46 protein-coding genes and 1 other RNA gene (2 of these 47 running past the window's edge) are annotated in these 57,671 nt (G+C 60.4%); 20 read left to right on the plus strand and 27 right to left on the minus strand.

All coding sequences use genetic code 11. The annotated features are described in order from the left end of the window. From smc to ffs, 5 genes are all read left to right on the plus strand, one after another. On the plus strand, positions 1-194 hold the 3' portion of the coding sequence (smc, locus tag AB4N44_RS26650) for a chromosome segregation protein SMC (protein ID WP_460111394.1). Its footprint begins 3,295 nt before the window's first position; 194 of the gene's 3,489 nt are visible here — the last part of the coding sequence; the start codon falls outside the window, past its left edge; it ends in the stop codon at positions 192-194. Positions 195-453: 259 nt separating this feature from the next. Then, positions 454-1,317, plus strand: coding sequence for a cell division protein ZipA (gene zipA / locus AB4N44_RS26655; RefSeq protein ID WP_150751623.1), 864 nt, complete (start codon positions 454-456; stop codon positions 1,315-1,317). A gap of 160 nt (positions 1,318-1,477) precedes the next feature. Further along, entirely contained in the window at positions 1,478-3,835 is a 2,358-nt protein-coding gene (gene ligA, locus AB4N44_RS26660) for an NAD-dependent DNA ligase LigA (RefSeq protein WP_460111392.1), read from the plus strand. 151 nt (positions 3,836-3,986) lie between these two features. After that, entirely contained in the window at positions 3,987-5,150 is a 1,164-nt protein-coding gene (locus tag AB4N44_RS26665; protein WP_127926507.1) for a zinc-binding metallopeptidase family protein, read from the plus strand. 134 nt (positions 5,151-5,284) lie between these two features. Continuing rightward, positions 5,285-5,381: signal recognition particle sRNA small type (gene ffs, locus AB4N44_RS26670), an RNA gene on the plus strand. A 196-nt stretch (positions 5,382-5,577) separates the two neighbouring features. Here the strand turns inward: ffs and AB4N44_RS26675 are convergent. Further along, positions 5,578-6,327 carry a substrate-binding periplasmic protein gene (locus AB4N44_RS26675; protein ID WP_460111390.1) on the minus strand — a complete coding sequence of 250 codons (750 nt, stop codon included), beginning with the start codon at positions 6,325-6,327 and terminating at the stop codon, positions 5,578-5,580. Between the two features lie 145 nt (positions 6,328-6,472). On the opposite strand from AB4N44_RS26675, the gene dnaX reads away from it, so the two are divergent. The 5 genes from dnaX to AB4N44_RS26700 all read left to right on the plus strand — a co-directional run bounded on the left by dnaX (position 6,473) and on the right by AB4N44_RS26700 (position 12,295). After that, positions 6,473-8,569 carry a DNA polymerase III subunit gamma/tau gene (gene dnaX / locus AB4N44_RS26680; RefSeq protein WP_460111388.1) on the plus strand — a complete coding sequence of 699 codons (2,097 nt, stop codon included), beginning with the start codon at positions 6,473-6,475 and terminating at the stop codon, positions 8,567-8,569. Positions 8,570-8,635: 66 nt separating this feature from the next. Continuing rightward, the gene (locus tag AB4N44_RS26685) at positions 8,636-8,974 is read left to right on the plus strand and encodes a YbaB/EbfC family nucleoid-associated protein (protein WP_016984747.1); all 339 of its coding nucleotides are present in this window, start codon (positions 8,636-8,638) and stop codon (positions 8,972-8,974) included. Between the two features lie 275 nt (positions 8,975-9,249). Beyond that, positions 9,250-10,284, plus strand: a complete 1,035-nt coding sequence (locus tag AB4N44_RS26690) for an NADP-dependent oxidoreductase (RefSeq protein ID WP_127926510.1) — start codon at positions 9,250-9,252, stop codon at positions 10,282-10,284. A 66-nt stretch (positions 10,285-10,350) separates the two neighbouring features. Further along, positions 10,351-10,953 (plus strand): recombination mediator RecR, encoded by a 603-nt coding sequence (recR, locus tag AB4N44_RS26695; protein WP_460158140.1) that lies wholly within the window; start codon positions 10,351-10,353, stop codon positions 10,951-10,953. A gap of 193 nt (positions 10,954-11,146) precedes the next feature. Continuing rightward, positions 11,147-12,295: an acyl-CoA dehydrogenase family protein gene (locus tag AB4N44_RS26700; protein ID WP_016984744.1), complete on the plus strand. Its 1,149-nt coding sequence runs from the start codon at positions 11,147-11,149 to the stop codon at positions 12,293-12,295. A gap of 110 nt (positions 12,296-12,405) precedes the next feature. Here the strand turns inward: AB4N44_RS26700 and AB4N44_RS26705 are convergent, their stop codons facing one another. Together AB4N44_RS26705 and fnr are read right to left on the minus strand one after the other, a co-directional pair. Further along, positions 12,406-12,954 (minus strand): adenine phosphoribosyltransferase, encoded by a 549-nt coding sequence (locus AB4N44_RS26705; RefSeq protein WP_064116891.1) that lies wholly within the window; start codon positions 12,952-12,954, stop codon positions 12,406-12,408. Between the two features lie 78 nt (positions 12,955-13,032). Then, entirely contained in the window at positions 13,033-13,767 is a 735-nt protein-coding gene (gene fnr, locus AB4N44_RS26710) for a fumarate/nitrate reduction transcriptional regulator Fnr (protein WP_003223347.1), read from the minus strand. Positions 13,768-13,921: 154 nt separating this feature from the next. On the opposite strand from fnr, the gene AB4N44_RS26715 reads away from it, so the two are divergent. Next, entirely contained in the window at positions 13,922-14,404 is a 483-nt protein-coding gene (locus AB4N44_RS26715) for a hypothetical protein (RefSeq protein ID WP_460111385.1), read from the plus strand. Here AB4N44_RS26715 and hemN read toward each other — a convergent pair. The 6 genes from hemN to ccoG all read right to left on the minus strand — a co-directional run bounded on the left by hemN (position 14,401) and on the right by ccoG (position 21,561). After that, positions 14,401-15,783 (minus strand): oxygen-independent coproporphyrinogen III oxidase, encoded by a 1,383-nt coding sequence (gene hemN, locus AB4N44_RS26720; RefSeq protein ID WP_150774918.1) that lies wholly within the window; start codon positions 15,781-15,783, stop codon positions 14,401-14,403. The genes AB4N44_RS26715 and hemN overlap by 4 nt on opposite strands. Before the next feature lie 171 nt (positions 15,784-15,954). Then, on the minus strand, positions 15,955-16,638 hold the full coding sequence (locus AB4N44_RS26725) for a sulfite exporter TauE/SafE family protein (RefSeq protein ID WP_039770036.1): 684 nt from the start codon (positions 16,636-16,638) through the stop codon (positions 15,955-15,957). Beyond that, positions 16,631-16,843, minus strand: coding sequence for a cbb3-type cytochrome oxidase assembly protein CcoS (gene ccoS, locus AB4N44_RS26730; protein ID WP_102900752.1), 213 nt, complete (start codon positions 16,841-16,843; stop codon positions 16,631-16,633). Before ccoS ends, AB4N44_RS26725 begins: the two co-directional genes overlap by 8 nt. 22 nt (positions 16,844-16,865) lie before the next feature. Then, on the minus strand, positions 16,866-19,316 hold the full coding sequence (locus tag AB4N44_RS26735) for a heavy metal translocating P-type ATPase (protein ID WP_460111383.1): 2,451 nt from the start codon (positions 19,314-19,316) through the stop codon (positions 16,866-16,868). A 278-nt stretch (positions 19,317-19,594) separates the two neighbouring features. Beyond that, positions 19,595-20,134 (minus strand): FixH family protein, encoded by a 540-nt coding sequence (locus AB4N44_RS26740; protein WP_077571860.1) that lies wholly within the window; start codon positions 20,132-20,134, stop codon positions 19,595-19,597. Between the two features lie 11 nt (positions 20,135-20,145). Then, a complete protein-coding gene (gene ccoG / locus AB4N44_RS26745) occupies positions 20,146-21,561 on the minus strand; it encodes a cytochrome c oxidase accessory protein CcoG (RefSeq protein WP_160038965.1) in 1,416 nt (471 codons plus the stop codon). A gap of 524 nt (positions 21,562-22,085) precedes the next feature. Between ccoG and AB4N44_RS26750 the strand changes: the two genes are divergently transcribed. Beyond that, positions 22,086-23,090, plus strand: a complete 1,005-nt coding sequence (locus AB4N44_RS26750) for a metallophosphoesterase family protein (protein ID WP_127926518.1) — start codon at positions 22,086-22,088, stop codon at positions 23,088-23,090. 53 nt (positions 23,091-23,143) lie between these two features. On the opposite strand, the gene ccoP (AB4N44_RS26755) is transcribed toward AB4N44_RS26750, so the two are convergent. From ccoP (AB4N44_RS26755) to ccoN (AB4N44_RS26790), 8 genes are all read right to left on the minus strand, one after another. After that, on the minus strand, positions 23,144-24,127 hold the full coding sequence (ccoP, locus tag AB4N44_RS26755) for a cytochrome-c oxidase, cbb3-type subunit III (protein WP_127926519.1): 984 nt from the start codon (positions 24,125-24,127) through the stop codon (positions 23,144-23,146). Then, entirely contained in the window at positions 24,124-24,309 is a 186-nt protein-coding gene (locus AB4N44_RS26760) for a CcoQ/FixQ family Cbb3-type cytochrome c oxidase assembly chaperone (protein WP_003175465.1), read from the minus strand. The genes ccoP (AB4N44_RS26755) and AB4N44_RS26760 overlap by 4 nt, the downstream gene beginning before the upstream one ends. A gap of 5 nt (positions 24,310-24,314) precedes the next feature. Further along, positions 24,315-24,923, minus strand: a complete 609-nt coding sequence (ccoO, locus tag AB4N44_RS26765; protein ID WP_064391307.1) for a cytochrome-c oxidase, cbb3-type subunit II — start codon at positions 24,921-24,923, stop codon at positions 24,315-24,317. After that, positions 24,923-26,365: a cytochrome-c oxidase, cbb3-type subunit I gene (ccoN, locus tag AB4N44_RS26770; protein ID WP_064391308.1), complete on the minus strand. Its 1,443-nt coding sequence runs from the start codon at positions 26,363-26,365 to the stop codon at positions 24,923-24,925. Before ccoN (AB4N44_RS26770) ends, ccoO (AB4N44_RS26765) begins: the two co-directional genes overlap by 1 nt. Positions 26,366-26,847: 482 nt before the next feature. Beyond that, positions 26,848-27,801, minus strand: coding sequence for a cytochrome-c oxidase, cbb3-type subunit III (gene ccoP, locus AB4N44_RS26775; RefSeq protein WP_150774914.1), 954 nt, complete (start codon positions 27,799-27,801; stop codon positions 26,848-26,850). After that, positions 27,798-28,013 (minus strand): cbb3-type cytochrome oxidase subunit 3, encoded by a 216-nt coding sequence (locus tag AB4N44_RS26780; protein ID WP_053118838.1) that lies wholly within the window; start codon positions 28,011-28,013, stop codon positions 27,798-27,800. Before AB4N44_RS26780 ends, ccoP (AB4N44_RS26775) begins: the two co-directional genes overlap by 4 nt. Before the next feature lie 5 nt (positions 28,014-28,018). Continuing rightward, positions 28,019-28,627 carry a cytochrome-c oxidase, cbb3-type subunit II gene (gene ccoO / locus AB4N44_RS26785; protein WP_003223389.1) on the minus strand — a complete coding sequence of 203 codons (609 nt, stop codon included), beginning with the start codon at positions 28,625-28,627 and terminating at the stop codon, positions 28,019-28,021. Positions 28,628-28,637: 10 nt separating this feature from the next. After that, positions 28,638-30,062, minus strand: coding sequence for a cytochrome-c oxidase, cbb3-type subunit I (ccoN, locus tag AB4N44_RS26790; protein ID WP_034152830.1), 1,425 nt, complete (start codon positions 30,060-30,062; stop codon positions 28,638-28,640). Positions 30,063-30,157: 95 nt separating this feature from the next. Here ccoN (AB4N44_RS26790) and AB4N44_RS26795 point away from each other — a divergent pair, with 95 nt between their 5' ends. Together AB4N44_RS26795 and AB4N44_RS26800 are read left to right on the plus strand one after the other, a co-directional pair. Next, entirely contained in the window at positions 30,158-30,847 is a 690-nt protein-coding gene (locus tag AB4N44_RS26795; RefSeq protein ID WP_460111379.1) for an alpha/beta family hydrolase, read from the plus strand. 947 nt (positions 30,848-31,794) lie between these two features. Next, entirely contained in the window at positions 31,795-32,160 is a 366-nt protein-coding gene (locus tag AB4N44_RS26800) for a DUF6124 family protein (RefSeq protein WP_460111377.1), read from the plus strand. A 243-nt stretch (positions 32,161-32,403) separates the two neighbouring features. Here AB4N44_RS26800 and AB4N44_RS26805 read toward each other — a convergent pair whose 3' ends face one another. Continuing rightward, positions 32,404-33,795, minus strand: a complete 1,392-nt coding sequence (locus AB4N44_RS26805; protein WP_460111376.1) for a surface-adhesin E family protein — start codon at positions 33,793-33,795, stop codon at positions 32,404-32,406. Positions 33,796-33,874: 79 nt separating this feature from the next. Beyond that, entirely contained in the window at positions 33,875-34,573 is a 699-nt protein-coding gene (locus AB4N44_RS26810) for a hypothetical protein (RefSeq protein ID WP_460111374.1), read from the minus strand. A 218-nt stretch (positions 34,574-34,791) separates the two neighbouring features. On the opposite strand from AB4N44_RS26810, the gene AB4N44_RS26815 reads away from it, so the two are divergent. Then, positions 34,792-34,926: a hypothetical protein gene (locus AB4N44_RS26815; RefSeq protein ID WP_283242354.1), complete on the plus strand. Its 135-nt coding sequence runs from the start codon at positions 34,792-34,794 to the stop codon at positions 34,924-34,926. 150 nt (positions 34,927-35,076) lie between these two features. On the opposite strand, the gene AB4N44_RS26820 is transcribed toward AB4N44_RS26815, so the two are convergent. The 3 genes from AB4N44_RS26820 to inhA all read right to left on the minus strand — a co-directional run bounded on the left by AB4N44_RS26820 (position 35,077) and on the right by inhA (position 38,453). Continuing rightward, positions 35,077-36,642, minus strand: a complete 1,566-nt coding sequence (locus AB4N44_RS26820; RefSeq protein ID WP_064389791.1) for a methyl-accepting chemotaxis protein — start codon at positions 36,640-36,642, stop codon at positions 35,077-35,079. Positions 36,643-36,743: 101 nt separating this feature from the next. Next, a complete protein-coding gene (locus tag AB4N44_RS26825; protein WP_460111371.1) occupies positions 36,744-37,535 on the minus strand; it encodes a CPBP family intramembrane glutamic endopeptidase in 792 nt (263 codons plus the stop codon). Between the two features lie 231 nt (positions 37,536-37,766). Next, a complete protein-coding gene (gene inhA / locus AB4N44_RS26830) occupies positions 37,767-38,453 on the minus strand; it encodes an isonitrile hydratase (protein WP_460111370.1) in 687 nt (228 codons plus the stop codon). A gap of 89 nt (positions 38,454-38,542) precedes the next feature. Between inhA and AB4N44_RS26835 the strand changes: the two genes are divergently transcribed. Both AB4N44_RS26835 and AB4N44_RS26840 read left to right on the plus strand, forming a co-directional pair. Next, complete coding sequence (locus tag AB4N44_RS26835) at positions 38,543-39,526, plus strand: GlxA family transcriptional regulator (protein ID WP_095120091.1); 984 nt, start codon at positions 38,543-38,545, stop codon at positions 39,524-39,526. A 75-nt stretch (positions 39,527-39,601) separates the two neighbouring features. Continuing rightward, on the plus strand, positions 39,602-40,234 hold the full coding sequence (locus tag AB4N44_RS26840) for a hypothetical protein (protein WP_460111368.1): 633 nt from the start codon (positions 39,602-39,604) through the stop codon (positions 40,232-40,234). Here AB4N44_RS26840 and AB4N44_RS26845 read toward each other — a convergent pair. The 4 genes from AB4N44_RS26845 to AB4N44_RS26860 all read right to left on the minus strand — a co-directional run bounded on the left by AB4N44_RS26845 (position 40,206) and on the right by AB4N44_RS26860 (position 44,709). Continuing rightward, a complete protein-coding gene (locus tag AB4N44_RS26845; protein WP_223027931.1) occupies positions 40,206-40,595 on the minus strand; it encodes a hypothetical protein in 390 nt (129 codons plus the stop codon). The two genes, AB4N44_RS26840 and AB4N44_RS26845, sit on opposite strands and share 29 nt — an antisense overlap. Before the next feature lie 360 nt (positions 40,596-40,955). Then, on the minus strand, positions 40,956-42,782 hold the full coding sequence (locus AB4N44_RS26850) for a glycoside hydrolase family 15 protein (protein WP_460111366.1): 1,827 nt from the start codon (positions 42,780-42,782) through the stop codon (positions 40,956-40,958). Beyond that, entirely contained in the window at positions 42,775-43,575 is an 801-nt protein-coding gene (gene fabG, locus AB4N44_RS26855) for a 3-oxoacyl-ACP reductase FabG (protein WP_095120095.1), read from the minus strand. The genes AB4N44_RS26850 and fabG overlap by 8 nt, the downstream gene beginning before the upstream one ends. 129 nt (positions 43,576-43,704) lie before the next feature. Then, on the minus strand, positions 43,705-44,709 hold the full coding sequence (locus tag AB4N44_RS26860) for a terpene synthase family protein (protein WP_223027933.1): 1,005 nt from the start codon (positions 44,707-44,709) through the stop codon (positions 43,705-43,707). Positions 44,710-45,036: 327 nt separating this feature from the next. Between AB4N44_RS26860 and AB4N44_RS26865 the strand changes: the two genes are divergently transcribed. Then, positions 45,037-46,209: an MFS transporter gene (locus AB4N44_RS26865; RefSeq protein WP_460111364.1), complete on the plus strand. Its 1,173-nt coding sequence runs from the start codon at positions 45,037-45,039 to the stop codon at positions 46,207-46,209. A 16-nt stretch (positions 46,210-46,225) separates the two neighbouring features. On the opposite strand, the gene AB4N44_RS26870 is transcribed toward AB4N44_RS26865, so the two are convergent. Further along, on the minus strand, positions 46,226-47,359 hold the full coding sequence (locus tag AB4N44_RS26870; protein WP_460111362.1) for a cupin-like domain-containing protein: 1,134 nt from the start codon (positions 47,357-47,359) through the stop codon (positions 46,226-46,228). 129 nt (positions 47,360-47,488) lie between these two features. Between AB4N44_RS26870 and AB4N44_RS26875 the strand changes: the two genes are divergently transcribed. Both AB4N44_RS26875 and AB4N44_RS26880 read left to right on the plus strand, forming a co-directional pair. Continuing rightward, complete coding sequence (locus tag AB4N44_RS26875) at positions 47,489-48,226, plus strand: thioesterase II family protein (RefSeq protein WP_460111360.1); 738 nt, start codon at positions 47,489-47,491, stop codon at positions 48,224-48,226. 244 nt (positions 48,227-48,470) lie between these two features. Then, on the plus strand, positions 48,471-57,671 hold the 5' portion of the coding sequence (locus tag AB4N44_RS26880; RefSeq protein WP_460111359.1) for a non-ribosomal peptide synthetase. Its footprint extends 3,120 nt past the window's final position; the window shows 9,201 of its 12,321 coding nt (coding positions 1-9,201); its start codon is at positions 48,471-48,473; its stop codon lies beyond the right edge, outside the window.

Consider the following 57,671-nt stretch of genomic DNA (forward strand, 5'->3'; position numbering starts at 1 on the left):
ATGACGCTAACGTTGGACGCTACGCACGATTGGTCAAAGAGATGTCGCAGACCGTGCAGTTCATCTATATCACCCACAACAAGATCGCCATGGAAATGGCCGAGCAGTTGATGGGCGTGACGATGCATGAGCCGGGTTGTTCGCGACTGGTAGCCGTGGATGTCGAGGAGGCGATGGCGATGGTGGACGCCTGAGCCAGCGTGGTGTCGGAAAGGTAATTGAGGGTTGTAGGACTTTTTTACCGGGTTCGACTTGCTGGCCAATCGACATATTCGCGCAAGCCAATGAGACAGACGGTGTAAAGTTGTCTTTGGTCGTGCTAGTTTAATGTCAATTTTTCGTATGCGTGGGCAAAACGCCTGTCAGAACATAGAGTTGGCGCCACGTTTTAAAGCGGTTTGCACAATGTAAACCCCTTATTTTTCAGCATTTTTTATAGAGGCACGGGATTACATGGAAATCGGTCTGCGCGAGTGGCTGATCGTCATCGGCATCATTGTGATAGCCGGTATTCTTTTCGATGGCTGGCGCCGTATGCGCGGCGGCAAGGGAAAACTGAAATTCCGTCTTGACCGAAGTCTGTCCAACCTGCCGGACGAGGACACCAGCGCTGAGTTGTTGGGCCCGGCCCGTGTATTGGATACGCATCAAGAACCGCAACTGGATGAACACGATCTGCCGTCGGTGAGCATGCCGGCCCGCGAAGCACGCGAGCCTCGCGAGTCCGGCTCGAAACGTGGCAAGCGCGGCAGCAATGGCCCGGCTCAGGGCGACCTGAACCTCGACCTGGATCTGGACGGCGGCCCGAGCTTCAGCAGCCGTGACGACGACTTCGTTGAAGGCACCAAGCCTGCGCCGGCGGCGGTCGACAAGGATCAGCCACAAGCCGAAGAAGTATTGGTCATCAGTGTGATCTGCCGTGACGCTGCCGGCTTCAAAGGCCCGGCACTGTTGCAGAACATCCTGGAAAGCGGCCTGCGTTTTGGCGAGATGGATATTTTCCACCGTCACGAAAGCATGGCTGGCAACGGTGAAGTACTGTTCTCCATGGCCAACGCGGTCAAGCCGGGCATCTTTGATCTGGACGACATCGACCATTTCAGCACCCCGGCGGTGAGCTTCTTCCTCGGCTTGCCAGGTCCGCGTCATCCGAAGCAGGCCTTCGACGTGATGGTGGCAGCAGCACGCAAGTTGTCCCAGGAACTGAACGGCGAACTGAAAGATGACCAGCGCAGTGTTCTGACCGCGCAGACCATCGAGCACTACCGTCAGCGCATCGTCGAATTCGAACGTCGCGCCCTGACCCAGAAGCGCTAAGGCCAAGATCAAAAGATCGCAGCCTCGTTTCACTCGACAGCTCCTACAGGATTGCGATGTCTGTAGGAGCTGCCGAAGGCTGCGATCTTTTGCTTCTGCTGCCAGAGATAGATGAATTAGAGCAGCCTCGGCTGCTCTTTTGCTTTATGAGAGAACACCCATGACCGCCGCCAAAAACCGCATTCTCGAGCTGCGCGCTGAACTCGATCAGCACAACTACCGTTATCACGTCCTCGATGAACCAAGCATTCCGGACGCCGAGTACGACCGGTTGTTCCACGAACTCAAGGCGCTGGAAGCGGCCAATCCGGAATTGATCACCAGCGACTCGCCGACCCAGCGCGTCGGCAGCGTGGCGCTGACCGCGTTCACCCAGGTGCGTCACGAAGTGCCGATGCTCAGCCTCGGTAACGCCTTCGAAGAAACCGACATGCGCGAGTTCGATCGCCGCGTCACTGAAGGCCTGGATCTACCGGTCGGCGATCTGTTCGGCGGCAGTGCGGCGGTGGAATACAGCTGCGAGCCGAAACTCGATGGCCTGGCGGTCAGCCTGCTCTATCAGGACGGCGTGCTGGTACGCGGCGCCACGCGTGGCGACGGCACCACTGGCGAAGACATCAGCGTCAACGTGCGCACCGTGCGCAACATTCCGCTGAAGCTGCACGGCGAAGGCTGGCCGGCGACCCTGGAAGTGCGCGGTGAAGTGTTCATGTCCAAGGCCGGTTTCGAGCGCCTCAACGCCTCGCAACTGGAAATCGGCGGCAAGACCTTCGCCAACCCACGTAACGCTGCGGCTGGTAGCCTGCGCCAGCTCGACTCGAAGATCACCGCCAACCGTCCGCTGGAGTTCTGCTGCTACGGCATCGGTCAGGTTTCCCACGATATTTCCGACACCCACATCGGCAACCTCAAGCAGTTGCAGAAGTGGGGCATGCCGATCAGTCACGAATTGAAATTGGCCAAAGGCATCGATGAATGCCTGGATTACTACCGCGACATCGGCGCGCGCCGTAACTCGCTGACGTATGAAATCGACGGCGTGGTGTTCAAGGTCAACAGCATTGCCGATCAGCGTGAACTGGGCTTCCGGGCTCGTGAGCCGCGTTGGGCGATCGCGCACAAATTCCCGGCGATGGAAGAACTCACCGAGCTGCTCGACGTGGAATTCCAGGTTGGCCGCACCGGCGCCGTGACGCCAGTGGCGCGTCTGAAGCCGGTCAAGGTCGCCGGCGTCACCGTGGCCAACGCCACGCTGCACAACATGGATGAAGTCGCACGTCTGGGCTTGATGATCGGCGACACCGTGATCATCCGCCGTGCCGGTGATGTGATCCCGCAGGTGGTGCAAGTGGTCACCGAGCGTCGTCCGGAACACGCGCGCGCGGTGCAGATTCCTGAAAGTTGCCCGGTCTGCGGTTCGCACGTTGAGCGCACGCAACTGATCAAGCGCAGCAAAGGCAAGGAAACCGTCAGCGAAGGCGCGGTGTATCGCTGCGTCGGCCGTCTGGCCTGTGGCGCGCAACTGAAGCAGGCGATCATTCACTTCGTCTCGCGCCGGGCGATGGATATCGAAGGCCTCGGCGACAAAAGCGTCGAGCAACTGGTCGATGAAGGCCTGGTCAGTTCGCCAGCCGATCTGTATGCGCTGAAGTTTGACGATATCGTCGATCTGGAAGGCTTTGCCGAAGTCTCCAGCAACAAGTTGTTGGCGGCGATCGAAGACAGCAAGAAGCCGGGGCTCGCACGTTTCATCTATGCCTTGGGCATTCCCGATGTCGGCGAAGAGACCGCCAAGGTGCTGGCGCGCTCGCTGGGTTCGCTGGAGCGCGTGCAGCAGGCGTTGCCACAAGTGCTGACCTACCTGCCGGATGTAGGTCTGGAAGTGGCGCACGAGATTCACAGCTTCTTTGAAGATGCGCATAACCAGCAGGTGATCACCGAGTTGCTCGGCCATGGTTTGCAGATTCAGGATCAGGGCGAGTTGGGCGCCGAGTTTGCTGCCAGCACGACGCTGGGTGGCTTCCTCGACAAGCTGCACATTCCTTCGGTCGGCCCCGGTGGCGCGCAGAAACTGGCGGACAAGTTTGGCTCGCTGGAAGCGGTGATGGATGCGGACTGGCTGGACATGCGTCAGGCTTTGCCGGAGAAACAGGCGAATTCGGTGCGCGAGTTTTTTGCACTGCCTGAGAACCGGCAACTGGCTGAGGCCTCCGAGAAGCAACTGCGTGATTTCGGCATGCACTGGCAGAGCGAGAAGAAAGTCGTCGAAGGTTTGCCGTTGTCTGGCGAGACCTGGGTGCTGACCGGCAAAGTTGAGTTGATGAGCCGTGATGTCGCCAAGGAACATCTGGAAAGGCTTGGCGCCAAGGTTGCCGGTTCGGTGTCGGCGAAGACTCATTGCGTTGTGGCAGGCCCCGGTGCCGGTTCCAAATTGACCAAGGCCAATGAGCTGGGTGTGAAGGTGATGGACGAAGAAACTTTCATCGCGTTCCTAAAAAAACACGGCCTGAACGTCTGATCGTTCCCACGCTCCCGCGTGGGAATGCCGCTCCGGACGCTCCGCGTCCGCTGTGACGCAGAGCGTCACTGGATGCATTCCCACGCAGAGCGTTGGAACGATCAACCCGCAAGAATGATCTAGTCTTGGCAAGCCCCAGGGAGAGATCGCCATGCACCGCTTTTTCGAGCAGCTCAGTTCCCGCATCATCGCGCCGTTCATGGGCGAATCTTCACGCAACAGCAAAGTCTGGCCGTGCCGCTGCGGCCAGTCGCTGTTCTTTCGTAACAGCCAGTGCCTGGCTTGCAATGCCTTGCTCGGTTATCAACCCGAAGAAAGCCGTCTGACTTCGCTGCAACCGGGCCCGTACGAGGGCACCTGGACGCTCGACGCCGATCCCGACGCCGGACTGTTCCGCCGCTGCGCCAACCTCGACACAGCCGCCGCGTGCAACTGGCTGCTGCCGGCCAACGATCACGACAGCCTGTGCATCGCTTGCAGCCTCAACCGCACAATCCCCGACCTTTCTGACCCGGACAATCCCGAACGCTGGCGCAAAGTCGAAATCGCCAAGCGTCGGCTCGTCGCGCAACTGATCACCCTCGGCCTGCAAGTCATCCCGAAAACCGTCGATGAAGACACCGGGCTGGCCTTCGATTTCATCGGTGTCGACCTCGAAGGCAACGCGCCGATGACCGGCCACGCCAACGGCCTGATCACTCTCGACATCAAGGAAGCCGACGATGCTCACCGTGAGCAGGTGAGGGCGGCGATGCACGAACCCTATCGCACGCTTCTCGGGCATTTCCGTCATGAGGTCGGCCATTATTACTGGGATCGCCTGATCGCCAACGGTCCATGGCTCGGCTCATTCCGCAACCTGTTCGGCGACGAGCGCGCCAGTTACGCCGAGGCGCTTGATCGCCACTATCAGCAAGGCGCACCGCTCGATTGGCCGCAGCACTACGTCAGCGCCTACGCAACCATGCATCCGTGGGAAGACTGGGCGGAAACCTGGGCGCATTACCTGCACATGATGGATGCGGTGGACACGGCGCTGGGTTTTGGCATGAGCGCACGGGAAATGGATTTCGACTACCAGCCGTTTCCGACCAGCACGCTCTACGACCCGGAGCATCCCGGTGGCGAGGCGTTCCTGTCATTCGTCAATGCGTGGATCGAATTGGCGGGGATGCTCAACGAATTGTCGCGCAGCATGGGTCAGCCGGATTTCTACCCGTTCGTGCTCCCGGCGCCGGCGATTGCCAAGCTGCACTTCATTCATCTGGTGATCCAGCAGGCGGGCGGCAGGGCGGATGAGGTTCTGGCCCTCTAGAAGCTGCCGCAGGCTGCGATCTTTATGTCCTTGAACCCGTTCATATTTTTAATCTGCAACCAACGGTTGTAACTTCGTCTCAGATAGGTACAATGGCGCGGCTCGCCGATAGGCAAGCGTCGTTATGGTGACCCCATCGGTCCCCCCGCAACGATTACCCGTGAACCTGGTCAGAGCCGGAAGGCAGCAGCCACAGCGGGAACATTGTGTGCCGGGGTGTGGCTGGTGGGGTTACCACCTTAACGAACAATCGAACGCTTCAATCAGAACTGCATGGGTTTCGCCCACTGCGGTTTTTTTGTGTCTGCGATTTGTCAGGTCGGCACAAATCCCTTGTAGGAGTGAGCCTGCTCGCGATGGCGGTGTGTCAGTCAGTTCATGTTTGGGAGACAGGACGCCATCGCGAGCAGGCTCACTCCTACAGGGGTTATGGGGTGTTTTCAGAGCTGCCGGTATAGAGCCGGATAATCTGATCAATCTCCCCCGACATTTTCATCCGCAACAACGTGCGCAAAATCCGCTGCACCGGCACCTTTGGGTCATTCCGCACATAACAGCCGACCTTTTGCTCCTGCAACACCGCTACCCCTTGCAGTTGCTGCGCGGGCATCAAGCGCTGATTGAACCAGTCCAGCGTCCACTGATTACTCACCGCATAGCGATAACGCCCGGCCAGCAGCTTCTCCAGCACCTGCTCCTGATTGCGCGCATCTTCGCGTTGCAGTCGGTCAGCGTCGAACAGCGGTTGCAGAGTGGGGTAGGTGTAGCCGAGGACGGTGCCGATGGATTGGCGGGGCAAATGCGCGGGGACGGCACTGGCAGGTTGATCCTTGCGGCTGATCAACAGATCGCGCTGGAAGAACAACGGCAGACTCCAGATGTAATCCCCCGACTGATTCGGCAGCCACGACTGCGCGGCATAGCAGCGCACGTCGATCTCGCCGTGTTCCATGGCGCTCTGCACGCGTGCGCGGGGCAGGACGTGAAACTCGGCCGGTACGCCGACCTGCGTGGCCAGGCTGAGCATCAGATCGTAGAGAATGCCTTGCGTCGGTCGGCCGCGTTCGTATTGCACCATCGGCATCGCCCAGCTGTCGGGCATGGCGAAGCGCAACGGGGCTTGCGCTGCCGTCACATTCAGGCTGATTCCCAGCAACGCCCCCACGGCCCACCGCATAAACGCTCCGGTAATTCCCGATCCCGAGCCGATAAAAGCCTCTGCTGATGCAGCTTAGCCATATTAGACGAGGACACCGGATGCAATTTTGCCCTTGCTCCGCTAGCATTAGCCGCTTCTGCTTCCTTCGCTGCGACGGTTTTCGATGAGTTATCAGGTTCTTGCACGTAAATGGCGTCCGCGCTCGTTCCGCGAAATGGTCGGCCAGACCCATGTGCTCAAGGCTCTGATCAATGCCTTGGACAGCCAGCGGCTGCACCACGCGTACCTGTTCACCGGTACGCGCGGGGTGGGTAAAACCACAATTGCGCGGATCATTGCCAAATGCCTGAACTGTGAGACAGGTATCACTTCCAGCCCGTGCGGCGAATGCTCGGTGTGCCGCGAAATCGACGAGGGTCGCTTCGTCGACCTGATCGAGATCGACGCCGCGAGCCGCACCAAGGTCGAAGACACCCGCGAACTGCTAGACAACGTGCAGTACGCGCCGAGCCGTGGGCGCTTCAAGGTCTACCTGATCGACGAAGTGCACATGCTTTCCAGCCATTCCTTCAATGCGCTGCTGAAAACCCTCGAAGAGCCGCCGCCGTACGTCAAGTTCATCCTCGCGACCACTGATCCGCAGAAACTTCCGGCAACGATTTTGTCGCGCTGCCTGCAGTTCTCGCTGAAGAACATGACGCCGGAACGTGTGGTCGAGCATTTGACCCACGTCCTGACCGCCGAAAACGTGCCGTTCGAAGACGATGCGCTGTGGTTGCTCGGTCGCGCCGCTGACGGTTCGATGCGTGACGCCATGAGCCTGACCGATCAGGCGATTGCCTTCGGTGAAGGCAAGGTGCTCGCCACCGACGTGCGGGCAATGCTCGGTACGCTGGATCACGGTCAGGTCTATGACGTCCTGCATTCGTTGATCGAAGGCGATGCCAAGGCGTTGCTCGAGGGCGTGCGTCATCTGGCCGAGCAAGGCCCGGACTGGAACGGCGTGCTCTCGGAAATTCTTAACGTATTGCACCGGGTGGCCATCGCTCAGGCGTTGCCGGAAGGTGTCGACAACGGGCATGGCGACCGCGATCGCGTGCTGGCTCTGGCCCAGGCGTTGCCGGCCGAAGATGTGCAGTTCTATTACCAGATGGGCCTGATCGGTCGCCGCGATTTGCCGCTGGCGCCGGATCCGCGCGGTGGTTTCGAGATGGTCTTGCTGCGGATGCTCGCCTTCCGGCCGGCAGATACGGCGGACGCCCCGAGGCAACCGCTAAAGCCAGTGGGGATCAGCCAGGCCACAGTTGATTCCGCAAACTCCGTGGCTGCCGCGCCTAAGCCTGCGCCGGTAGTCGCTGCGGCGGTTGCGCCCGCTCCAGCTCCGGCACCCGTGGTAGCACCAGCACCGGCTCCCCAGCCCGCGCCGGTTGCTCCAGTTGCCGAGCCAGAACCTGCGCCTGTCGTTGCCGAAGCCGTCGTCGACCTGCCGTGGAATGACCCGGTAGCGCCCGAGGCTGAGCCCGATCCCGAGCCCGAACCCGCGCAGCAACCCGCCGTCGAACCCGTGCTGGAAACCACCGCCGAGCAACCCGAGTTGCCGCCAATGCCGTTGCCGACCCCGGACAGCGTCGTTCCGGAAGCTCCAGAATGGGCTGCCGCACCGATTCCCGAGCCGTCGGTCGCCGACGTCGATGCCGCCACACCGGGCATGGACATGGACGACGAGCCGCCGCTGGACGAGGACTACATCGAGCCGGACATGGATTCGGCCTACAGCTACCTCGACGAACTGGCCAGCGAACACGCCGCCGAGCCTGCCCCGGAACCTGAGCCAGAACCGGCTGCGGCGCCGGCCACAGGTCTGGCGTTGCAATGGCTGGAGCTGTTCCCGAAACTGCCGATTTCCGGCATGACCGGCAGCATTGCCGCCAACTGCACATTGATCGCCGTCGATGGCGATCATTGGCTGATGCACCTCGATCCGGCGCACAGCGCACTGTTCAACGCCACGCAGCAGCGGCGTCTGAACGATGCGTTGAACCAGTTCCACGGTCGCACGCTGAGCCTGACCATCGAGCTGATCAAGCCCGAGCAGGAAACCCCGGCCCAGGCCGCGTCCCGTCGCCGTGCCAACCGTCAGCGCGAGGCGGAGGAATCGATCCACGGTGATCCGTTCATCCAGCAGATGGTTCAGCAGTTCGGCGCGGTGGTGCGACACGATACTATTGAACCTGTCGACGCCTTGGTCGCCCAAGGCTAATAACTGAAGGTGCCCGGCCTTGCTGGCCGGGCGCTGTTTTGATCCAAGTACTTTGAGGTGATTCCCATGATGAAAGGTGGCATGGCCGGCCTGATGAAGCAGGCGCAGCAGATGCAGGAAAAGATGGCCAAGATGCAGGAAGAACTGGCCAACGCCGAAGTCACCGGTAAGGCCGGCGGCGATATGGTCACCGTGGTGATGACCGGTCGTCACGACGTCAAAAGCGTGAGCATCGACCCAAGCCTGGTCGAAGGCATGAGCGAAGACGACAAAGAGATGCTGGAAGCGGTCATTGCCTCCGCCGTCAACGACGCTGTGCGCAAGATCGAAAAAAACAGCCAGGACAAAATGGGCAACATGACCGCCGGCATGAACCTGCCAGCCGGTATGAAACTGCCATTCTGATTCGCCAATCGGCGGCAGATGAGCTACACAAAATGCCAGGCCTTGCGCCTGGCATTTTTGTTTCTGACTGATCGTTCCCACGCTCTGCGTGGGAATGCAGCCCGGGACGCTCCGCGTCCCAAGTACAGAGCCGAACGCGGAGCGTCCGATGAGGCATTCCCACGCGGAGCATGGGAACGATCAGCCCCGACACCTGAATAAACATCGAACGCCCCATCGCCTCAACGGTCTGCTCCCTATACCCGCTGAATTCACCATTCACAGGAGACGCTGACATGTCCGACCCGCTTACGCTCAACCAACGTTTCGTCCTCGCCTCGCGCCCGGTCGGCGCGCCGACCCCGGAAAACTTCCGCCTCGAACGCGAAGCGCTGCCGGATCTGGCGGACGGCGAGGTACTGCTGAAAACCCTGTACCTGTCCCTCGATCCCTACATGCGCGGACGCATGAGCGACGCACCGTCCTACGCTGCCCCGGTACAAATCGGCGAAGTGATGACCGGCGGTGCTGTCAGCCGTGTCGAGGATTCGCGTCATCCGAAATTCCATAAGGGCGATCTGGTCGTTGGCGCCACCGGTTGGCAGAGCCACAGCATCAGCGACGGCCGCAACATCATCCCGATCCCGGCCGGGCTGCCGAGCCCGTCGATGGCCCTGGGTGTGCTGGGCATGCCGGGCATGACCGCATACATGGGCTTGATGGACATCGGCCAGCCGCAAGAAGGCGAAACCCTCGTTGTCGCAGCGGCTTCCGGTGCGGTCGGCTCGGTGGTCGGGCAAGTGGCGAAGATCAAAGGCCTGCGCGCGGTTGGTGTGGCCGGCGGTGCCGAGAAGTGCAAATACGTGGTCGAGGAACTGGGCTTTGACGCCTGCATCGATCACAAGGCGGCGGATTTTGCTGAACAGCTGGCCAAAGCCTGTCCCGATGGCATCGACATCTATTACGAGAACGTCGGTGGCCATGTGTTTGATGCCGTGGTGCCGCTGCTCAATCCCAAAGCACGCATTCCGCTGTGCGGACTGATCGCCGGTTATAACGCCTCCGAAGCGCCGCAAGGCCCGGATCGCCTTCCAATGCTGCAACGCACACTGCTGACCAAGCGCGTGCGGATTCAGGGCTTCATCGTGTTCGACGACTACGGTGATCGTCAGCCGGAATTCATCAGCCACATGGTGCCGTGGGTGCGCGACGGCAAGGTGAAATTCCGCGAGGACGTGGTGGAAGGCCTGGAGCAGGCGCCCGAGGCGTTTATCGGCCTGCTGGAGGGGCGCAACTTCGGCAAACTGGTGGTGAAGGTCGCGCAGGACTGAGTATTTGACGCTGGCCAGAGGCGCGGGTATAAACCGCGTCTCGTTGTTTTGTCGGACTTTTTACCCATGAGCTTCAGCCCTTTGATTCGCCAACTGATCGACGCGCTGCGCACCTTGCCGGGCGTGGGTCAGAAAACCGCCCAGCGCATGGCGTTGCAGTTGCTCGAGCGTGACCGCAGCGGCGGCTTGCGTCTGGCCCAGGCCCTGAGCCAGGCCATGGAAGGGGTCGGCCACTGCCGCCAGTGCCGCACGCTGACCGAAGACGATCTGTGCCCGCAGTGCGCCGATACCCGCCGTGACGACACGCTGCTGTGCGTGGTGGAAGGGCCGATGGATGTGTATGCCGTCGAGCAGACCGGCTTCCGTGGGCGCTACTTTGTGCTCAAGGGGCATTTGTCGCCGCTTGATGGTCTGGGCCCGGAAGCGATCGGCATTCCGCAGTTGATGACGCGGATCGAAGAGGCGGGGACATTTACCGAAGTCATCCTCGCAACTAACCCGACGGTGGAAGGTGAGGCGACGGCGCATTACATCGCGCAGCTGCTGAACAACAAAGGCCTGATCGCTTCGCGGATTGCTCACGGCGTGCCGCTGGGTGGTGAACTGGAGCTGGTCGATGGCGGCACGCTGGCGCATTCGTTTGCCGGGCGTAAACCGATTTCCCTCTAAGTTATGCGGCGTCTGATTTGACGCCTTCGCGAGCAGGCTCGCTCCCACATTGGTTTTGTGTCATTCACAAATCCCCTGTGGGAGCGAGCCTGCTCGCGAATGGCGCACCTCGGTCAATCTGATTCACACAATTGAGTTGAAAACCAAGCAAGCGCTCGGTTAAGTTCGGCGAACCCTTCCGTGGAGCTCGCCCATGCCTGCCTTTCAGGAATACTTCGATCCCAGCCATCAATTGGTCCGCGACAGCGTCAGGCGTTTTGTCGAACGCGAGATCCTGCCGGACATCGATCAGTGGGAAGAAGCCGAAAGCTTCCCCCGCGAGCTGTACCTGAAGGCTGGGGCGGCGGGCATCCTCGGTATTGGCTACCCCGAAGCACTGGGAGGCAGCCATGCAGGCGATCTGTTCGCCAAGGTCGCCGCCAGTGAGGAGTTGATGCGCTGTGGCTCTGGCGGCCTGGTAGCGGGGCTGGGATCGCTGGATATCGGCCTGCCACCGATCGTCAAATGGGCCCGCCCCGACGTGCGCGACCGCGTCGTGCCACAAGTGCTCAGCGGCGAAAAGATCAGTGCCTTGGCAGTCACCGAGCCCGGCGGTGGCTCCGACGTTGCCAACCTGCAAACCCGCGCGGTACGTGACGGCGAGTTCTACCGGGTAAGCGGCAGCAAAACCTTTATCACCAGTGGCGTACGCGCCGATTTCTACACCGTCGCGGTGCGTACCGGTGCGCCGGGTTTCGGCGGCATCAGCCTGTTGTTGATCGAGAAGGGCACGCCGGGCTTCACCATTGGCCGTCAGCTTAAGAAAATGGGCTGGTGGGCGTCGGACACGGCTGAATTGTTCTTCGACGATTGTCGTGTACCTGTAGGCAACCTGATCGGAGCCGAGAATATGGGCTTCGCCTGCATCATGGGCAACTTTCAGAGCGAACGGCTGGCGTTGGCATTGATGGCCAACATGACCTCACAGCTTGCACTGGAAGAGAGCCTGAAATGGGCGCGCGAGCGTGAGGCGTTCGGCAAGCCGATCGGCAAATTTCAGGTGATCAAGCATCGCCTCGCCGAAATGGCGACTGCGCTGGAAGTGTCGCGGGAGTTCACTTACCGGCAAGCGGCGAAAATGGCGGCGGGGCAGAGCGTGATCAAAGAGATTTCGATGGCGAAGAATTTTGCCACGGATACCTCGGACCGAATCACCACCGAGGCGGTGCAGATTCTCGGTGGGCTGGGCTATATGCGCGAGAGTCTGGTGGAGCGGCTGTATCGGGATAACCGCATCTTGTCGATTGGCGGCGGGACGCGGGAGGTGATGAACGAGATCATCAGCAAGCAGATGGGGCTATAGGTTTTGCAGTGAGGCTGCCGGCCCCTTCGCGAGCAAGCTCGCTCCCACAGTTGGAATGCGTTCCAATGTGGGAGCGAGCCTGCTCGCGAAAGCGGTCTGACAGACGCCTCTTACTTATCGGTCAACGCAAACTGCGTCAGGCAGAAGGTAGGAATGCCCATGTCTTCCAGGCGCTGCGACCCGTTCAGCTCCGGCAAATCAATAATCGCCGCCGCCTCATGCACCCGCGCGCCCATGCGGCGAATCAGGTTGGCTGCCGCAATCAGCGTGCCGCCCGTGGCGATCAAATCATCGAACATCACCACCGAATCGCCTTCACACAGGCTGTCGGCGTGCACTTCCAGAAACGCTTCGCCGTACTCGGTTGCGTAACCCTCGGCCAGCACGTCCGCCGGCAGTTTGCCTTGCTTGCGGAACAGCACCAGCGGCTTGTTCAACTGATAGGCCAGCACCGAGCCGATCAGAAAACCGCGCGCATCCATCGCACCGATGTGGGTGAAATCGGCTTCCACATAGCGGTGGGCGAAGCTGTCCATCACCAGACGCAGGGCCTTGGGCGATTGAAACAGCGGGGTGATGTCGCGAAAGATCACGCCCGGTTTCGGGAAGTCGATCACTGGGCGGATAAGCGATTTGATGTCGAAGGAGTCGAAGACCATCGTCGAGGTGTCCTGGCAGGGCTGCAAACGGCGCAGTATACCCGCGGCTGAAACGCTTCGCTCAACCGCGGATCGACATTAACCTTCGAGTGAGCCACCGGCCAGCGCGCAGAGCTGGATCGGGTCGAGGATGTGAATCTCCTTGCCCTCGGCGGCGATCAGCTCATTTTGCTGGAAGCGCGTGAACACGCGGGACACGGTTTCCACCGCCAGACCGAGGTAGTTGCCGATTTCATTGCGCGACATGCTCAGGCGGAACTGATTGGCCGAGAAGCCGCGAGCGCGGAAGCGTGCGGACAGGTTGACCAGGAAGGTGGCGATGCGCTCGTCGGCGGTTTTCTTCGACAGCAACAACATCATCTGTTGGTCATCGCGGATTTCACGGCTCATCACGCGCATCAACTGGCGGCGCAGCTGCGGCAGTTGCAGGGCCAGTTCGTCGAGGCGTTCAAACGGGATTTCGCAGACCGAGGTGGTTTCCAGCGCCTGCGCCGACACCGGGTGTTTCTCGGTGTCCATGCCGGACAGACCGACCAGTTCGCTCGGCAGGTGGAAACCGGTGAGCTGTTCTTCGCCGCTGTCGCTCAGGCTGAAGGTCTTCAGGGCGCCGGAGCGTACTGCATAAACGGAATCGAACGTGTCGCCCTGGCGGAACAGGAACTCACCCTTTTTCAACGGGCGGCCGCGTTTAACGATTTCGTCCAGCGCATCCATGTCTTCCAGATTCAGAGAAAGTGGCAGGCAGAGAGGGGCCAGGCTGCAATCCTTGCAATGGGCCTGGTTATGAGCGCGCAGTTTAACTGGCTCGGACATTTCTTTAATCCTTGTGGGAAAACACACATAAGCCGTAAGGGTAACCCACGGGAGGACATTCAGGCCAGTCTGGGGCGACTTTGTCCCACAGGCATAAAGCTGCAGCGCCAGCAGCCGATAAACAGGTATCAGAACGCATACAAGGAACGCTTCGATGACCGCCATTGGCACGCTCGGCCCCGGTAGCAGCGATGTTGCGGCCATGCCGGAAACGTTTAAAACGTCGTCGGCCAATGCACGCGAACCAGGCTCGACCGAAGAGGCAACCCCGACCTTGGTCGAGGGCGTCAAAGTGTCGCTGTCCGGTGCATCGATTGAAAAATCCGCCGGCGCTGGTGGCGATAATCGCGATATCGAAGAAAGCGGTTTGCCGGAGAACATCCAGCAATTGCTGAAGATGATCCGCAAGTTGCAGAAACAGATTGCCGAGAAAAAGGCGCTCATCGAAGCGGTCATGGCCGACAAGCGCCTTTCCAACGAAGAAAAGATCAACAAGGTCGCGGCTCTGCGTGGCGCCATTGCCGCGTTGAATACCGGTCTGATCACGGCCAATCTTGCCTTGTCCAAAGTGGTGGGGCAGTCGGGTCTGACCGCGGATCAGAATATGAAAGTCGGTTCGCTGCTGATGAAAAACTAGATCACCCGCGAAAAACGCTGGCGGTTCTGCTGTTCCAGGTACGCATCGAACACCATGCACACCGAGCGCACCAACAGACGTCCCGCCGGCAATACTTCAATCCGTTCGCGATCCAGCTCAATCAGGCCATCGCTGGCCATGCCTTGCAGCTGCGGCCACAGCGCGCCGAAGTAACCCTGAAAATCGATGTTGAACTGTTGCTCGATCTCGGCGAATTCCAGGCTGAAATTGCAGATCAGTTGCTGGATCACCGCGCGGCGCAAGCGATCATCGGCGTTGCACACCAGGCCTCGGCTGGTCGCCAGTTGCGCGGCGGCAAGGGTGTTCTGGTATTCGTTGAGGTCGCTGCTGTTCTGACAGTACAGGTCGCCGATCTGGCTGATGGCCGAGACCCCAAGACCAATCAGATCGCAGTGACCGTGCGTCGTGTAACCCTGGAAATTGCGTTGCAGGGTTTGCTCTTCCTGAGCAATCGCCAACTCATCGTCGGGCAGGGCGAAGTGATCCATGCCGATGTAGCGATAGCCAGCGGCGGTGAGCTGTTCGATGGTGCGTTCGAGCATTTCCAGTTTCTGCGCGGGCGCCGGCAACTCATTGCCATTGATCCGCCGCTGCGGCATGAAACGTTCCGGCAGGTGCGCATAGTTGAACACCGAGAGTCGGTCCGGTTGCAGGCTGATCACTTCCTCGACGGTGCGGGCGAAGTTTTCCGGGGTCTGCTTGGGCAAGCCGTAGATCAGATCAATGTTGATCGAGCGAAACTGCAGGGTGCGCGCCGCGTCGATGACCGCGCGGGTTTCTTCCAGACTCTGCAGGCGATTGACCGCGCGCTGCACCGCCGGATCGAGGTCTTGCAGGCCGATGCTGACCCGGTTGAAACCGAGTTCGCGCAGCAGGCCCATGGTCGACCAGTCGGCTTCGCGCGGGTCGATCTCGATGCCGTAATCGCCGGAGTCGTCCTCCAGCAGATTGAAATGCTTGCGCAGGTGCGCCATCAGCTGCCGTAGTTCGTCATGACTGAGAAAAGTCGGCGTGCCACCGCCAAAGTGCAGTTGCTCGACTTTTTGTGCCGGGTCGAGATGGCAGGCGATCAACTGGATTTCCTGCTCCAGCCGTTGTAGATATGGCGCCGCGCGACCTCGGTCCTTGGTGATGACCTTGTTGCACGCGCAGTAGTAGCAAATGTTCGCGCAGAACGGCACATGCACGTACAGCGACAACGGGCGCAGGGCCTTGCGGCTGTCGCGCAGGGCATGGAACAGGTCGAAGGTGCCGACCTGACCGTGAAATTGCACGGCCGTCGGATAGGAGGTGTAGCGCGGCCCCGCCAGGTCGTAGCGGCGGATCAGATCAGAGTCCCAACGAATGGCGTCGAGCATGCGGGCATTCCCCCGGATAGGCTGGCAGTGTGAGCGAGTCTATCGGGGTGCGGCGATGGGGCTCTTGATTTGCATCAACAGCATAAGATCAAAAGATCGCAGCCTTCGGCAGCTCCTACAGGGAAACGCATTCCAAAGGTAGGAGCTGCCGAAGGCTGCGATCTTCTGATCTTAATGGCCCATGAGCCAATGCTGATGCGGGCCGGGAAGGGTCCAGATGCCGAACAGAATCACCAGCAATCCACCGGCCATGCGCACGCTGCGTTTGCGCAACAGCGCCGTAACCCGCTCAGCCGCAAGCCCCGTGGCGAGCAACACCGGCCAGGTGCCGAGGCCAAACGCAAGCATCAACAACGCACTGTCCAGCGCATTGCCCTGACTCGCCGACCACAGCAACGTGCTGTAAACCAGTCCGCACGGCAGCCAGCCCCACAGTGCGCCAAGTAGTAGTGCGCGGGGCAAACTCGACACCGGCAACAAGCGATTGGCGACCGGCTGAATGTAGCGCCACAAACCGCGTCCAAGACTTTCAATGCGCGTCAGCCCGCTCCACCAGCCGGCCAGATACAAACCCATGGCGATCAGCAGCAGCCCGGCCAGCACACGCATGAACAGTGCCGCTGGACTGTTGGCCACCGCCCAGCCCGCCAGGCCGATCAGCAATCCTGCGGTGGCATAACTGAGAATTCGCCCAAGGTTGTACGCCAGCAGCAAACGAAAGCGCCGACTGCGCTGTTCCTTGGGAATCGCCAGGGTCAGCGCCCCCATCAATCCGCCGCACATGCCCAGGCAATGACCGCCGCCGAGCAGGCCGAGGATCAATGCCGAGACCAGCAAGGGCGCCAGTTCAAGCATGGGGTGGGGCCTTGTCGTCCGGTTTGCTGGCGTTGGCTTCGTCCACGGCAGCGGTGTGTTTCGGATCCTGATCGTCGAAAAGGATGCTGTGCGCCGGGCCGTCGAGGTCGTCGTACTGACCGCTGTCCACCGCCCAGAAGAAGATGTACACGGCGATGGCCACGATCAGCAGGGCGGCCGGGATCATCACGTAGAGAGCTGGCATCTGTACTCCAGGCCCGCGCGGCTCAGGCCGGCAGCGGGCGGGTTTGCGAGCGGGTGCTGGCGGGCGGCGGACTCGGCAGGCGAGTCAGGCGCAGCGCGTTGAGCACCACGGTCAACGAACTGATCGACATGCCGACGGCGGCCCACACCGGGGTTATCCAGCCGAGGGCGGCGAACGGCAACATGAGGCCATTGTACAGCGCCGCCCACAGCAGGTTCTCGATGATTACCCGGCGGGTGCGCCGTGCGAGTGTGAAGGCTTGGACCAAGGTGTCGAGGCGATTGGACAGCAGCACGGCATCGGCGCTGGTTTTCGCCAGATCGGTGGCTGAACCCATGGCCACGCTGATATCAGCGGCAGCCAGCACCGGCACGTCGTTGACGCCGTCACCGAGCATCAGCACTTTGCGACCTTCCTTGTGCAGTTGCTGCAACACTTGCAGTTTGTCGTCCGGGCGCAAGCCGCCACGGGCCTCGTCGATGCCCAGCTCCGTCGCCACACTAGCGACCATCGGCGAGCTATCGCCGGACAGCAACAGCGTACGCCAGCCACGTGCCTTGCACGCAGCGAGCAAGGCTGGTGCGTCATCCCGCAAGCGGTCGTCGAGGACGAACCATGCCAGCGGACCCTGAGTGTCGGCGAGCAGCAGCCATTGGCCGGCCTCGTCCGGCATTGTCGGCACGGGCGCACCGCTGAGGGCGCAGACAAACTCGGTCTGGCCGATGCGCAAACGCTGTCCGCCCACCAAGCCTTCGAGGCCAAGCCCCGGCGTGCTGTGGACGTCTTCAGCGGCCAGCGGTGCACGGCCGAAAGCGCGGGCAATCGGGTGTTCCGAACGGTTCTCCAGCGCGGCCGCAAGGCTCAGACATTGATCACTGTCGAGCGCCGCGAGTGGACGAATCGAGCGCAGCACCAGTCGGCCTTCGGTGAGGGTGCCGGTTTTGTCGAAGATCACCGTGTCGATCTGATTCAAGCCTTCCAGCACATGGCCGCGCGTCAGCAGCAAACCCAGTTTGTGCAAGGTGCCGGTGGCGGCCGTGAGCGCGGTCGGCGTCGCCAGCGACAGGGCGCACGGGCAGGTGGCGACGAGCATGGCGAGGACAATCCAGAACGCGCGCGACGAATCCAGTTCCCACCACAACAGGCCGATGGCCGCAGCTGCGATCAGCGACAGCAGCAGGAACCATTGCGCGGCGCGGTCGGCGATTTCTGCCAGTCGCGGTTTTTCCGCCTGGGCGCGATCGAGCAGGCGGACGATGGCCGACAGGCGCGTATCTTGACCCAGTGCCTGCACTTCCACGGTCAACGCGCCTTCGACATTGAGCGTGCCAGCGGTGACCGCATCGCCCGGCATGCGCGGTTGCGGCAGGTACTCGCCGGTGAGCAGCGATTCGTCGATGCTCGACTGGCCGTCGATGATTTTGCCGTCCGCCGGCAGGATCGAACCGGCTTGCACCAGAATCCGCTCGCCGAGACGCAGTTCGCTGAGCAGGATGCGTTCGCTCTGGCCGGTGCTGTCCAGCCGCAGACACGAGGCCGGCAATAGATTCACAAGTTGTGCCGTGGCGGCAGCGGTGCGCTCGCGGGCACGGCGTTCGAGATAGCGCCCGGCGAGCAGGAACAGCGCAAACATGCCGACCGCATCGAAATACAACTCACCGACGCCGGTGATCGAGGTCCAGATCCCGGCGATGTAAGCGCTGCCGATCGCCAGCGACACCGAGACGTCCATGGTCAGGTGGCGCGTGCGCAGATCGCGCATCGCGCCTTTGAAGAACGGCGCGCAGCTGTAGAACACGATCGGTGTGGTCAGAAACAGCGCGACCCAGCGCAGGATCGTGTGCAGCTCGGGGCTGAGGTCGATGTTGAATTCCGGCCAGGTGGCCATGGTCGCCATCATCGCCTGAAACCACAGCAGGCCGGCGACGCCGAGCTGGCGCAGGGCCAGACGATTTTCGCTGGCCAGTTGTTCGCTGGCGCGATCAGCCTGATACGGGTGGGCGGCGTAACCGATGTGGCGCAGTTCGGCGAGGATCTGGCTCAGTGGCAGTTGCGCGTCGGCCCAGCTCACGTGCAAGCGATGGTTGGAAAGGTTCAGCCGCGCCTCGGCCACCGCCGGCAACGTGCGCAGGTGTTTCTCGATCAGCCAGCCGCAGGCGGCGCAACTGATGCCTTCCATCAACAGGGTGGTTTCAGCCAGATCGCCTTCGTGGCGCACGAAAGGTTGCTGCACATCGGCGCGGTCGTACAGCGCCAGTTCGTCGGTCAGTTGCACCGGCAGCGCTTCGGGGTTGGCTGAGGCTTCACTGCGATGCTGGTAATAGCTTTCCAGGCCGCCGGTGACGATGGCTTCGGCCACAGCCTGACAGCCCGGGCAGCAGAATTCGCGGGATTGCCCGAGCACGACGGCGGTGAAGCGGCTGCCGGACGGGACGGGCAGGGCGCAGTGGTAGCAGGGGAGTGGGCTGGTCATGGCATTGTTGAGGGGGTAAGCCCTTGCATTGGAGTTGTCCGCTTGCCCTCACCCCAGCCCTCTCCCAGAGGGAGAGGGAGCCGATCGGTGTGAGCCTGGATTTTCACTGTCATACACAAAACGTGCAAACGCTCGAGATCAGTCCCTTCTCCCGGAGGGAGAAGGAGCCGATCGGTATGAGCCTGGATTTTCACTGTCATACACAAAACGTGCAAACACTCGAGATCAGTTCCCTCTCCTGGGGGAGAGGGCTAGGGTGAGGGGGCTTTCGAAGTTGCTTATTTCTTCAGGTCTTCGGCGCCTTGCAGCGGCTCGTCACCCAACAACAGATCCTTGTCATGGCTGACCAGCTCTTCTTCGAACATGCGCCACACATGATCATCCTGACTACCGAGCAATTCGACAAAACGACGACCTTCGACCTTGTCACCCAATTGACCGATGTAGCGCCCCGTTTCAGTCTCGCTGCGAGTCAGAACAATCTTGCGATCCTTCTCCGGCTGCGTCGGCGAGATCAGATTCAATTCCAGCGTCTTTGGCTGACTGTCACCGCTCAAACGCAAATCAACTTCACCGGTCATGCCATCCAGATGCACAGCCGCACGCATCTTCAAATTCTGCGCCAACAATTCACGGTCCAGCGAACGGTTGATGCCTTTGCCCGCCTCGTAGTAGTTGTCGTTGACCAGGTTGTCCGGGTTGTTCACCGCGATGGTCACCATCGACAGGGTCAGGGTCACCGAACAGGCCAGAATCCCGATGATGATCCATGGCCAAAGGTGCTTGTACCAGGGGCTTGCGGCGTTTGCTGCGGGCATGTTCAGTTCTCTCAACGGATTTGTGGGCCGATGAATCGGCTCTTGGCTTCAACGTGGACGCTGTCATCATCGGCATCCTTGAGGATGAATTTCACCTCGTTGGTGCTCGATGGCAGTTGTTCCGGTGCGCTCGACAACTCGACCGGCATGCTGACGATGTCGCCGGCCGCGACCTTGATCTCGCGTTTGCCTTGCAAGCGCAGATCCGGCAAGCCGGCGGCTTCGAGCACGTAGGTGTGGTCGCGCTGATCCTTGTTCATGATCTTCAGGCTGTAGACGTTTTCGATTCGGCCTTCAGCGTTTTCGCGGTACAGCACGCGGTCCTTGCTGACGTCGAAACCGACCAGCGAGCGCATGAAGAACGCGGTGACCAACAGGCTGATCATCGCCAGTAACACCACGGCGTAACCGATCAAGCGTGGCCGCAGTTTATGGGTTTTCTGCCCGGACAGGTTGTGCTCGGTGGTGTAACTGATGAGCCCGCGCGGGTAATCCATCTTGTCCATGATGCTGTCGCAGGCATCAATGCACGCGGCGCAACCGATGCACTCGATCTGCAGGCCGTCGCGGATATCGATGCCGGTCGGGCAGACCTGCACGCACATCGTGCAATCGATGCAGTCACCGAGTCCCTGAGCCTTGTAGTCGACGCCTTTCTTGCGCGGGCCACGGCTTTCACCGCGACGCGGATCGTAGGAAACGATCAGCGTGTCCTTGTCGAACATCACGCTCTGAAAGCGCGCATACGGGCACATGTAGATGCACACTTGTTCGCGCAACCAACCGGCGTTGCCGTAGGTGGCGAGGGTGAAGAAACCCACCCAGAAGTACGACCAGCCATCGGCCTGGCCAGTGAAGAACTCGAAGACCAGTTCACGGATTGGCGAGAAATAACCGACAAAGGTCATGCCGGTGACAAAACCGATCAGCAGCCACAGCGAATGTTTGGCGGCTTTGCGCAGGAATTTGTTGGCGCTCATCGGCGCCTTGTCGAGCTTGATACGCTGGTTGCGGTCGCCTTCGGTGACCTTCTCGCACCACATGAAAATCCACGTCCAGACACTTTGCGGGCAGGTGTAACCGCACCAGACCCGGCCGGCATACACGGTGATGAAGAACAGGCCGAACGCGGCAATGATCAACAAACCCGAGAGCAGAATGAAATCCTGTGGCCAGAAGGTCGCGCCGAAGATGAAGAACTTGCGCTCAGGCAGGTTCCACCACACGGCCTGATGGCCGCCCCAGTTCAGCCACACCGTGCCGAAATACAACAGGAACAGGGCCGCACCGCCCATCATCCGCAGATTGCGGAACAGGCCGGTGAAAGCACGGGTGTAGATTTTTTCTCGAGAGGCGTAAAGATCAACGCTGTTGTTCGCGTTTTTGCTCGGTGGTGTGACGTCGTGTACCGGAATCTGGTTGCTCATCATTGCATCCCACGGCAGTGGAAAAATGCCTTGGTCGATACGTGCCAACCAAGGTCAAAAAGGGGCGTTGCAGTGGCGCAATGATACGCCGGTCGCTCTGGCTCAAGGGTGCGACCTTTGGTCGCGTTGGGGAAAAAACCTGAATGGTGTAGCGAACGTAGCAAAGCCTGACGCAGGTCAATTGACTTGTTGAGTATGGACGGTTTTGGCGTGGCAGCTAATCCATTGTTGTCCCTGGGGGGATCAGCTCGACGCCGTTGCCACCACACGCCTCACTGAGAGTGCGCGCACGGACGCGGTCATCTTCAGGTTTTCAATGGCAGCAGTCGATACATGAGTCTTTTAAGTCGCAACTTCAAACATTGTCTTTTGCATTGGATGTTGCTGTAAGTTTTCTGTGGCTGAAATATATCTAATTAATTGCTCTCGGTCGTGGCTTTGAAGTTTTCTGGTTTTTCGAATAAGTTGCGCTTTCGCGAAATATTATTTGCGTGCAATTAATTAATTTAAATGGAATTTAAGGTATGGCTTTCAATAAGTTTGCAAGCGTTGTGCTGAGTATTTGTTTATTGGCTTCGGTCACTTCCGTTCAGGCTATAACAGGAACACCGAAACACATGGTCTTTGCCTCGGATACTCAATATCCATGGACAGACAAGACGGATAGCGGGGACTTTGAATCCGGCTCCGAATTCGAAACCCGCTCCAAGTGGCTGGTTGAAACACAGTTGGCGAGCATTGCCGATTTCAGAAATCAGCAGGGCTCGCAAGCCCAGGTGCCCCTGATGATCAATGGCGATATAACTGCTTTTGGTCATGGCTGGCAGCGCTCGTTCATGAAGGGCATGTTGGACAAATACTTCAAGGGTGAGTACTTGTACGGCTTGGGTAATCATGATTATGAAAACAATGTCGATGATTGTTTTAGCAATAGCTGTGCGGCGGGAAGCATCGTCGAGTTTAAGGAGCATCACGAGGGCAAGGTAGATAACTTTGATCTGAAAGTTACCGGTGGATTTCTGAGCAGGACCTATTCTGGCAGCCTCGCTTATTCAAAAACCATCGGTGAAGTTCATATGGTGCAGCTCAATAATGAGCCAACCTATACCACCCGGATCTCTCATCCACTGAACCCGACAACGTTTGAAATCAACGACGCACTGGACTGGTTGGAGACCGATCTCAGGCTGGCCCGTGTCGGGGGTTACGCCATTATCATCAATATGCATAAACCGTTCGGCGACAAAGTTTCCCCGGCGCAGAATAAGCGTTTCCTCGACATGATCAGCAAATATCAAGTGACCGCCATTTTTGCCGGCCATTTGCATAGGGACGGAGGTGATGCCTACTGGAAGGGAAACGTGCCGATGTATCTGAGTGGCAGTACTTCTCAGCAAACCTATCTGATCACCAGTTTTACCGAAGACCGTAAGCAGCTGCAGATCTATCTGGTGAAAAACAACCAGTGGCGCGATCGAACACTGATCGATACCGTCGAGGTGCATTCAATCTTTGCCAGGCGTCCATAAGAAAGGCCCCGCCAATGCTCATTGGTGGGGCCTTTTTGTTTCAAGCGATGGCCTTATTCGGCGTTCGCTTCCGGTGCTTTTTCACCGTGGGACAGGCTGTAAACATACGCCGCCAGCAGGTGCACCTTGTCGTTGCCTTGCAGTTGTTCCTGCGCCGGCATCTGGCCCTGGCGGCCGTAACGGATGGTTTGCTGCAGTTGCGCGAAGCTCGAGCCGTAGATGAAAGCACCCGGGTGGGTCAGGTCAGGCGCGCCCATGGCGGGTGTGCCTTTGCCGGCCGGACCGTGGCAGGCCACGCAGTTGGCGGCGAACAGTTTGCCGCCGTTGGCCGGATCAGCCTTGATGCCTTCCGGCAGTTTGCGGCCATCCAGGTTGGTCACGACAAACGCTGCCACGTCGGCAACGCCTTGCTCCCCAATCACTTCAGCCCAGGCCGGCATCACCGCGTGACGACCGCCCATGATGGTGGTCTTGATGGTTTCCGGCTCGCCGCCCCAGCGCCAGTCGGCGTCGGTCAGGTTAGGGAAACCGTAAGCGCCCTTGGCGTCGGAACCGTGGCACACCGAGCAGTTGGAGGCGAACAGACGACCACCCATTTTCAGTGCTTGCGGATCCTTGGCGACTTCTTCGATTGGCATCGCGGCGAATTTGGCGAAGATCGGACCGAACTTGGCGTCCGAGCGAGCCATTTCCTTTTCCCACTCGTGCACGCCGGTCCAGCCGGTCTGGCCGTTGGCGAACGCGGTCTGCTTGTCGTTATCGAGGTAGTTGTAACCCGGCAGCAGGCCTTTCCAGTTGCCCAGGCCCGGGTACAGCACCAGGTAACCCAAGGCAAAAATGATCGTGCCGACAAACAGCATGAACCACCATTTCGGCAGTGGGTTGTCGTACTCCTCGATCCCGTCGAAGGAGTGCCCGACCGTCTCGTCCGTCTGTTCGCTGCGCTGGCCCTTGCGGGTCGACAGCAGCAGCCAGGTCAGGGCGAAGATCGTACCGAGACTGAGGACTGTGACGTACAGACTCCAGAATGTAGTCATTCTTTGTTACTCCTAGAAGCTTGCTCGACGTGCTTGATGGCTTCGGGATCATCCGCAAAAGGCAACAAGGTCGCGTCTTCAAACTCCGACTTGCGCTTGGGGCTGAACACCCACAGCGCCAGACCGATGAAGGCCACCATCACAACAACGGTGCCCAGGCCACGAATCATCCCGATATCCATCTAATTCACCGTTTGCTTTTGATGATGGTGCCCAGGCCTTGCAGATAGGCCACCAGCGCGTCCATTTCGGTTTTGCCCTTCACGGCATCCTGGGCACCGGCGATGTCTTCGTCGGTGTAAGGGACGCCGAGGGTGCGCAAAACCTCCATTTTCTTGGCGGTTTCCTTGCCGTCGAGCTTGTTTTCCACGAGGAACGGGTAAGCCGGCATTTTCGACTCAGGCACCACGTTGCGCGGGTTGTACAAGTGCGCACGTTGCCAGTCATCGGAGTAACGACCACCGACACGGGCCAGATCCGGACCGGTACGCTTGGAACCCCACAGGAACGGGTGATCCCAGACGCTTTCACCGGCAACCGAGTAGTGGCCATAGCGTTCGGTTTCAGCGCGGAACGGACGGATCATCTGCGAGTGGCAGCCGACACAACCGTTGGCGATGTAGACGTCGCGGCCTTCCAGTTCCAGTGCCGAACGCGGCTTCATGCCTTCGACCGGTTTGTTGGTGACGTCCTGGAAAAACAGCGGAACGATTTGGGTCAGGCCGCCAATGCTGACGGCGATGACCATGAAGAAGGCCAGCAGGCCAATATTCTTCTCGACAGCTTCATGCTTCATCAGTGAGCTCCAACGACAGCGATCTGGGCAGCGGCTTCGGCTTCCGCCGGGTTCGAGGCGCGCACGGTGCGCCAGACGTTGTAAGCCATCAGGAACATGCCGCTGGCGAAGAATGCACCGCCCAGGGCACGGACGATGTAGCCCGGGTGGCTGGCTTGCAGCGCTTCAACGAACGAGTAGGTGAGGGTGCCGTCGTCGTTGATGGCTCGCCACATCAGGCCCTGAGTGATGCCGTTGACCCACATCGACGCGATGTACAGCACGGTGCCGATGGTCGCGAGCCAGAAGTGCGCGTTGATCAGGCCGACACTGTGCATCTGCGCACGGCCGAACAGACGCGGGATCATGTGGTAGATCGCGCCGATCGAGATCATCGCTACCCAGCCGAGAGCGCCGGCGTGTACGTGGCCGATGGTCCAGTCGGTGTAGTGCGAGAGCGAGTTGACGGTCTTGATCGCCATCATCGGACCTTCAAAGGTCGACATGCCGTAGAACGCCAGCGAGACCACGAGGAAGCGCAGGATCGGGTCGGTGCGCAGCTTATGCCAGGCGCCCGAGAGGGTCATCATGCCGTTGATCATGCCGCCCCAGCTTGGCGCCAGCAGGATGATCGACATCGCCATGCCCAGCGATTGTGCCCAATCCGGCAGGGCGGTGTAGTGCAGGTGGTGCGGGCCGGCCCAGATGTACAGGGTGATCAGTGCCCAGAAGTGCACGATCGACAAGCGATAGGAGTAGATCGGACGCTCGGCCTGTTTCGGCACGAAGTAATACATCATCCCGAGGAAACCGGTGGTGAGGAAGAAGCCCACCGCGTTGTGGCCGTACCACCACTGGATCATCGCGTCGGTCGCGCCCGAGTAGGCAGAGTAGGACTTGAACAGGTTCACCGGCAGGGAAGCGTGGTTGACGATGTGCAGCATCGCCGTGACCACGATGAACGCACCGTAGAACCAGTTACCCACGTAGATATGCTTGGTTTTGCGCTTGGTGATGGTGCCGAAGAACACCAGACCGTAGGTGACCCAGACAATGGCCAGCAAAATGGCGATCGGCCATTCCAGTTCCGCGTATTCCTTGGTGGTGGTGTAACCCAGCGGCAAGGTGATGATCGCGCCGACGATCACCGCTTGCCAGCCCCAGAAGGTGAAGGCCGCGAGGCTGTCGGAAATCAGTCGCGTCTGGCAGGTTCGCTGCACGACATAGTAGGAAGTGGCAAATAGTGCACAACCACCGAAGGCGAAAATCACCAGGTTTGTGTGCAACGGGCGCAGGCGTCCAAAGCTCGTCCACGGCAGACCGAAGTTCAACTCCGGCCAGACCAGTTGCGAGGCGATGAAGACACCGAGCCCCATGCCAAGGATCCCCCAGACCACCGTCATGATGGCGAACTGGCGGACTACCTTATAGTTATAAGCAGTCGGACTGATTGCTGTGCTCATTCTAAGGTTCCACGGTTTGGGTGTTTTATTAGGATTAAAATCGGCCGCAAGTATGCAGAGAGCAGGGGGTCATTGCAACGCGCCATGACCTGGGTCAATGCTTTCCAACGCTGATTCTGCGGCCTTTCCATGCGCCGCGTAAGGACAAAATCGGCCTCGGACAAAATGTCGCAGCGGACGAAAAAAGCGAGGGGTTCAGGTCGCTTGTAACGGGGTGTGTTCAAACGCTCGGTTCGGGTGACGGATAGCAAATGGCACGACAGCCGGTATCTACCGGCGTTTGCGGCCACATCAGTCAGCCGGTTCGCAGAACACAGCAGTCAGCGTTGACCTGGAACCGGCACAAGCCAGTCCGCATCGAGCAAGCGTAGACCCGAATCCGGGGAACCGAAAGGAGAGGGTGTGAAGGGGTGCGACAATGCGTCGCAAAGGGGCTGGATGCTGCCGCACCGAGAAAGGTGCGGCAGGGGTGTACGCAATACTTACTTCTTGTTGTCTTCAGTAATCAGTTTTTCTGTGTTCAATCCGTGCGACAGGCTGTACACATAAGCGGCCAGCAATTGCACTTTATCGTTGCCCAGCAGTTCGTTTTGCGCCGGCATATGACCCTGACGACCGTGGCGAATGGTCTGCTCGAGTTGGGTCAGGCTGGTGCCATAGATAAACCCGGCCGGGTGCGTCAGATTCGGCGCCCCCATGGCTTCAGTGCCGTGGCCGGTTGCCCCATGACAGGCAACGCAAGTGGTGCTGAACGCTTGCTGTCCGGCTTGCAGGTCAGCCTTGCTATCAGCGGGCAGCGGCAGGCCGGCGAGTTCGTGACGCACATAGGCGGCCACGTTCTTCACCCCGGCCTCGCCCAACACTTCACCCCAGGCCGGCATCGCCGCCATCCGGCCACCCATGATGGTGGTCTTGATGGTCTCGGCCTCGCCGCCCCAGCGCCAGTCGCTGTCGGCGAGGTTAGGGAAACCGAACGCGCCTTTGGCGTCCGAGCCGTGGCACACCGAGCAGTTGGAGGCGAACAAGCGGCCACCCATTTTCAGCGCCTGCGGGTCCTTCGCCACTTCTTCCACCGGCATGGCGGCGAACTTGGCGAAGATCGGGCCGAATTTGGCGTCGGCCTTGTTCATTTCCTTTTCCCACTCGTGCACACCGGTCCAGCCATCCTCGTATCCCGGCAGGATGCCTTTCCAGTTGCCCAGGCCCGGATAGAGGATCAGATAGCCCACGGAAAACACCAGCGTGCCGGCGAACAGCATGAACCACCACTGCGGCAGCGGGTTGTCGTACTCCTCGATGCCGTCGAAGCTGTGGCCCATGGTCTGGTCGACGCTGCCTTTGGTCTCGCCCCGGCGGGTGCCGATCAGCAGCCACGTCAGGCCGATCAGGCTGCCGATGGTCAGTACGCAGATCCACGTACTCCAGAAGGTGGTCATGGCCGGGTACTCCTTGGTTCAGGTGCTTGGGTTGTTTCAAATGCTGGGGTAGTTTCGGGCTGTGGCTCGTCGGCAAACGGCAGCAGACGTGCTTCGGCGAACTCCGGGGTGCGCTTGCGGTTGAATACCCACAAGGTCAAGCCGACGAACGCTACAAACACGACAACGGTGCCTAAACCACGGATCAGCCCTGCGCTCATTTCAAAGACCATCGTGCTCACCTCTTGCTCTTGATCGCAGTGCCGAGCACTTGCAGGTAGGAGACGAGGGCGTCCATTTCGGTCTTGCCCTTGAGGCTGGCCACCGCGCCGCTGATGTCGTCGTCGGTGTACGGCACGCCGAGGGTGCGCATGGTCTTGAGCTTGGTTTCGGTGTGGCTGCTGTCGACCGCTTGCGTGACCAGCCATGGATAGGCCGGCATCTTCGATTCCGGTACGACGTTGCGCGGGTTGTACAAGTGCGCGCGGTGCCAGTCATCCGAGTAGCGTGCGCCGACCCGGGCCAGATCCGGACCGGTACGTTTCGACCCCCACAGGAACGGGTGATCCCAAACGCTTTCACCGGCTACCGAGTAGTGCCCGTAGCGTTCGGTTTCGGCGCGGAACGGGCGGATCATCTGCGAGTGGCAACCGACGCAGCCTTCGCGGATATAGATGTCGCGGCCTTCCAGTTGCAGCGCGGTGTAGGGCTTCATGCCTTCCACCGGTTTGTTGGTGACGTCCTGGAAGAACAGCGGGACGATCTGGGTCAGGCCGCCGATGCTCACGGCGAACACCATGAGCAACATCAACAGGCCGACGTTCTTTTCAATCGTTTCGTGTTTCATGGCGGACTCCTCAGGCCATCTGCGCGGCAGCGACGACGTCAGCAGGCTGCGAGGCCCGCACGGTGCGCCAGGTGTTGTAAGCCATCAGGAACATGCCGCTGAGGAAGATCGCCCCACCGATCAGCCGCACGACGAAGCCTGGGTGGCTGGCCACCAGGGTTTCGACGAAGGAGTAGGTCAGCGTGCCGTCCTCGTTCACCGCACGCCACATCAGGCCCTGGGCGATGCCGTTGACCCACATCGACGCGATGTAGAGCACGGTGCCGATGGTTGCGAGCCAGAAGTGCGCGTTGATCAAACCGACGCTGTGCATCTGCGCTTTACCGAAGATTTTCGGGATCATGTGGTACAGCGCGCCGATGGAAATCATCGCCACCCAGCCGAGGGCGCCGGCGTGTACGTGGCCGATGGTCCAGTCGGTGTAGTGGGAGAGGGCGTTGACGGTCTTGATCGCCATCATCGGACCTTCGAAGGTCGACATGCCGTAGAACGCCAGCGACACCACGAGGAAGCGCAGGATCGGGTCGCTGCGCAACTTATGCCAGGCGCCCGAGAGGGTCATCATGCCGTTGATCATGCCGCCCCAGCTCGGTGCCAGCAGAATCAGCGACATCACCATGCCCAGCGACTGTGCCCAATCCGGCAGCGCGGTGTAGTGCAAGTGGTGCGGGCCGGCCCAGATGTACAGGGTGATCAGCGCCCAGAAGTGCACGATCGACAAACGATACGAGTACACCGGACGTTCGGCCTGCTTCGGCACGAAGTAGTACATCATCCCGAGGAAACCGGCGGTGAGGAAAAAGCCTACGGCGTTGTGGCCGTACCACCATTGCACCATCGCGTCGGTTGCACCGGCGTACACCGAGTAGGACTTGGTGAAACTCACCGGCAACTCAAGGTTGTTGACGATGTGCAGAATGGCCACGGTGATGATGAACGCACCGAAGAACCAGTTGCCCACATAGATGTGCTTGGTCTTGCGCTGCATGATCGTGCCGAAGAACACGACGGCGTAGGCGACCCAGACGATGGTGATCAGGATGTCGATCGGCCATTCCAGCTCGGCGTATTCCTTGGAACTGGTGTAACCCAGTGGCAGGCTGATCGCCGCCAGCAGAATCACCAGTTGCCAGCCCCAGAAGCAGAACGCGGCGATTTTCGGCGCAAACAGCTGAGTCTGGCAGGTGCGTTGCACCGAGTAGAACGAACTGGCGAACAGCGCACAGCCACCGAAGGCGAAGATCACCGCGTTGGTGTGCAGCGGGCGCAGACGGCCGAAACTGGTCCAGGGCAAATTGAAGTTGAGTTCGGGCCAGACCAATTGGGCCGCGAGAAAAACCCCGAGCCCCATGCCGACGATGCCCCACACCACCGTCATAATGGCGAATTGGCGGACCACCTTGTAGTTGTAGGCGGTACTGATAGAAGTGTTCATGGTTCCCCATCCACGGTTCAGCCGAAGTGAGCGCGCGCACAACACGCGGCGAATCCTTCGTCTGGAGTTATAGGCAGACTAAAAGCGAGGCAAGCATGGACAAACAGCACAAGGCCAGTATTGACGGGGATCAATGGGCGCAGTGCGTGCGTGATCATGGGTGGCTTTGGGATGCTGCCAGTGGCGAGGCTTCGGCGACGTTGATCCTCGCTCACGGTGCTGGTGCGCCGATGGACAGTGACTGGATGAACGATATGGCTGGGCGCCTTGCCGGGCTTGGGGTGAATGTGTTGCGGTTTGAGTTTCCTTATATGGCGCAGCGGCGCGTTGATGGGGTGAAGCGGCCGCCGAATCCTGCGGTGAAATTGCAGGAATGTTGGCGTGAGGTGTTTGCTGAAGTGCGACGTCATGTCACTGGGGTTTTGGCCGTTGGCGGGAAGTCGATGGGCGGGCGGATGGCCAGCCTTTTGGCTGACGAATTGGGAGCCGATGCGTTGGTGTGTCTGGGCTATCCGTTTTATGCGGTGGGCAAACCGGAGAAGCCGCGGGTTGAGCATTTGGCTGGTTTGAAGACGCGGACGTTGATTGTGCAGGGCGAGCGGGATGCGCTGGGCAATCTTGCGGCGGTTGAGGGTTACTCCTTGTCACCGAGTATTGAGGTGGTGTGGCTGGCGTCCGGAGATCATGATTTGAAGCCGTTGAAGGTTTCCGGGTTTACCCATGAACAGCATTTGGCCAGCGCCGCCGAGCGTGTGAGCGGGTTTCTGCGGGGTAGATCGAGTTGAATTGGATTTTGAACTGCATGGAGATTGGCTCCCTTCCCCCTCGCCCCCTTGGGGGAGAGGGCTGGGGTGAGGGGGTAAATCTTGAACGCGACACATTTTTCGATCTGAGTGCATATCCATTCCTGCGGTAACGGCCACTTAGGGTTCCGCCCTTACGGCGGGTCACTTTTTACAAACGCCTAAAAAGTAACCAAAAACGCTTGCTCCTACGTGCGGCCCGCTCGCTGAGGCTCGGGGTTCCTTCGCTGCGGGATCGATCCCTCCACTCAGCCTTCCGACGTCGCCGGTGGATCAGGATCAAAAGCAGGCGAGCTGACACTCGGCCTATTGAGTGGTGAAAAGCGGGTGTTCGGCTTTGGTTTTGTGGTGCTCTTGCCCCTCACCCCAGCCCTCTCCCGAGGGAGAGGGAGCCGATGGTGGGCCTCTCAAAATTTGCGTTCAACTCGGACTTTCACGTCGGCGTAACTCTACCAAACACCTCGATCAGTCCCCTCTCCCTCTGGGAGAGGGCTAGGGTGAGGGGCTATTTCGCTGACACGATAAAGAACTGGAAGCGTTCACTACCCAGCAGTTCCTGTGCGTAAACATGATTCCGCGAGCGCGTTTAAAGTACACGAGCCGTTACGCCATCGGGCCTACAACACCTTGCGCCGTTACCTACGCGTACGCCAGAATCCGCCTGCTTACGCGGCTATGAGGTGGGTTGTATCGTGTCCCTGTCACTGAAAAACAGTGATCGGGTTTGGTAGCCCGCTTCGAAACCGTATGGCGTCACCGTATGCAGTCCCTTTTTGGGGGCTCAGATTTTTATGGTGGGCATGCGTGGGGCTCATTCGTGAGCGCCGGGTTTCCCGTTTCGACCGGTCTACCAACCCACGTATGGCCACCACCCACTCGTTTGGTAGCGAGGGTGATGGCTCCTAATATTCGAAACTGGAGTTACACCTATGTTCAAAATCACACCCAACCCGCCCATTACCGATCCAATCCCCCACGACCCAGCGCTCAGCCCGCAAAAGATCAAAGACGCAACCGACCGCGCCCTCGACTACTACCTCCGACCCGAAGCCCTGGGTGCTCCGCCAAGCTCGCCCAAGTTTCGCCCCGTCTATCTCGTCGACCCCACGCTGGATGACGAAACCCTGCTGGTCGAGGCGAGCGAGTCGCTTTCATACGCCCATGCCATGGCCGGCAACATCGCCAACTCAATAGGCGGCCCGGAGCGCAAGCCACTGCTGGCGCTGCAACAGGTGATCATGCTCAACGAACTGTTGGTCAATCGGCTGCTGGATAAGCTGAAGTTGCCTCAGTAATTTCGCTGGCTGTTATGGCGTCTTCGCGAGCAGGCTCGCTCCTACAGGGGATCGTGACCGGGTACATAAACCTGTGATCACCGCAGATCCAATATAGGCCTTCGCCTGTTCGCGATGACGATCTGCCAGCCCCCAAAAATCCCAGATCACAAACAAAAGGCCCGGAAGCGCTCGCTTGCCGGGCTTTCAAGTGTAAAAAGGGCGACGCGGGATGGCTGCGCTATTTCAGCGTCCCGTCGCCGCCTACTTCACGCTTTGCACGTGCATATCCACCGCAATCCCGTCGCCTTTATCCGTACTAGCGTGATAGAAAAAACCGTAATCCACCAGATAGTAATAATGATCCATCGGCACGGGCTTCAAGCTCTTGCGCTGATCACGGCAACTGATCGCTTTGGCGTTACCACTCAACGCCGGGTTCAGCAGTTTGGCGGGTGACTCGCTGTCGACGGTGCAATCCACGGTAACCGGTTCTTCCCCCAGCGAGCCGATCAGGTTGCTGTTGATGCTGCCTTGGCGGGTGTAGCCCAGTTGGCTGCCGACGCGCATTTGCTGCCAATCACCTCGGAAACTCAAATTGTCGATCACAAGGGTGTTGCGGGACAGTTTGGCCTGTTCCCGACCGGACAGGGTGAGCAGGCCGCGCCAGCTGATTTGATGGCCGACGAGGTTTTCGCTCTTATGGTCAATGCTCAGTTGTTGGGTGACCGGGTCGGTGGAAATGAAGTATTCGGTGCGTTCCGGCCAGCTCTTTTTGCTATTGCTGGCGGTTCCGGCGAGGTCCAGGTAAGTCAGGGTCTTGAGTGGTTTCGGCAGGTGCAGCTGTTCGATGCTTTTCAGCACGTTCGGGTTGATGTCGGGGATAGCGTTGGCATCTACCGCCGCTTTGCTGCGTCGGGTCAGCGCCGGCAGGCTGGCGATTGACGTTGGTGCGTTGCACACCAGTTCAACCATTTTTGACTTGTCCGCCTCGGACGCCGTGATCGCTTTGGTCTCGGGGAACATGTCGATTTTGCCGTCGGTGACCTGGTTGTCGGCGTTGAGGAAATAGCGGGCCAGCAGCGTGGAATTGCGTGTAGCGCAATCGAACGTGTAGTGCTCGCGAGTTTGGGTGAACGGTGCGCTATTGACCAGGTTGAGGCGGGTTTTCGGCTCGTCGTAGGCCATCCATACATCGACTTGCCCGGCCTTGTTTTGCAGGTTGTTTTTATCGACCAGCAACCAACGACCCGTGTCGTCTTGCGCCACTTTGCGCCAATCGGCGACGGGCAGGTTTTTGCATGCCTGGAGGAAGTCGCGGTTGTTCAGCAGTGTGGCGTGGTAACGCTCGGGCAACGCCCTCGCCGGCGCATAGTGGCCCGGATTGCCCGGATAAATGTGGCGCATCAACAGGAATGAATACACTTCGTTGATCTGCGCCGTGCTGCAGGCCGCCGAGTACTGGAAGCGCTGTACCACCACGGATTGCGGATCGCGCGGCTCGATCACCTGAAAGTTGATGACGTCGCCTTCACGCATCAGGCTGTTGGGTGTCAACGGCTGGGCCAGCAACACTGCCTGGCGGTCGGTATTTTTGGGCTGGGTGACGCAAGCGGCCAGCAGCAATGTGCTGATGCAAAGAATGATGCGCTGCACGGAACTCTCCGGGGGATCGATTGAAAGAGGCATTACGATTCATATAGCTCTGCTTGGGCTCAGCGCAGCGCCATCACCCTTACTCGTTCAAATCCTTGACCAGATAGTCGCCGACAATCTGCGAAACACCGGTCAACGCGGTGCGTACCAGTTCCGGTTCAGTGCGATAGCGCAGCGGCTCATAACCGTAGGTGTTGGCGCCGTTAAACGCGGTGATCGGCTCGTTGCGCTGCCAGATCAACTCGTCGCCGCGCTTCATCACGCCGTTGACCGCGATGGTCGGGTAAACCACGCTGCTGAAGCCCTGGGTCAGGGCGAAGCCCCAGTTGAATACGGTCAGTTCAATCTGCGCGTCCGCCGGTTCGTTGTCGCCGACGATTTTGAAGCGGCCGCTGGCGGCGAGTTTTTCTTCGAAGCTCGTTTTCACCAAGTCGCCGAGGTTGATGTTGGCGGTTTCCATGTTGTACAGGATCGCATCGACGGTCGACATGGAGGCCAAGTCGCCGGCCTTCAAACCAGCGGCAAAACCGGCACCGCCGAGTGCCGCTGTACCGATTTTGCCAGCGCCCGCCGCCAGACCTACGCCGGTGCCGACGCCCGCGCCAATGGCGGCGCCCCATGCTTGTTCGCGTCCCATATAGCTCATTTCCCGGGGTTTCCATGACACCGCGAGGATTTTCACGGTGTGGATTTGGGTACGGTATTCGGGCTTGAATTTCTGGTTGGCGCATCCGGCCAGGAACAGAATGGCGAACATCAGGACAGCGATCTTCTTCATGAAGGACTCACAACAAGAAACGGACTTGCGGAGGTTGTCGTCCGCATGCAGGAATTCTGAAGGGGTAGTGGATATTAATGTGCCACTATTGCGGCGATCGAGTTCCGGCGCCTGAATTCAGCTGCTGCCAGGACGTGGAAGTGCGCATCGGAAAACTCGCTGGACACACGCACAGCCCCACAAGCTAGCGTCTCGCGCTCTAATGCGAGAGACCTGTCATGGATGACCTGTTGACTACATTATCCAGGCGCATGAAATATCTGGTGTGCACGTCGTTCGCGGCGCTGTTGGCCAGTCAGCCGTTGCTGGTCCTGGCGGAAAACGTCAACGGGAAAACTCTCTATTCCCAGTGATGCGCGGTGTGCCAGACGTCACCAATCCCGGAACCAATAAAACCGGACAGCTTTCGCCGTCCGGGTTTCCAACGTCAAAAAGATCGCAGCCTGCGGCAGCTCCTACACCGATTATCTGTAGGAGCTGCCGCAGGCTGCGATTTTTTGCTGTTAGCGGTTAAACCGCTCCACCAACGAGTACTGCGTATTCGCCGTTTTGGTCAGCTCTTCACTCAGCAAAGCCGAGTTATGCGCTTGCTCGGAAGTCTGATCCGCCAGCTCCGAAATATTGCTGATGTTGCGGCTGATCTCCTCAGCCACCGCACTTTGCTCTTCCGTCGCCGCAGCAATCTGCGTGGTCATGTCGGTGATGTTGGCCACCGCTTCACTGATCCCGACCAGCGCCTGATCCGCTTCCAGCACTCGCGCCACACCTTCTTCGGCCTGACGATGCCCGGCTTCCATGGTCTGCACGGCGCTCGAAGCCGTCTGCTGCAACTTGGCGATCAGGGCATGAATCTGCCCGGTCGATTCGCTGGTGCGCTGCGCCAGTTGACGCACTTCGTCAGCCACCACGGCAAACCCACGACCCATCTCACCGGCCCGTGCGGCTTCGATCGCCGCGTTGAGGGCGAGCAGGTTGGTCTGGTCGGCGATGCCTTTGATCACATCGACCACGCCGCCGATTTCGTCGCTGTCCTTGGCCAGTTGGGTGACGGTCAAACCGGTTTCCCCAACCACCACGGACAAACGCTGAATGGCTTCGCGGGTTTCGCCGGCGATGTCACGACCGCGACCGGTCAGGCGATTGGCTTCCTGAGTGGCGTCAGCAGTGCGTTGTACGTGGCTGGCCACTTCCTGAGTAGTGGCGGCCATCTGGTTGACGGCGGTGGCGACCTGTTCGGTTTCCACGCGCTGACGTTCCAGGCCGGTGGAGCTGTTGTGCGCCAGGGCGTCGGACTGTTTGGCCTGATCGGTCAGGTGCTCGGCGGTGTCCTGCAGACGGGTCAGGCAGGTTTTCAGGCGAGCTTCCTGGCTGAGGATCGACATTTCCAGACGCGCCTGGGCGCCACGGCTGTCGGTGTACATCTGCGCGATCAGCGGGTCGGAGGTGGTCTGCTCGGCCAGGCGCAGCAGGCGTTTGAGCCCGCGTTGCTGCCATTGCAGGCCCATCAGGCCCAGCGGCACCGACAAACCGGCGGCGAGGGCGAAGCCCCACTGCGAGTTCAGGGTGGCGCCGATCACGAAGCTCAGTTGGCTGACCAGAATGAACGGCAGCCAGTCTTGCAGCACTGGCAGCCATTTATCGCTGGAAGGGATCGCCGACTTGCCTTGGTTGATGCGTTGGTAGAGCGCTTCGGCGCGGCGGATCTGTTCGGCGGTAGGTTTGATCCGCACCGACTCGTAACCGACCACCTGATTGCCGTCGAACACCGGTGTGACATAGGCGTTAACCCAGTAATGGTCACCGGTCTTGCAGCGATTCTTGACAATGCCCATCCATGGCAAGCCTTGTTTCAATGTGCCCCACATGTGCGAAAACACCGCAGCCGGGACGTCGGGGTGACGCACCAGGTTGTGCGGCGCACGGATCAGTTCTTCACGCGAAAACCCGCTGATCTCGACGAAAGCGTCGTTGCAGTAGGTGATCACGCCCTTGGCATCAGTTGTGGAGATCAACCGCTGCTGAGCCGGGAAAGTCCGTTCGCGTTGTGTAATGGGCTGGTTGTTACGCATGGTTTTTCAATCCGCAAGGCTTTGAAAGGTTGTCGGCGGTGACAGCTTTTTATTGAAATTTTTTTCAATAATCAGCACGGCGTCGCAAAACGGCGCTTGCTTCAGCCGACGAGCATCGGATAGGTGAACAGGCCGAAATGCAGCAGGTTCAGGCCGAAATGCGTGGCGATCGCCGCGCCGAGTCCGCCAAAACGGTAGGCCAGACCATAGCCGACGCCCGCCAGCCCTGCCAGCAACACCCAGGTCCAGCCTGCGCCGGCATGTACCAGACCAAACAGCAACGAGGCCAGCAGCAGGGCGAGGTTTTCACCGTACGGCAGGTGTTTGAAACGCTGGCTGAGGCCGCCCTGTATATAGCCGCGAAACAACGCTTCTTCGACCAAGGTCACCAGCAGCAGGTTGTTCAGCACCCACAGCCATGCCTGTTCCGGCCACTTCGGCGCCCAGGCGATCACGCCCAGCAACAGTGCGCCGCCAAGGGCTAGAATCGCGCTCAGCGTCAGGGCGAGGGCGGTGGCGTAGACGCTCAGACGCAATGAACGGCGCCCGACAATCCACGGGCACACCAGCAGCAGCCAGAAACCAATCAGCGGTTTATCAAGATTCAGGTACATCGCGAACGGCACGGCGTTGTCGGTGAAGCGCTGCGGATCGATGGCGCGCCCGTTGGCAAACCCCGGCAACCAGTGCAACGCCAACGCCAAGGCGAGCACGATGAACAGGCCATGGCCGAGAAACCGTGCGACCGGAACCTGTTGCTGGCGCACGGCAAAACCGGCGAACACCAGTAATCCAACGGAGATCAACGCCAGCCAACCGAGGTGGCCGTAGCTCAGCGCCCATCCGTAACCGAGGCTGAGAAGCGCCAGATAGAGCCATGGCAAAGCCTTCATCGAAAGTCCCTGTGCAAATTTGTGGAAGGGCTTTCTACACGCGTGGGGGCGTGGGGACAAGTGAAGCTGTGGCGGAATGTGGGGACGGCAAACAAACCCTCGCCACACACAAATCCCATGTGGGAGCGAGCCTGCTCGCGAAAGCGGTCGGACAGACAACATTGATGTCGACTGATCCGCCGTCTTCGCGAGCAGGCTCGCTCCCACATGGGATTTGTGTAGCGCTTGGGATCAGTGCAGGTTAAGTTTCGCCGCAGCACGCTCGGTGATTTCCGTGCGCAGCTTCAGCGATGGCGCTGCACGCAAACGTGCTTCATCGACAATCGCACCCGGCGCAGTCTCCGGGCTGCCTGCGTTGAACGGCGGCGCCGGAGCATATTCCAATTGCAACTGGATCAGTTGCGCCGCGTCAGCACCCACCAACTCTTCCGCCAGCACCAAGGCAAAATCAATCCCTGCCGTAATCCCGCCGCCGGTAAACAGATTACCGTCACGCACCACCCGATCCTTCACGGCAATCGCCCCCAGCGTCGGCAGCAGATCGTGATACGCCCAATGCGTGGTCGCCCGTTTGCCTTGCAGCAAACCCGCTGCGCCAAGGACCAGCGAGCCGGTGCACACCGAGGTCACATACTTCGCTTGAAGAGCCTGGCGTTTGACGAAGTCCAGCGTCTGCGCGTCTTCCATCAATGGCCCGACACCGCCGCCACCGGGAATGCAGATCACGTCCAGGCACGGGCAATCCTCGAACGTGGTGGTCGGTTTCAGCAGCAGACCGGTGCTGGCGGTGACCGGCATCAAATCCTTCCAGATCAGATGTACTTGCACGCCCGGCAGCGAGGCGAGCACGTCATAGGGCCCGGTCAAGTCAAGTTGCTGAACCTGCGGAAACAACAGAAAACCGATCTGCAACGTCATCGTTCTTGCTCCATTAAAAGGGGTGGACGGCTTCACTGTAGGCGCGTAGGTTCTGGCGCATACGCCAATAACCCCACGAATTACGCCAAATGCCCAAAGCCATCCACGTACTCGCGTTCGCCAACATGCAGATCCTCGATGTCACCGGGCCGTTGCAGGTGTTTGCCTCGGCCAATGACCTCTGTCGTCAACGCGGTTTGCCCGTGCCCTATGCGCCGTCGGTGATTGCCAGCGAGGGCGGGGCGGTGATGTCCTCGGCGGGGCTGGCGGTATTGGCCGAACCGCTACCGCTGGAGCCCAGCGACACGCTGATCATCGCCGGTGGCTGGGGCATTTATCCTGCCGCCGAAGATGTGGCGTTGGTGGATTGGGTGCGCGAACATGCGGCGAAATGTCGGCGCGTAGCGTCAGTGTGCACCGGGGCATTTTTGCTCGCGGCCAGTGGCTGGCTCGACGGTCGTCGCGTCGTCACCCACTGGACCCGTTGCGAACAATTGGCGCAGCAACATCCGAAACTGCAAGTCGAGGCCAATCCGATTTTCATCACCGACGGCCCGGTATGGACCTCGGCGGGTGTCACCGCTGGCATCGATCTGGCACTGGCGATGGTTGAAGAGGATCTGGGCAGCGACATCGCCCTGGACGTCGCCCGGCACCTCGTGGTGTTTCTGAAACGTCCGGGCGGGCAATCGCAATTCAGCGTGACCTTGTCCTTGCAGAATCAGGGCAATCGTTTTGATGAGTTACATGCGTGGATCGCCGAGAACCTCACCTGCGACCTAGGCGTCCCGACGCTCGCCGAGCAGGCTGGCATGAGCGAACGCAGTTTCGTCCGCCACTACCGCGCTGACACCGGCCAGACCCCGGCGCGGGCGATCGAATTGATCCGCGTCGAAACCGCCCGGCGCTTGCTCAGTGATACCGGTCTGCCGGTGAAGCGGATCGCCGCCAATTGCGGGTTTGGCAGTGAAGAAACCTTGCGCCGCAGTTTCCTGCGGGCGATTGGCGTGACGCCGCAGGCTTATCGGGAGCGGTTTTCGGTCAGTGCTGCACCCGATCCGGTGATGCCTTGAGGGTTTCCAGCGGGGCTGCTTCGGGTTCAGATAAACTGCGCAGCTAATTCTGCCGACCGACTTCAAGGACGATGCATGTCACTCAAACCGTTGCTTGCTCTGCTGGTACTCGTCGGGATGCTGGCCGGTTGCGCCTCGCCGCCCCCGTCACTGCCGGATACCCCGCAACGCCGTGAACTGATGGAGCGCATGTTTGCCAAGTCGACGATCATGCTGTCGTTCAAGGAACTCGAAGCACGAGCTGCCGCCGAGCCGGGCGAACCAAAGCGCCAAGTCAGCGCAGACGAAGCTTTGGCCAAACATAAGCAACAAATGAATGTCGACCTGCCAGCCGCGTACTGGCAGCAGCGCCGCGCCAACCTCGCGCAACTGATCGATGCCAGGGCCAAGGGCGAAGCCGTCGGTCTGGCGGCGTACAAAGAGAAGTACTTCGAGCAGTTGTCCCAGGCTCCGACGCCCATGCTAGCGGCTCTGGCCAATGCACCGCGGATGGACGTGCTGCCAGAGTTTCCATTAGTGCTGCCGAACGATCATCAACTCAGTTACTTCTACCTGATGACCGTCGCGGAAGAGACGTTCTGGGAGATTGAGCAGTTTTACCAGCACATGGCCGATCTGGATGCACAGTACGGCGTGTGCGCGCTGTACCCGGGTTGCTACCGACCGGACTTCCGCACGGCTAAGCCTCGGCTTCCGCCACCTGATTGAAATACTTGCTCCGATCCGGGGTAAACGTCACCCGCATCTTCGTCCGCGAGCAGGTCAGCGAACGCTCTTCACTCAAATCGATATCCAGGTCCTCGCCGCGCAACCCTTGCCACTGCGCCAGATACTTCAACGAGCCATATTTTTCGTTTTTCTTCAGGCTGCGGCTCACGCCACCTTTCCAACCGAGTACCGGCAGTTCGCCGGCGAGGCATTTTTGCGCGAGGTCGGGGAAGCGGGTGGCGCGCTGGCGGCCGATTTCCCAGCATTTGATCAGACCTTTGTCCGCGGCTTCCCAGAGTTGGGTGCGAGTCAGGCCGCTGCGAAGGGGCGTGTCGATGGTGCGCTGGACGTGCTGAGACATTCTGGTTCCTTGAATTCGGGTTTTATTGGACAGCTCCGCTGTGCCCGTTGCGGTGGATGGTAGGGGCGGATGTAACAGCTGGCAACAGGGTATTTCCGGGTGTGACTGCGAGTTGCGGGGTAGGGATGACAGGGGGGATGTTGAGCCGCTGTAGTCCGCAGGTGTGTCCAACTGTGGTGAGGGGTTTTATCCCCGTTGGCCTGCGCAGCGGCCCCAAAGTCAGAATCCCCGGTACTTCTGGATGAATGAGTTGGATGGTTTGGGGGCTGCTGCGCAGCCGAGCAGGAATAAATACCCTCGCCACAGGGATCCTACAAAGTCATCGTTTTGTGGGGTATTTCCTACAACTACTGGCGAACATTACGGCTGCCACTCACTCTTTTCCCCGCTCAAGCGCCGATCCAGAAAACTCGCCGCACTGATCAACGCCAGATGTGTCAGCGCTTGCGGCGTATTGCCCAAGTGTCGACCATGGCTGTCGAATTCCTCTGCATAGAGGCCCAGCGGGTTGGCATAACGCAGCAATTGCTCAAACTCCAGATGGGCTTTTTCCACCTGCCCGGCGCGAGCCAGGCATTCGACGTACCAGAACGAACACGCGGCAAACGCGCCTTCGGTGCCAGCCAGACCATCAATATTGCTGTCGTCATTGCGATAGCGATACACCATGCCGTCGCGCACCAAGGTCTTTTCGATGGCTTCGAGGGTCGACAGCCAGCGTGGATCCTTGGCGCTGACGAAGCGCACCAGTGGCATCAACAGCATCGAACCGTCGAGCGCGGTGCCGCCCTTGTACTGGACGAAATGCCCGCGCTCTTCATCCCAGAAATTGTCCCAGATATCGGCGTAAATCGCCTGTCGGGTCTGGTCCCACTGGGCGAACGGTGCCGGCAGCGAGCGCTTCGACGCCAAACGAATCGCCCGGTCCAGCGCCACCCAGCACATCAGTCGAGAATGCAGAAAGTGGTGCTGTTCACCGCGCATTTCCCAAATGCCGACATCCTTGGTCTGCCAGGTCTCACAGACTTGATCGACCACTTCGCGCACGTGTTTCCAGCCTTCGTGGGAAATCGCGTCGCCATATTTGTTGACCAGATACACCGCGTCCATCAGCTCGCCAAAGATGTCGAGCTGGATCTGATCGTAAGCGCCGTTGCCGATGCGCACCGGTTTTGCGCCGCCGTGACCGGACAGATGATCCAGTTCGGTTTCCGGCAATTCCTGTTGTCCGTCGATGGCGTAGAGAATATTCAGTTTCATCGGCTGGCCACAGCAGTCGCTGACCCGTCCGCGCAACCAGCCCATGTAGGCGTTGGCCTCGCCGACAAAGCCCAGGCGCATGAACGCGTACACCGTGAACGAGGCATCGCGGATCCACGTGTAGCGATAATCCCAGTTGCGCTCGCCGCCCGGCGTTTCCGGTAGACCGAAAGTGGCGGCGGCGAGAATCGCGCCATGTTTGCGCGACGTTAGCAGTTTCAACGCGAGGGCCGAGCGGTTGACCATTTCCCGCCAGCGGCCGCGGTAAATCGATTGACCGATCCAGTCGCGCCAGAACTTCAGGGTGCGCTCCATGCACAAGTGTCCGGCGCCTTCGGCGAATCGTGGATCATCGGTGGCACCGAGCATGAACGCCGCCGTTTCACCTTGCTTGAGGGTGAATTGCGCCACCGCCGCTTGCGCGTCGATCTGCATCGGCTGGTCTGAAGCCAGGCGCAGTGACGGTTGGCCGGCAGCGCTGAACGTCACGTCTTGTTGATCCATCTGTGCTCGGGTGTCGGCTCGGGCGTAATCGTGGCGCACGGCGCAGCGCATCGTGAAAGTCGCCGACCCGCTCACTACACGAACCCGCCGCATCAGTAGCGGCAGGGCATCGTCACTGTCTCCGATAGGCAGCAGATCCGTGACTTCCACCACCGCCCGCTCGCTCAGCCAGCGGGTTTGCAGAACATTGGTGTCGGGCAGGTAGATCTGCTCGCGGCGCGCGTCGGGCAAGTCCGGCGCCAACTGGAAAATCCCCGCGTCCGGGGTATCCAGCAACGAACAGAAAATCGACGGGCTGTCGAACTCCGGCCAGCAGAAAAAATCCACGCTGCCGCGATCATTGACCAGCGCTGCACTGCGCATGTCGCCGATGATGCCGTGGGCGTCGATCGGGCTTTGTCGTTCCAGGTGATGCTCAGCCATTGCCGCGAAACTCCGGATAGAGGCTCATGCCGCCGTCGATGAACAGGGTGGTGCCGACGATGTAGTCGGCGGCGTCGGAGGCGAGAAAGACCACCGCGTTGGCGACGTCCTCGGCATCGCCGATGCGTCCGTAGGGAATCAGTTCGAGCAGCTTTTCAGCGGCCGCGCCTTCGGTGGCGTCTTGATTGATCGCCGTGCGAATCGCTCCCGGGGCGATGCCGTTGATACGAATGCGTTGGTGGCTGACTTCCTGCGCGAGGGTCTGCATCAGTTGGTCGACGCCACCCTTGGACGCTGCATAGTTGACGTGCCCGGCCCAGGGAATGCGCTGGTGCACCGAACTCATGTGGATGATCTTGCCGGCCGCGCGGGACACGCCTTCACGAACGCCTTGGCGATTGAAGATCCGCAGTGCGGCGCGGGCGCAGAGGAATTGGCCGGTGAGGTTGACGCCGATCACCGCGTTCCAATCGTCCAGCGACATATCCACAGCGGGCGCGTCTTTTTGCATACCCGAGTTGGCCACCAGAATATCCAGTGAGCCGAAGGCATCGAGGGTTTCGGCGAACAGCCGTTCAACCTCGTCTTCCTTTGATACGTCGGCGCGGATGGCGATGGCCTGGCCACCGTCGGCGACGATCTGCCGGGCAAGTGCTTCGGCAGGTTCGGCCTGTCGGTTGTAGTTGATGACCACTGCAGCGCCGGCAGCCGCGAGGGCCTTGGCGGCGGCGTGACCGATGCCAGAACTGGCGCCGGTGATCAGGGCTACCTGGCGGGTAAGGGAGATCTGCATGAGTGTCTGGGCCTGAAGCTTTGTCTTCAATAGCTGACTGGCCAGCGCAGGCGAGAGTTCAGTGAAAAGTCTCTACACCCTCCTGGCCCAAATGCGCTGTGAGGCAGTTGAGCGTTTTATAGCGACCATTCAGATGTGGTAGCGCGCACTGTGTTTATGCCACTCCAGGTTACCCGCCACCCAAGTGGTCAAGCCCTTCAAATAGCGTTTGGTCAAAGGTGCGGCATTGTTCAGCAGTTGCTTTTCGAGCGTTGAGTATTCCTGCATGACGGCATCATGAATATCCGCCGCTTTATCGATGGCCTCTTGCAGCGAGCAGTGATGTCTGGCCGCCAGAAGGTAGGGAAGCTTGAAGTCTCCCGTTTCCTTGAGGTGCTCCTTGTACGCGGAATACAAGTCATTGACCAAAGTCGTGGCCAGTGCCGCCAAGGCGCTGATGCGATGAATCTGTGGGTGGGAATACAGGTTGGCGGGTACTTCGTAGCCACCAATAACATCAATCAGAACCTGACAAGGCCAGAAGCTGTTGACCTGTCGGCTGGCCAGATATTCGGCGATAGTGGGTTGGGTACCGTAGATACGCCACGGGGCTTCGGCAGCCATGGTGACAAACATGGCAATGGTGATTTGCCGTACTCGAGCCACTTGTGATGGGGTGGAGAATTGCCCCACGCGTTTCATGTAAGACAGCAAGCCCCTGATTACCGGGTCGCACGTTTGTTGTTGCGAAAGTTCTTCATCGAAAGGCGCAGGCAAATACACCGGATCGATTGCCGTAATGGCGAACGACAGCATTTCGGCCACTTTCTCGGGGCGGCCACCGAGCGATAGGTCGTCACAATAATGGTCATCCACGGCGAACAGTGCCGCGAAACATTGCGCAGCGAGCAGTAACCTGTCCGGATCGTCCGTGTCGGCATGGCACAACATCGCGTAGCGACCGAAGTCACTGGCGCGCAGTTTTTCGTGTTTACCGGCAAAGATACCCACGCTCGGTATCCACGCCATAAGACGCTCATTGACTTCCTGGCCCAGCGCCTCATCAATGCGTGTCGGGGAAGGACAGAAAAGGCTGCGCACGACAAAGGGCGAAACGGCGCTGCGTGGTTGTGCCGTGAAGGTGGGTCGATTCATGGTCTGCTCCTTTTACACCGCTTGCCTCGGGACACTGGATGCAGTCGTCGGGTCTGAGCAATGTTCTCAACCTGCGAGTTCCTGCCTGGGTAACGTTGGGTATATGAATGCGCTTTGTTGGAAGACGAAGCACCTGTCAGGTCTGACAGGTACGCATGATTTGCGACGAATGGTTGCGTTGCCAACAGCTGGCGGCTGAAGCTGCAAGTGTGAAAAAACGGTACTGGCTTCATTTGCATTTCAGGCCTTCACATTCCACCAACAATTGCGCGCTTCCACGCCCCCCGAGCCTATGGCAACTTGGCGGCCCTTGATGAGGCTGTACCCATGGCAAACCCCTACCGCGAATTATTCACCGCCCCCGGCGCACGAAATTTTGTGCTGGCCGGGATGATCGCGCGCATGCCGATCTCCATGACCGGTATCGGCGTGATCACCATGCTTTCTCAGTTGAAAGGTGGTTATGCGTTGGCCGGTGCGGTGGCAGCGATGTTTGCCTTGGCCACGGCGTTTTGCGCGCCGCAGGTGTCGCGTCTGGTTGACCGTTATGGCCAGCGAAAAATTCTCCCGATATCGGCGTTGATCGGCGGCGGGGCACTGTTGATGTTGCTGCTCTGCACCCGCTTGCAGGCACCGACCTGGACGCTGTTCATCTTCGCCGCGCTGGCCGGGTGCATGCCGAGCATGTCGGCAATGGTGCGGGCGCGCTGGACCGAGATCTATCGTGGCCAGCCGCAATTGCAGACCGCGTATGCGTTGGAATCGGTGCTCGACGAAGTCTGTTTCATCGTCGGCCCGCCGTTGTCGGTGGGGTTGTGTGTGGCGGTGTTCCCCGAGGCCGGGCCGTTGGCGGCGTTGCTGGCGCTCGCGATTGGTGTCACGGCGTTCGTCGCCCAGCGCAGCACCGAGCCGGCGGTGCATCCGCAGGAGTCGCATCATCAGGGTTCGATCATTGCATCGACGGACATTCAGCTACTGCTGGCGTTGATGATTGCCATGGGCATCATCGTCGGTGTGATTGATGTGGTCAGCGTCGCGTTTGCCCAGCATCAAGGGCAGCCGGCGGCGGCGAGCATCGTCTTGTCGGTTTACGCCATCGGCTCGTGCCTGGCCGGTATCGCCTTCGGCGCCATGCGTTCGAAACTGCCGTTGCCGCGGTTGTTTTTGTACGGCGGCGTGGCGACAGCGGTGACGACGTTGCCGCTGTTATTGGCGAGCAATATTTTCGGCTTGTCGGTGGCGGTATTCATCGCCGGGCTGTTTTTTGCGCCGACGCTGATTGTGGCGATGGCGTTGATCGAGCGCATCGTGCCACCAGCCAAACTGACGGAAGGCCTGACCTGGCTGGTGACCGGTTTGAGTATCGGCGTGGCTGTGGGGGCGGCCGGCTCCGGTTGGCTGGTGGACGCTTTCGGCGCACGCAGCGGTTTCTGGCTGGCGATTGCGGCCGGGGCGGTGGTGCTGGGCTCGGCAATACAGAGTTACCGCCATCTGAAATGAAATCACCATTGTGGGGTTACCAGCCCCGTCCCGAATTCACCCAGAAATTCACCGACAGTGATGTCGACACCGACTCCACCTGATGGAACCAGCCCTCCGGCAAAAACAGCAAATCCCCAGCCTCCAGCGTTACGCGCAGGAAGGTCACGTCCCGAGCGGAGGGGAAGCGCTCGTAGTCCGGCGCATCGGGGTTGAAATCACAACCATCCAGACCGCCCTTGGGCGCCGTCGACCAGGTGCCCAAGGCTTCACGATGATGCGGCGCAGCGAGGGTGAATTTCTTCTGCCCCCAGACCTGCGCGAAGAGGTTGTCGGTGTCGTCACGATGCAACGGCGTCAACGTGCCTTTCGGCCCGATCCAGATACGCGGCGGGATGAATAACGAGGCGTCGAAGTAGGCCGGGTATTTGATCTGTTGCATCAACTGCGCCGGCAGGATGTTGTTGCCCATGTAGGCGGGTGGTTCGCCATTCGCACCTTTGACCGCCGGTTGATCCAGCGAGGCGATGAAGTCGGCCATCGACGTGGAGCGGAAATCACGTTCGGTGGAGAAGGTCTTCTTCACGTAGTCGCCATGGCGAGTGATGCCTTGCAGCTCGGCGAAATGCACCAGCGACTCTTCACGGCTGAGCTTGAACAGTGGCCAGTCGTGCAGCGCATTGCTGACCACCACCGGAATGCCATTGGGCAGGTAGCGGCTTTTGAATTCGGCAACCGACAGATCACTGCGGGCAAGGCGTTCGATGCTGCTTTGGATCGGCAGGCTGGCGGTGAGTTTTTCACTGAAGCGTGGCGGGGTCGGGTAGCGCTTGTTCATGTCGACTTTTTCCGCCACGGCGCCACCGTGCATCGCATGTTCGATGATCTGCGGCAGCATCGTTGCCAGGCCCATGTTGCCGCCGATCTTCAGGCGCCCGCTGGCGAACAGCTCTTCGACGTTGGCCATGCCGCTCATGATCCCGAGAAAGTCGCGCTCGGCGACTTCAATGGTCACGTCCGGGCTGGCGTGGCGTCCGGGCACGGTGCGGCTGCTGGCCTTGACCTCGGACCAGTAGGCCTGCTGCGGACCAAACACGAATTGAAAAACGCCTTCGATGCCGACGGCGCCGGCATTGGCGAACAGTTTGCCCAGGATGCTCTGCAGGTCCACGGTGATCCCTCATTATTGGTTTTGGCCTGAACAGTTAACGAGCGCCTGTTGGGGGAATTTACTGGTCGATGACTAATTTACCCGGCGTGGGATCCGTCTCTCTCTACAGATGAATTTTTCGAGGAAAGCGTGGTGACCAAGCTGACCCTGCTGTGCCTGCCGTATTCCGGCGCCAGTGCCATGGTCTACAGCCGCTGGCGGCCGAAACTGCCGCAGTGGCTACACTTGCAACCGGTTGAGCTGCCGGGACGTGGCGCACGTTTTGGTGAGCCGCTGCACACCGACATGCGTGGGCTGGCGATGCAGCTGGCCAAGGAATTGCGTCCGACACTCAACGCCCCTTATGCGCTGTTCGGCCACAGCCTGGGCGCGTTGCTGGCCTGCGAAATGGCGCACGCCCTGCGTGCACTGGGTTGCCCGGAACCGGTGGCGCTGTTCGCTTCCGGCACGGCGGCGCCGACCCTGCGTGCCGATTACGATCGCGGCTTTGCCGACCCCAAGACCGACGCCGAGTTGATCGAACAACTGCGCACGCTCAATGGCACCAGCGAGGAAGTGCTGGCCAACGAAGAGCTGATGAGCCTGACCTTGCCGATCCTGCGCGCGGATTTTCAACTGTGCGGCAAGTTCGAGCCGCTGGCGCGACCGCTGCTCAACTGCCCGGTGCATGTGCTCGGCGGCAAGGCTGATCGCGCCACCACTGAACAATTGATCGGCTGGAGCAAGGAAACCCGCGGCAGTTTCTCGGTGGACATGCTCGCCGGCGGGCACTTCTTTATTCATGAGCATGAAGCCAAAGTGCTCAAGGTGATCAAGGATCAGCTCGATGTGCATCATCGCCGCCACGCCATGGCCGCGACTGCCTGAACACCTTATAACCTGTGGGAGCGAGCCTGCTCGCGAAAGCGTCGCAACAGTCAGCATTTTCATTGCCTGACATACCGCTTTCGCGAGCAGGCTCGCTCCCACCTTTGATTTGTGGTGCCCGAGAAATCCCCGCTCTGCCTCCCGCCTGACAGTTCTTCTCATTCGCTAATTTTTCCGGTCTGCATTCGTTTTATAGGGACGACGTGCCTTTGTGCTTCCTGCCTACTGATCCGGATGCTGAGAAATGAATGCTGAAGACTCCCTGAAACTTGCTCGCCGGTTTATCGGGCTACCCCTGGAAAAGCGCCAGATGTTCCTCGCTGCCCTGCAGAGGGAAGGGGTGGATTTTTCCCGGTTTCCGATTCCGACCGGCGTCGAGGCCGAGGATCGGCAGGCGCTGTCTTACGCACAGCAACGCATGTGGTTTCTCTGGCAGCTGGATCCCCAAGGTGGCGCCTATAACCTGCCGGGCGCGGTGCGGCTCAATGGCCGCTTGAACCTGGCGGCACTGGAGCAAGCCTTCGCCAGCCTGGTCGAGCGTCACGAAACCCTGCGTACGGTGTTCCAGCGCCAGGCCGATGACAGTCTGTCGCAAGTGCCAGCCACCGCGCCGCTGGTGATCCGCCATGAAGACTTCAGCACACTGCCGGCCAGCGAGCGTGAACAGGCCGTGATGCAGGCCGCCGAGCAACAGTCGGTGTTGCCATTCGACCTGGCCGTGGGTCCGCTGCTGCGGGTGACGTTGCTCAAGCTCGCCGATCAGGAGCACGTGCTGCTGCTGACCTTGCACCACATCGTTTCCGATGGCTGGTCGATGAACGTGCTGATCGACGAATTCATCCGTTGCTATGACGCGTTCGATGCCGGTCAGCAGCCGCAACTGGCCGCGCTGCCGATCCAGTACAGCGACTACGCCTTGTGGCAGCGCCGTTGGCTGGAGGCGGGCGAACAGGCGCGCCAACTCGATTACTGGCAAGCACAACTGGGCGACGAACACCCGGTGCTGGAGCTGCCGCTGGATCATTCGCGTCCGGCGATGCCGAGCTATCGCGGCACTCGCTATGAGTTCGCTGTCGATGAACAACTGGCCGGGCAACTGCGCAACACCGCGCAGCAGCATCAAGTCACGTTGTTCATGCTCTTGCTCGGTGCCTTCAACGCGCTGCTGCATCGCTACACCGGCCAGACCGACATCCGTGTCGGCGTGCCGATTGCCAACCGCAACCGTGGCGAAATCGAAGGGCTGATCGGCTTCTTCGTCAACACTCAAGTGCTGCGTACCCAACTGGACGGGCAGACCCGGGTCGACGATCTGCTGCGCGCCGTCAAGGACACCGCGCTCGGCGCTCAGGCGCATCAGGATCTGCCGTTCGAGCAACTGGTCGAAGCGCTGAAGCTGGAACGCAGCCTCAGTCACACGCCGCTGTTTCAGGTGATGTACAACCACCAGCCGCAAGTAGCGGACATCGCCAGCATCAGCACTGCTTCCGGTCTACTGCTGAACAGCCTCGACTGGCAGAGCCGTACCACCCAGTTCGACCTGACCCTCGATACCTACGAGAAGGGCGGCAAGCTGCATGCGGCGCTGACGTACGCCAGCGACTTGTTCGAGCCGGCGACCATCGAGCGCATGGCGCGCCACTGGTTGCGTCTGCTCACGGCCATGGTTGCCGATCCGTCGCAACGCGTCGGCGAATTGTCGCTGCTGGAGGCCGAGGAACAGCACACGCTGGTGCACGACTGGAACAGCGTCCAAGCGGTTTACCCGACCGAAACACCGATCCATCAACTGATCGAAGCGCAGGTGGCGCGCACGCCGAATGCGCCGGCGCTGCTGTTCGGCGAGCAGACCCTGAGCTACGCCGAACTGGATGCCCGGGCCAACCGCCTCGCGCATTTGCTGGGTGAACAAGGCGTGCGGGCCGACAGTCTGGTCGGCGTTTGTGCTCTGCGTTCGGTGGAAATGGTTGTCGCGCTGCTGGCGATTCTCAAGGCTGGCGGCGCTTATGTGCCACTCGATCCGGAATACCCGCAGAAACGTCTGGCGTACATGATCGAGGACAGCGGCATCAACTTGCTGCTGACCCAGGATGCTTTGCTGGCATCGCTGCCGACTGACGGCGTGCAGGTCATTACGCTGGATCAGCCGGGCCTGCTCGACCGCTACAGCGATAGCCGCCCGAACGTCAGCGTCGATCCGCTGAACCTGGCCTATGTGATTTACACCTCGGGTTCCACCGGCAAACCGAAAGGCGCCGGCAACAGCCACGCGGCGCTGGTCAACCGCTTGTGCTGGATGCAGGAAGCGTACGCGATCGACGCCAGCGATTCGGTGTTGCAGAAAACCCCGTTCAGCTTTGACGTTTCGGTCTGGGAATTCTTCTGGCCGCTGCTGACCGGCGCGCGTCTGGTGGTTGCCGCGCCAGGTGCGCACCGCGATCCGCTGCAACTGATCGACATCATCAACTGCCACGGCATCAGTACGTTGCACTTTGTGCCGTCGATGTTGCAGGCGTTCATTCATGAGGCGGGTGTCGAAAGCTGCGTCGGCCTCAAGCGCATCGTCTGCAGCGGTGAAGCGCTGCCACTGGACGCGCAACTGCAAGTCTTCGCCAAACTGCCGAATGCCGGCCTCTACAACCTCTACGGCCCGACCGAAGCGGCGATCGACGTGACCCACTGGGCGTGTGTTGACGAAGGCGCCGACAGCGTGCCGATCGGCCGGCCGATCGCCAACCTGCGCACCCATGTGCTTGATGCCGAGCTGCTGCCGGTACCGAGTGGCGTGGCCGGCGAACTGTACCTGGGCGGCGCCGGGCTGGCGCGCAGTTATCACCAGCGTCCGGCGCTGACCGCCGAGCGTTTTGTGCCGTGCCCGTTCCATGACGGCGCGCGCCTGTACCGCACCGGTGACCGTGTTCGTCAGCGTGCCGACGGGGTGATCGAATACCTTGGTCGTCTCGACCATCAAGTGAAACTGCGCGGTCTGCGCATCGAGCTGGGTGAAATCGAAACCCGCCTGATGCAGCATCCGCTGGTGCGCGAAGCGGTGGTGCTGGTGCAGGGCGGCAAGCATCTGGTCGCGTATCTGGTGCTGGAACAGGCTCAGCCGGACGAACAGTGGCAGCAGGACGTCAAGGCGTGGCTGCTCGGCAGCCTGCCGGAATTCATGGTGCCGACCTACCTGATGACGCTGGAAAAACTGCCGGTAACGGCCAACGGCAAACTCGATCGCAAAGCCTTGCCGCAACCGGACGCCGCGCCGCAACAGGCGTTCGTTGCGCCGCAGGATGCGCTGCAAAAAGCCCTGGCGGCGATCTGGGAGGACGTGCTCGGCCTTGAGCGCGTCGGCCTCGAAGACAACTTCTTCGAACTGGGCGGCGACTCGATCATCTCGATTCAAGTGGTCAGCCGTGCGCGGCAGGCCGGGATTCGCGTCAGCCCGCGTGACCTGTTCCAGTATCAAACGGTGCGCAGCCTTGCGCTGGTCGCCACGCTGGATAATCAGACCTTGGTGGATCAGGGGCCGGTGACCGGCGACGCCGTGCTCGGGCCGATTCAACAGCATTTCTTCAGCCGCGCGATGCCGCTGCGTGAGCACTGGAACCAGTCGCTGCTGCTGACCCCGCGCGACACCTTGAACGCGCAGTGGCTCGATGCTGCACTAACCGAGGTGATCAATCATCACGACGCGTTGCGCCTGCGCTTTGTCGAAAGCGCCGACGGCTGGCAGCAGAGCCATGGCCCGTTGGTTGGCAGCGCTGACTTGTGGCAGCGCGATGCCGAGTCCGCAGAACAACTGCAGACGCTGTGCAACGAAGCCCAGCGCAGCCTCGATTTGCAGAACGGTCCGCTGTTGCGTGCATTGCTGGTGACGCTGGCCGATGGCACTCAGCGCCTGAACCTGATCATTCACCACTTGGCGGTGGACGGCGTTTCCTGGCGCGTGCTGCTGGAAGATTTGCAACAGGCTTACGAGCAGCGCTCGGCGGGCGGAGGCATTCAGTTGCCGGCCAAGACCAATGCCTTCCAGAGCTGGACCGCGCGTCTGGAAAGCGCCACTGCACGCTTCGATGAACAACTGGATTACTGGAAAACCCAGCATCAAGGTGCGCAGGATCTGCCGTGCGAACGTCCCGATGGCAGCCAGCAAAACCTGCACGGCGAGAAAATCGAATGGCGCCTCGACGCCGAGCGTACCCGTCAGTTGCTGCAACAGGCGCCGGCGGCGTATCGCACGCAAGTCAATGACCTGCTGTTGACCGCACTGGCGCGCACCATCAGTCGCTGGAGCCAGCAGCCCGGCACGTTGATCGAACTCGAAGGCCATGGCCGCGAAGACCTCTTCGATGACATCGACCTGACCCGCACCGTGGGCTGGTTCACCAGTTTGTTCGCGGTCAAGCTGACGGCCGCCGACGATCTCGACGGGTCGATCAAGTCGATCAAGGAGCAACTGCGCGCCGTGCCGGACAAAGGTCTGGGCTACGGCGTGCTGCGTTATCTGGCGGCACCGGCGGTGCGCGCCGAACTGGCGGAGTTGGCGCCGCCACGGATTACCTTCAACTACCTCGGCCAGTTCGATCGTCAGTTCGACGACGCGGCGCTGTTCGTGCCGTCCGCTGAAACCAGCGGCGTTGCGCAGGATCCGGCAGCGCCGTTGGCCAACTGGCTGACGCTGGAAGGCCAGGTCTATGGCGGTGAGCTGTCGATGAGCTGGGGGTTCAGCCGCGAGATGTTCGACAGCGCGACCGTGCAGTATCTGGTCGATCAATACGCGCTGGAACTGCATGCGCTGATTGAGCATTGCTGCACGTTGCAAGCCGCACAGGCAACGCCATCGGACTTCCCGCTGGCGCGCGTGACCCAGGCACAACTGGATGGGTTGCCGGTGCCGGCAGGTCAACTCGATGATGTTTATCCGCTGTCGCCGATGCAACAGGGCCTGCTGTTCCATACCCTTTATGAACAAGCGGCGGGTGAGTACATCAACCAGTTGCGCGTCGACGTCGAGGGTCTCGATCCCGAACGTTTCCGCGCCGCTTGGCAGGCCACCGTCGATGCGCAGGACATTCTGCGCAGCGGTTTCGTCTGGCAGGGTGAGCTGACGCAGCCGGTGCAGATCGTCCACAAGCAGGTGCAACTGCCATTCAGCACGCTGGACTGGCGCGACCGCGACGATCAGCCGGCAGCGCTCGCTGCGCTGGCAGATGCCGAGCGCCAGCAAGGTTTTGATCTGAGCTGTGCGCCACTGCTGCGACTGCTGCTGGTGCAGACCGGCGCCGAGCAATGGCACCTGATTTACACCCATCACCACATCCTCATGGACGGCTGGAGCAACTCGCAGTTGCTCGGCGAAGTCTTGCAGCGCTACAGCGGCCGCACGCCGGCGAATGGCGGCGGGCGTTATCGCGACTACATCGCCTGGCTGCAACGTCAGGACGGCCAATTGAGTCAGGACTTCTGGAGCGGTCAATTGGCCGCGCTGCAAGAGCCGACCCGACTGGCGCGCGCGGCCACCTCTGGCGAGAACCAGAGCGGCCACGGCGATCATTACCTGACACTGGACGTGCAGCGCACCCAGGCGCTGGAAACCTTTGCCCGCCAACAAAAAGTCACCGTCAACACCTTGGTGCAAGCGGCGTGGCTGCTGTTGCTGCAACGCTATACCGGTCACGAAGCCGTGGCGTTCGGTGCGACCGTGGCCGGGCGTCCGGCGGATCTGCCGGGCATTGAGCAGCAGGTCGGTCTGTTCATCAACACCTTGCCGGTGATCGGCGCACCGCGTCCGGATCAAAGCGTTGGCAGCTGGCTGCAAGCGGTACAGGCGCAGAATCTGAGCCTGCGCGACTTCGAACACACGCCACTGGCGGACATCCAGCGTTGGGCCGGACAGGGCGGTGAAGCACTGTTCGACAACATTCTGGTGTTCGAGAACTACCCGATTGCCCAGGCGCTGAGTCAGGCCGGGCGAGGGCTGACATTCGGTGATGTCGGTAATCTCGAACAAACCCATTACGCGCTGAGCGTGGCGGTCACCCTCGGTCAGCAGTTGGCGTTGCACTACAGCTTTGATCGCGGCCAGTTCGCCAGCGATGTCATCGCCGGCATCAGTGCGCACCTGCTGCAATTGCTTGAGCAGTTCGCCCTGTCGGCCGAGCGCAACCTCGGCGAGATCGCCTTGGCCGATGCTCAAGAGCAGGCGCGCCAGCAAGCCGAGAACCACCCGCAGCCGTACCCGGTGGACATCGGCGTACATCAGCGCATTGCCGCGCTGGCCGCAGAAAATCCGCAGCGCACGGCGGTGATTTTCAATGATCAGCATTTTAGCTACGGCGAAATCGACCAGCGAGCCAATCAACTGGCGCACGCGCTGATCGCCCGTGGCGTCGGCGCGGAAACCCGCGTTGGCGTAGCGCTGCCGCGCAGTGAGTCGGTGATCGTCGCGCTGCTGGCCGTGCTCAAGGCTGGCGGTGCTTATGTGCCGCTGGACACCAGCTATCCACGCGAACGTCTGGCTTATCTGATCGAAGATTCCGGGCTGGCGTTGTTGATCAGCGACTCGTCGGTGTCGGCGCAATTGCCGGTCGATGAATCGGTACCGCTGCTGGAACTGGATCGTCTCGATTTGCGCGAGTTGCCGATCAAGGCGCCGCACGTGCAGCTCGATCCGCACAACCTCGCCTACGTGATTTATACCTCCGGTTCCACCGGCAATCCGAAAGGCGTCAGCGTCGCCCACGGTCCGTTGGCCATGCATTGCCAGGCCATCGGTCAGCGCTATGAAATGCGCGACAGTGACTGCGAATTCCATTTCATGTCGTTCGCCTTCGACGGTGCCCACGAACGCTGGCTGACCAGCCTGACCCACGGTGCGTCGCTGCTGATTCGCGACGACAGCTTGTGGACGCCGGAGCAGACCTACAACGCGATGATCGAACACGGCGTGACCGTCGTCGCATTCCCGCCGGTGTACCTGCAACAACTGGCCGAACACGCCGAGCGCGTTGGCAATCCGCCGAAAGTGCGGATCTATTGCTTCGGCGGTGATGCGGTGCCGAACGCGAGTTTCGAGCGGGTCAAGCGCGCGCTCGATCCGGACTACATCATCAACGGTTACGGCCCGACCGAAACCGTGGTCACGCCTCTGATCTGGAAGGCCGGGCGCGAGGTGCCGTGTGGCGCCGCGTATGCGCCAATCGGCAGCCGCATTGGCGACCGTAGCGCTTATGTGCTCGACGCTGATCTGAACCTGCTGCCGCAAGGCATGGCCGGCGAGCTGTACCTTGGTGGTACAGGGCTGGCGCGGGGTTATCTGAACCGTCCGGGGCTGACCGCCGAGCGCTTTGTGGCTGATCCGTTCAGCACCAACGGCGGTTTGCTTTATCGCACTGGCGACCTGGTCCGTCAGCGTGCCGATGGCACGTTCGATTATCTGGATCGCATCGACAATCAGGTGAAAATCCGCGGTTTCCGCATCGAGCTCGGCGAAGTCGAAGCGGCGCTGCAAGCCCTCGACGGCGTGCGTGAAGCGGTGGTCGTTGCCCAGGAAGGTAGCGCCGGCAGTGGCAAGCGTTTGGTGGCGTACGTGGTCGGCGATGCAAGCCGTGCCGACTTCACCGATCAACTGCGTGCACAACTCAAGGCGACGTTGCCAGCGCACATGGTGCCGGCGTACGTGCTGCGTCTGGAGCGCATGCCGCTGACACCGAACGGCAAACTCGATCGCAAGAACCTGCCGAAACCGGACGTCAGCCAACTGCAGCAAACTTACGTTGCACCGCAAACCGCGCTGGAACAGCAACTGGCGACGATCTGGCAGGACGTGCTCAAGCTTGAGCAAGTGGGCGTCAGCGACAACTTCTTCGAGCTGGGCGGCGACTCGATCATTTCGATTCAGGTGGTCAGCCGCGCGCGGCAGGCCGGGATTCGCTTCACGCCCAAAGACCTGTTCCAGCACCAGACCATCGCCGCACTGGCGTTGGTGGCACAGACCGGAGAAGCGCTGCAATTGATCGATCAGCAACCGGTCACCGGCAGCACGGCGTTGCTGCCGATCCATCAGGAATTTTTCGCGCAGGCGATTCCCGATCGTCATCACTGGAACCAGTCAGTGATGCTCAAGCCAACGCAGGCGCTGGACCCGCAGCTGCTGGAACACGCGCTGGATGCGCTAGTGTTGCATCACGACAGCTTGCGCCTGGACTTTGTCGAGCAGGCTGACGGCTGGGGCGCGCAATACCGCGACGTTGCCACGCAAGCCGGCGAGACCATCCTCTGGCAAGTCGATGTGGCTGATCTCGCGGCGCTGGAGGCCCTGGGTGAAAAGGCCCAGCGCAGCTTGCAATTGAGCGGCGGCTCGCTGATTCGCGCGGTGTTGGCGAACCTGGCTGACGGTACGCAACGCCTGTTGCTGATCGTCCATCACCTGGTGGTTGATGGCGTGTCGTGGCGGATTCTGTTCGAGGATCTGCAAAACGCTTATCGGCAGATCCTTGCCGGTAACCCGGTGCAACTGCCGGCCAAGACCAGCGCAGTCAAAGCCTGGGCAGCAGCGTTGCAGGATTATGCGGCAAGCCCTGCGTTGAAGACTGAACTGAGCTTCTGGCAGCAGCAGTTGCAAGGCGCCTCGGCTGCCTTGCCTTATGACCATCCGCACGGCGGGCAGCAACACGATCAGGCGCTGACGATCCGCAGCAAACTGGACAAAGCCCTGACCCGTCAACTCTTGCAGGATGCGCCGCAGGCCTATCGCACGCAGGTCAACGATCTGCTGCTGACGGCGCTGGCGCGAGTGATGGTGCGCTGGACCGGTGACGACAGTGCGTTGGTCTTGCTCGAGGGTCACGGTCGCGAAGACCTCTTCGACAGCATCGACCTGACCCGCACCGTCGGCTGGTTCACCAGTGTGTTCCCGGTGCGACTGTCGCCGGTGGCTGAGCTGGGGGGTTCGCTGAAACACGTCAAGGAGCAACTGCGGGCAATCCCGCACAAAGGCATCGGTTTCGGTGCGCTGGCACATCTGGGCGCTGCGCCGTCTCGCGAGGCACTGCAAGGCTTGCCGGCACCGCGCCTGACCTTCAACTATCTGGGCCAGTTCGACGGCAGCTTCAATGCGGCCGATGAAGCCTTGTTCGCACCGACCAGCGAAGCCGGCGGCGCAGAAGTCAATATGCAAGGCCCGCTGGGCAACCCGCTGGCATTGAACGGCAAGGTCTTCGGCGGCGAACTGGACCTGAGCTGGACCTACAGTGGCGCCATGTTCGACGCGGCGACCATTCAGCGTCTGGCCGATGATTATGTGCAGGAACTGACGGCGCTGATCGGCCACTGTTGCGACAGCGGCAACCGTGGCGTGACGCCGTCGGACTTCCCGCTGGCGCAACTGTCGCAAGCGCAACTGGATGCGCTGGTGCTGGAACCGCAAGGCATCGATGACATCTAT

The organism is Pseudomonas sp. S3_C06, assembly GCF_054667675.1.

Bases quoted from the DNA above. Each gene is read 5' to 3' on its own strand.
- zipA (WP_150751623.1), top strand. From the start codon at position 454: ATGGAAATCGGTCTGCGCGAGTGGCTGATCGTCATCGGCATCATTGTG.
- ligA (WP_460111392.1), top strand. From the start codon at position 1,478: ATGACCGCCGCCAAAAACCGCATTCTCGAGCTGCGCGCTGAACTCGAT.
- AB4N44_RS26665 (WP_127926507.1), top strand. From the start codon at position 3,987: ATGCACCGCTTTTTCGAGCAGCTCAGTTCCCGCATCATCGCGCCGTTC.
- AB4N44_RS26675 (WP_460111390.1), bottom strand. From the start codon at position 6,327: ATGCGGTGGGCCGTGGGGGCGTTGCTGGGAATCAGCCTGAATGTGACG.
- dnaX (WP_460111388.1), top strand. From the start codon at position 6,473: ATGAGTTATCAGGTTCTTGCACGTAAATGGCGTCCGCGCTCGTTCCGC.
- AB4N44_RS26685 (WP_016984747.1), top strand. From the start codon at position 8,636: ATGATGAAAGGTGGCATGGCCGGCCTGATGAAGCAGGCGCAGCAGATG.
- AB4N44_RS26690 (WP_127926510.1), top strand. From the start codon at position 9,250: ATGTCCGACCCGCTTACGCTCAACCAACGTTTCGTCCTCGCCTCGCGC.
- recR (WP_460158140.1), top strand. From the start codon at position 10,351: ATGAGCTTCAGCCCTTTGATTCGCCAACTGATCGACGCGCTGCGCACC.
- AB4N44_RS26700 (WP_016984744.1), top strand. From the start codon at position 11,147: ATGCCTGCCTTTCAGGAATACTTCGATCCCAGCCATCAATTGGTCCGC.
- AB4N44_RS26705 (WP_064116891.1), bottom strand. From the start codon at position 12,954: ATGGTCTTCGACTCCTTCGACATCAAATCGCTTATCCGCCCAGTGATC.
- fnr (WP_003223347.1), bottom strand. From the start codon at position 13,767: ATGTCCGAGCCAGTTAAACTGCGCGCTCATAACCAGGCCCATTGCAAG.
- AB4N44_RS26715 (WP_460111385.1), top strand. From the start codon at position 13,922: ATGACCGCCATTGGCACGCTCGGCCCCGGTAGCAGCGATGTTGCGGCC.
- hemN (WP_150774918.1), bottom strand. From the start codon at position 15,783: ATGCTCGACGCCATTCGTTGGGACTCTGATCTGATCCGCCGCTACGAC.
- AB4N44_RS26725 (WP_039770036.1), bottom strand. From the start codon at position 16,638: ATGCTTGAACTGGCGCCCTTGCTGGTCTCGGCATTGATCCTCGGCCTG.
- ccoS (WP_102900752.1), bottom strand. From the start codon at position 16,843: ATGCCAGCTCTCTACGTGATGATCCCGGCCGCCCTGCTGATCGTGGCC.
- AB4N44_RS26735 (WP_460111383.1), bottom strand. From the start codon at position 19,316: ATGACCAGCCCACTCCCCTGCTACCACTGCGCCCTGCCCGTCCCGTCC.
- AB4N44_RS26740 (WP_077571860.1), bottom strand. From the start codon at position 20,134: ATGCCCGCAGCAAACGCCGCAAGCCCCTGGTACAAGCACCTTTGGCCA.
- ccoG (WP_160038965.1), bottom strand. From the start codon at position 21,561: ATGAGCAACCAGATTCCGGTACACGACGTCACACCACCGAGCAAAAAC.
- AB4N44_RS26750 (WP_127926518.1), top strand. From the start codon at position 22,086: ATGGCTTTCAATAAGTTTGCAAGCGTTGTGCTGAGTATTTGTTTATTG.
- ccoP (WP_127926519.1), bottom strand. From the start codon at position 24,127: ATGACTACATTCTGGAGTCTGTACGTCACAGTCCTCAGTCTCGGTACG.
- AB4N44_RS26760 (WP_003175465.1), bottom strand. From the start codon at position 24,309: ATGGATATCGGGATGATTCGTGGCCTGGGCACCGTTGTTGTGATGGTG.
- ccoO (WP_064391307.1), bottom strand. From the start codon at position 24,923: ATGAAGCATGAAGCTGTCGAGAAGAATATTGGCCTGCTGGCCTTCTTC.
- ccoN (WP_064391308.1), bottom strand. From the start codon at position 26,365: ATGAGCACAGCAATCAGTCCGACTGCTTATAACTATAAGGTAGTCCGC.
- ccoP (WP_150774914.1), bottom strand. From the start codon at position 27,801: ATGACCACCTTCTGGAGTACGTGGATCTGCGTACTGACCATCGGCAGC.
- AB4N44_RS26780 (WP_053118838.1), bottom strand. From the start codon at position 28,013: ATGGTCTTTGAAATGAGCGCAGGGCTGATCCGTGGTTTAGGCACCGTT.
- ccoO (WP_003223389.1), bottom strand. From the start codon at position 28,627: ATGAAACACGAAACGATTGAAAAGAACGTCGGCCTGTTGATGTTGCTC.
- ccoN (WP_034152830.1), bottom strand. From the start codon at position 30,062: ATGAACACTTCTATCAGTACCGCCTACAACTACAAGGTGGTCCGCCAA.
- AB4N44_RS26795 (WP_460111379.1), top strand. From the start codon at position 30,158: ATGGACAAACAGCACAAGGCCAGTATTGACGGGGATCAATGGGCGCAG.
- AB4N44_RS26800 (WP_460111377.1), top strand. From the start codon at position 31,795: ATGTTCAAAATCACACCCAACCCGCCCATTACCGATCCAATCCCCCAC.
- AB4N44_RS26810 (WP_460111374.1), bottom strand. From the start codon at position 34,573: ATGAAGAAGATCGCTGTCCTGATGTTCGCCATTCTGTTCCTGGCCGGA.
- AB4N44_RS26815 (WP_283242354.1), top strand. From the start codon at position 34,792: ATGGATGACCTGTTGACTACATTATCCAGGCGCATGAAATATCTGGTG.
- AB4N44_RS26820 (WP_064389791.1), bottom strand. From the start codon at position 36,642: ATGCGTAACAACCAGCCCATTACACAACGCGAACGGACTTTCCCGGCT.
- AB4N44_RS26825 (WP_460111371.1), bottom strand. From the start codon at position 37,535: ATGAAGGCTTTGCCATGGCTCTATCTGGCGCTTCTCAGCCTCGGTTAC.
- inhA (WP_460111370.1), bottom strand. From the start codon at position 38,453: ATGACGTTGCAGATCGGTTTTCTGTTGTTTCCGCAGGTTCAGCAACTT.
- AB4N44_RS26835 (WP_095120091.1), top strand. From the start codon at position 38,543: ATGCCCAAAGCCATCCACGTACTCGCGTTCGCCAACATGCAGATCCTC.
- AB4N44_RS26840 (WP_460111368.1), top strand. From the start codon at position 39,602: ATGTCACTCAAACCGTTGCTTGCTCTGCTGGTACTCGTCGGGATGCTG.
- AB4N44_RS26845 (WP_223027931.1), bottom strand. From the start codon at position 40,595: ATGTCTCAGCACGTCCAGCGCACCATCGACACGCCCCTTCGCAGCGGC.
- AB4N44_RS26850 (WP_460111366.1), bottom strand. From the start codon at position 42,782: ATGGCTGAGCATCACCTGGAACGACAAAGCCCGATCGACGCCCACGGC.
- fabG (WP_095120095.1), bottom strand. From the start codon at position 43,575: ATGCAGATCTCCCTTACCCGCCAGGTAGCCCTGATCACCGGCGCCAGT.
- AB4N44_RS26860 (WP_223027933.1), bottom strand. From the start codon at position 44,709: ATGAATCGACCCACCTTCACGGCACAACCACGCAGCGCCGTTTCGCCC.
- AB4N44_RS26865 (WP_460111364.1), top strand. From the start codon at position 45,037: ATGGCAAACCCCTACCGCGAATTATTCACCGCCCCCGGCGCACGAAAT.